The sequence below is a fragment of the Phycisphaerae bacterium genome, assembly GCA_035275405.1.
GTDB lineage: Bacteria > Planctomycetota > Phycisphaerae > UBA1845 > UTPLA1 > DATEMU01.
The window spans coordinates 1-57,671 of the sequence record DATEMU010000017.1; the positions used below are offsets into that span (position 1 = coordinate 1).

At 61.7% G+C, this 57,671-nt stretch carries 41 protein-coding genes (1 of these 41 running past the window's edge); 19 read left to right on the forward strand and 22 right to left on the reverse strand.

The window, feature by feature from the left end; translation table 11 throughout:
• From VJZ71_21280 to VJZ71_21290, 3 genes are all read left to right on the forward strand, one after another.
• Nucleotides 1–888 (forward strand): hypothetical protein (locus tag VJZ71_21280; protein ID HKQ50617.1); only part of this gene is annotated, 888 nt, incomplete at its 5' end.
• A 68-nt stretch (nucleotides 889–956) separates the two neighbouring features.
• Nucleotides 957–2,189 carry an MFS transporter gene (locus VJZ71_21285; protein ID HKQ50618.1) on the forward strand — a complete coding sequence of 411 codons (1,233 nt, stop codon included), beginning with the start codon at nucleotides 957–959 and terminating at the stop codon, nucleotides 2,187–2,189.
• 118 nt (nucleotides 2,190–2,307) lie between these two features.
• Nucleotides 2,308–2,955, forward strand: a complete 648-nt coding sequence (locus tag VJZ71_21290) for a hypothetical protein (GenBank protein ID HKQ50619.1) — start codon at nucleotides 2,308–2,310, stop codon at nucleotides 2,953–2,955.
• A 37-nt stretch (nucleotides 2,956–2,992) separates the two neighbouring features.
• On the opposite strand, the gene VJZ71_21295 is transcribed toward VJZ71_21290, so the two are convergent.
• The 8 genes from VJZ71_21295 to VJZ71_21330 all read right to left on the reverse strand — a co-directional run bounded on the left by VJZ71_21295 (nucleotide 2,993) and on the right by VJZ71_21330 (nucleotide 17,466).
• Complete coding sequence (locus VJZ71_21295) at nucleotides 2,993–5,635, reverse strand: protein kinase (protein HKQ50620.1); 2,643 nt, start codon at nucleotides 5,633–5,635, stop codon at nucleotides 2,993–2,995.
• A complete protein-coding gene (locus VJZ71_21300) occupies nucleotides 5,632–8,340 on the reverse strand; it encodes a protein kinase (GenBank protein ID HKQ50621.1) in 2,709 nt (902 codons plus the stop codon). The genes VJZ71_21295 and VJZ71_21300 overlap by 4 nt, the downstream gene beginning before the upstream one ends.
• Nucleotides 8,337–11,063, reverse strand: a complete 2,727-nt coding sequence (locus VJZ71_21305) for a protein kinase (GenBank protein ID HKQ50622.1) — start codon at nucleotides 11,061–11,063, stop codon at nucleotides 8,337–8,339. The genes VJZ71_21300 and VJZ71_21305 overlap by 4 nt, the downstream gene beginning before the upstream one ends.
• Nucleotides 11,064–13,751: a protein kinase gene (locus tag VJZ71_21310; GenBank protein HKQ50623.1), complete on the reverse strand. Its 2,688-nt coding sequence runs from the start codon at nucleotides 13,749–13,751 to the stop codon at nucleotides 11,064–11,066.
• 56 nt (nucleotides 13,752–13,807) lie between these two features.
• The gene (locus VJZ71_21315) at nucleotides 13,808–14,599 is read right to left on the reverse strand and encodes an MOSC domain-containing protein (protein ID HKQ50624.1); all 792 of its coding nucleotides are present in this window, start codon (nucleotides 14,597–14,599) and stop codon (nucleotides 13,808–13,810) included.
• Between the two features lie 150 nt (nucleotides 14,600–14,749).
• Nucleotides 14,750–15,880 carry a GNAT family N-acetyltransferase gene (locus VJZ71_21320; GenBank protein ID HKQ50625.1) on the reverse strand — a complete coding sequence of 377 codons (1,131 nt, stop codon included), beginning with the start codon at nucleotides 15,878–15,880 and terminating at the stop codon, nucleotides 14,750–14,752.
• 251 nt (nucleotides 15,881–16,131) lie between these two features.
• Nucleotides 16,132–16,455 carry a multidrug efflux SMR transporter gene (locus tag VJZ71_21325; protein ID HKQ50626.1) on the reverse strand — a complete coding sequence of 108 codons (324 nt, stop codon included), beginning with the start codon at nucleotides 16,453–16,455 and terminating at the stop codon, nucleotides 16,132–16,134.
• A 30-nt stretch (nucleotides 16,456–16,485) separates the two neighbouring features.
• Nucleotides 16,486–17,466: a prolyl oligopeptidase family serine peptidase gene (locus VJZ71_21330; GenBank protein ID HKQ50627.1), complete on the reverse strand. Its 981-nt coding sequence runs from the start codon at nucleotides 17,464–17,466 to the stop codon at nucleotides 16,486–16,488.
• Between the two features lie 200 nt (nucleotides 17,467–17,666).
• Here VJZ71_21330 and VJZ71_21335 point away from each other — a divergent pair, with 200 nt between their 5' ends.
• The 5 genes from VJZ71_21335 (at nucleotide 17,667) to VJZ71_21355 (ending at nucleotide 24,554) form a co-directional block, all read left to right on the forward strand.
• A complete protein-coding gene (locus VJZ71_21335) occupies nucleotides 17,667–18,080 on the forward strand; it encodes a response regulator transcription factor (GenBank protein ID HKQ50628.1) in 414 nt (137 codons plus the stop codon).
• A gap of 143 nt (nucleotides 18,081–18,223) precedes the next feature.
• Nucleotides 18,224–18,493, forward strand: a complete 270-nt coding sequence (rpsO, locus tag VJZ71_21340; protein HKQ50629.1) for a 30S ribosomal protein S15 — start codon at nucleotides 18,224–18,226, stop codon at nucleotides 18,491–18,493.
• 210 nt (nucleotides 18,494–18,703) lie between these two features.
• Complete coding sequence (pnp, locus tag VJZ71_21345) at nucleotides 18,704–20,833, forward strand: polyribonucleotide nucleotidyltransferase (GenBank protein HKQ50630.1); 2,130 nt, start codon at nucleotides 18,704–18,706, stop codon at nucleotides 20,831–20,833.
• A 760-nt stretch (nucleotides 20,834–21,593) separates the two neighbouring features.
• The gene (locus VJZ71_21350) at nucleotides 21,594–22,712 is read left to right on the forward strand and encodes a toll/interleukin-1 receptor domain-containing protein (GenBank protein ID HKQ50631.1); all 1,119 of its coding nucleotides are present in this window, start codon (nucleotides 21,594–21,596) and stop codon (nucleotides 22,710–22,712) included.
• Nucleotides 22,713–22,721: 9 nt separating this feature from the next.
• Nucleotides 22,722–24,554, forward strand: a complete 1,833-nt coding sequence (locus VJZ71_21355; protein ID HKQ50632.1) for a DUF4365 domain-containing protein — start codon at nucleotides 22,722–22,724, stop codon at nucleotides 24,552–24,554.
• A 102-nt stretch (nucleotides 24,555–24,656) separates the two neighbouring features.
• On the opposite strand, the gene VJZ71_21360 is transcribed toward VJZ71_21355, so the two are convergent.
• Nucleotides 24,657–25,436, reverse strand: a complete 780-nt coding sequence (locus VJZ71_21360) for a hypothetical protein (protein ID HKQ50633.1) — start codon at nucleotides 25,434–25,436, stop codon at nucleotides 24,657–24,659.
• Between the two features lie 566 nt (nucleotides 25,437–26,002).
• Between VJZ71_21360 and VJZ71_21365 the strand changes: the two genes are divergently transcribed.
• Nucleotides 26,003–26,764, forward strand: a complete 762-nt coding sequence (locus VJZ71_21365) for an ATP-binding protein (GenBank protein ID HKQ50634.1) — start codon at nucleotides 26,003–26,005, stop codon at nucleotides 26,762–26,764.
• Between the two features lie 60 nt (nucleotides 26,765–26,824).
• Nucleotides 26,825–27,649 carry a hypothetical protein gene (locus VJZ71_21370; GenBank protein HKQ50635.1) on the forward strand — a complete coding sequence of 275 codons (825 nt, stop codon included), beginning with the start codon at nucleotides 26,825–26,827 and terminating at the stop codon, nucleotides 27,647–27,649.
• Between the two features lie 47 nt (nucleotides 27,650–27,696).
• On the opposite strand, the gene VJZ71_21375 is transcribed toward VJZ71_21370, so the two are convergent.
• From VJZ71_21375 to accD, 5 genes are all read right to left on the reverse strand, one after another.
• Nucleotides 27,697–28,722, reverse strand: coding sequence for a hypothetical protein (locus tag VJZ71_21375; protein HKQ50636.1), 1,026 nt, complete (start codon nucleotides 28,720–28,722; stop codon nucleotides 27,697–27,699).
• Nucleotides 28,723–28,926: 204 nt separating this feature from the next.
• Complete coding sequence (locus VJZ71_21380) at nucleotides 28,927–29,556, reverse strand: hypothetical protein (protein ID HKQ50637.1); 630 nt, start codon at nucleotides 29,554–29,556, stop codon at nucleotides 28,927–28,929.
• Between the two features lie 40 nt (nucleotides 29,557–29,596).
• Nucleotides 29,597–31,039 carry an alginate export family protein gene (locus tag VJZ71_21385; protein ID HKQ50638.1) on the reverse strand — a complete coding sequence of 481 codons (1,443 nt, stop codon included), beginning with the start codon at nucleotides 31,037–31,039 and terminating at the stop codon, nucleotides 29,597–29,599.
• 388 nt (nucleotides 31,040–31,427) lie between these two features.
• Nucleotides 31,428–32,336 carry a hypothetical protein gene (locus tag VJZ71_21390; GenBank protein ID HKQ50639.1) on the reverse strand — a complete coding sequence of 303 codons (909 nt, stop codon included), beginning with the start codon at nucleotides 32,334–32,336 and terminating at the stop codon, nucleotides 31,428–31,430.
• Between the two features lie 176 nt (nucleotides 32,337–32,512).
• A complete protein-coding gene (accD, locus tag VJZ71_21395) occupies nucleotides 32,513–33,313 on the reverse strand; it encodes an acetyl-CoA carboxylase, carboxyltransferase subunit beta (protein HKQ50640.1) in 801 nt (266 codons plus the stop codon).
• Between the two features lie 1,174 nt (nucleotides 33,314–34,487).
• On the opposite strand from accD, the gene VJZ71_21400 reads away from it, so the two are divergent.
• A complete protein-coding gene (locus tag VJZ71_21400; protein HKQ50641.1) occupies nucleotides 34,488–35,390 on the forward strand; it encodes a CvpA family protein in 903 nt (300 codons plus the stop codon).
• Between the two features lie 25 nt (nucleotides 35,391–35,415).
• Here the strand turns inward: VJZ71_21400 and VJZ71_21405 are convergent, their stop codons facing one another.
• Nucleotides 35,416–36,000: an aminodeoxychorismate/anthranilate synthase component II gene (locus VJZ71_21405; protein HKQ50642.1), complete on the reverse strand. Its 585-nt coding sequence runs from the start codon at nucleotides 35,998–36,000 to the stop codon at nucleotides 35,416–35,418.
• A gap of 89 nt (nucleotides 36,001–36,089) precedes the next feature.
• Between VJZ71_21405 and VJZ71_21410 the strand changes: the two genes are divergently transcribed.
• The 3 genes from VJZ71_21410 (at nucleotide 36,090) to VJZ71_21420 (ending at nucleotide 41,652) form a co-directional block, all read left to right on the forward strand.
• The gene (locus VJZ71_21410) at nucleotides 36,090–37,265 is read left to right on the forward strand and encodes a PLP-dependent aspartate aminotransferase family protein (protein HKQ50643.1); all 1,176 of its coding nucleotides are present in this window, start codon (nucleotides 36,090–36,092) and stop codon (nucleotides 37,263–37,265) included.
• A 128-nt stretch (nucleotides 37,266–37,393) separates the two neighbouring features.
• Nucleotides 37,394–37,897 carry an HAD hydrolase family protein gene (locus tag VJZ71_21415; protein ID HKQ50644.1) on the forward strand — a complete coding sequence of 168 codons (504 nt, stop codon included), beginning with the start codon at nucleotides 37,394–37,396 and terminating at the stop codon, nucleotides 37,895–37,897.
• Complete coding sequence (locus tag VJZ71_21420) at nucleotides 37,894–41,652, forward strand: hypothetical protein (protein HKQ50645.1); 3,759 nt, start codon at nucleotides 37,894–37,896, stop codon at nucleotides 41,650–41,652. The genes VJZ71_21415 and VJZ71_21420 overlap by 4 nt, the downstream gene beginning before the upstream one ends.
• 1,127 nt (nucleotides 41,653–42,779) lie before the next feature.
• On the opposite strand, the gene VJZ71_21425 is transcribed toward VJZ71_21420, so the two are convergent.
• Nucleotides 42,780–43,577, reverse strand: coding sequence for a sugar phosphate isomerase/epimerase family protein (locus VJZ71_21425; protein HKQ50646.1), 798 nt, complete (start codon nucleotides 43,575–43,577; stop codon nucleotides 42,780–42,782).
• Between the two features lie 104 nt (nucleotides 43,578–43,681).
• On the opposite strand from VJZ71_21425, the gene VJZ71_21430 reads away from it, so the two are divergent.
• On the forward strand, nucleotides 43,682–44,095 hold the full coding sequence (locus tag VJZ71_21430) for a cytochrome c (protein ID HKQ50647.1): 414 nt from the start codon (nucleotides 43,682–43,684) through the stop codon (nucleotides 44,093–44,095).
• Between the two features lie 46 nt (nucleotides 44,096–44,141).
• Here VJZ71_21430 and VJZ71_21435 read toward each other — a convergent pair whose 3' ends face one another.
• Nucleotides 44,142–44,759: a hypothetical protein gene (locus VJZ71_21435; protein HKQ50648.1), complete on the reverse strand. Its 618-nt coding sequence runs from the start codon at nucleotides 44,757–44,759 to the stop codon at nucleotides 44,142–44,144.
• Between the two features lies 1 nt (nucleotide 44,760).
• On the opposite strand from VJZ71_21435, the gene VJZ71_21440 reads away from it, so the two are divergent.
• On the forward strand, nucleotides 44,761–45,060 hold the full coding sequence (locus VJZ71_21440; protein HKQ50649.1) for a hypothetical protein: 300 nt from the start codon (nucleotides 44,761–44,763) through the stop codon (nucleotides 45,058–45,060).
• A 212-nt stretch (nucleotides 45,061–45,272) separates the two neighbouring features.
• On the opposite strand, the gene sppA is transcribed toward VJZ71_21440, so the two are convergent.
• From sppA to VJZ71_21455, 3 genes are all read right to left on the reverse strand, one after another.
• Nucleotides 45,273–46,262, reverse strand: coding sequence for a signal peptide peptidase SppA (gene sppA / locus VJZ71_21445; protein ID HKQ50650.1), 990 nt, complete (start codon nucleotides 46,260–46,262; stop codon nucleotides 45,273–45,275).
• Between the two features lie 55 nt (nucleotides 46,263–46,317).
• A complete protein-coding gene (locus VJZ71_21450; GenBank protein ID HKQ50651.1) occupies nucleotides 46,318–47,328 on the reverse strand; it encodes an NAD-dependent epimerase/dehydratase family protein in 1,011 nt (336 codons plus the stop codon).
• A gap of 73 nt (nucleotides 47,329–47,401) precedes the next feature.
• On the reverse strand, nucleotides 47,402–48,691 hold the full coding sequence (locus VJZ71_21455) for a DUF1015 domain-containing protein (protein ID HKQ50652.1): 1,290 nt from the start codon (nucleotides 48,689–48,691) through the stop codon (nucleotides 47,402–47,404).
• Nucleotides 48,692–48,840: 149 nt separating this feature from the next.
• Here VJZ71_21455 and VJZ71_21460 point away from each other — a divergent pair, with 149 nt between their 5' ends.
• Entirely contained in the window at nucleotides 48,841–49,563 is a 723-nt protein-coding gene (locus VJZ71_21460) for a class II aldolase/adducin family protein (protein ID HKQ50653.1), read from the forward strand.
• Nucleotides 49,564–49,631: 68 nt separating this feature from the next.
• Nucleotides 49,632–50,711, forward strand: coding sequence for a methylated-DNA--[protein]-cysteine S-methyltransferase (locus VJZ71_21465; GenBank protein HKQ50654.1), 1,080 nt, complete (start codon nucleotides 49,632–49,634; stop codon nucleotides 50,709–50,711).
• A 12-nt stretch (nucleotides 50,712–50,723) separates the two neighbouring features.
• Here VJZ71_21465 and VJZ71_21470 read toward each other — a convergent pair whose 3' ends face one another.
• On the reverse strand, nucleotides 50,724–54,017 hold the full coding sequence (locus VJZ71_21470) for a VCBS repeat-containing protein (protein HKQ50655.1): 3,294 nt from the start codon (nucleotides 54,015–54,017) through the stop codon (nucleotides 50,724–50,726).
• A 58-nt stretch (nucleotides 54,018–54,075) separates the two neighbouring features.
• Nucleotides 54,076–56,838: a diguanylate cyclase gene (locus VJZ71_21475; GenBank protein ID HKQ50656.1), complete on the reverse strand. Its 2,763-nt coding sequence runs from the start codon at nucleotides 56,836–56,838 to the stop codon at nucleotides 54,076–54,078.
• A gap of 341 nt (nucleotides 56,839–57,179) precedes the next feature.
• Here VJZ71_21475 and fusA point away from each other — a divergent pair, with 341 nt between their 5' ends.
• Nucleotides 57,180–57,671 carry the start of an elongation factor G gene (gene fusA, locus VJZ71_21480; GenBank protein HKQ50657.1) on the forward strand. Its footprint extends 1,596 nt past the window's final position, so 492 of the gene's 2,088 nt are visible here — the first part of the coding sequence; it begins with the start codon at nucleotides 57,180–57,182; its stop codon lies off the right edge, out of view.

A 57,671-nucleotide genomic window follows, 5' to 3' on the forward strand; every position in this document is an offset into this window, starting at 1 on the left:
TGCGCGGCGGGTATCTGCTCAAACGTCTTCCAGGACGCGGACAGCGACGGCGTGTGCAACGTCAACGACGAATGTCCCGGTACGCCTCCCGGCGAGGAGCCAGACGCCGACGGCTGCTCGTGCAGCCAGCGTGATCCGGACAACGACGGCGTAGATGACTGCGACGACGACTGCGCGAACACGCCGGCCGGGCAGCCGGTCAATGCTCAAGGCTGCGCGTGCAGTCAGGTGAACTGCGACGACGGCGAGTCATGCACGCTCGATACCTGCCAGGCGGGCGTCTGCTCGAATGTCTTCCAGGATGCCGACAGTGACGGCGTTTGTGACACCATCGACCGGTGTCCTGGATTCGACGACAACCTGGATACAGACGGCGATGGCTTCCCCAATGGGTGCGACGAGTGTCCGACGGAAAACTCCTCCGCCGTGGACTTCGACGAAGACGGTTGCCTGGATGGGACATTCAATCTGGATATTCGGCCCAACCAGTGCCCGAACTCCCTGACCGCCTCGAGCAGCGGTTTGATGCCCGCCGCGCTGCTCGGCATGTCCGGGTTCGATGTCCGCCAGGTGGACGTCGCGACGCTCCGGCTGACGCGCGCCGACATCGTCTCGGGCGAAGTCGCCCCGCATAACGGACAAGCCAGTGTCGGCGACGCCGGCGCTCCGACTTCCCAGACGCTCTGCGCCTGCAATGATACGAACGCCGATGGAATCGACGATCTTGATGTGCGGTTCAGGCTGGACGACACAATCGCCGCCCTTCAGTTGGCCGGAATCCCCGACTACACGGAGGTCCCGCTCAAGCTGAAAGGACAATTCCTCAACGGGACGCCCTTTGCGGCCATCGATTGCGTGACGATTCTCCCGCCGACGACCGAACCGTAGAACGCAGGCGAAAAAGCCCCCGTCGCCACTGGCCTGCGCCAAGATAGGCCCTTAGCCTGTGCGTTACCATGCTCAGGCCCTATCTCGAACTCCCGCGGGCGATCTACATCCTCTGCCTCGGCACGCTCATCAATCGCGCGGGCACCTTTCTCATTTCGTTCCTCACCTTTTATCTGAAGGAGTCGCTGGGCTTCGATACCGACTTCGCCACTTTCGCGATGGGCGTGTTCGGATTCGGATCGATCGCCGCCGCGCTCACCAGCGGGCATCTCGCCGATCGCATCGGTCGGCGAACGGTCATGGTCGGCAGCCTGCTGGGGGCCTCGGCCATCCTGATGTTCTTCGGTCGCCTGACGTCGCCCTGGGCGATTATCACGGCGATCTTTCTTTTTGCTTTCATCAGCGACATGTACCGCCCCGCGGCCGCGGCCATGATCGCCGACATCGTCGAACCGGTCCGGCGGCCCGCCGCCTACGGGCTGATGTATGTGACCGTCAACCTCGGCATGGCTATCTCTCCCCTCGTCGGCGGATACATCGCCGAATACTCCTATCAATGGCTCTTTTACGGCGATGCCCTGACCAGTTCGGCCTACGCGGCCATTCTCTTCATGGCCATCCGCGAAACGCTGCCGAAGCGCAGCGCCGCTGCGGCTGCCGGGGAACCCTCGCACCACGAATCCCCGGGCGAGCACCTCTCCATCGGCGCCACGGCCCTGCGCATCCTCCGCGATCGCCCCTTTGTGATCTTCTGCCTGGCGACGCACCTGATCGGCATCACCTACATGCAGTCCCACACGACGCTGCCGTTGCACCTGGGCTCGCTCGGATTTGGACCCAGAGCTTACGGCCAGATCGTCTCGGTCAACGCCGCGCTGATCGTCTTGGTGCAACTGCCCTTTACGACCTATTTGCTTCGCTTCCGCCGGGAGGCGGTCCTCGTCGTCAGCGCTGTCATCACCGCCGTCGGCTTCGGCCTTACCGGTCTCGCTGTCACGGGGTGGCAATTTGTATTCACGGTCGTGGTCTGGACGATTGGCGAGATGATGCAGTCCCCCTACATGCAGACGACGGTCGCCGACCTGGCCCCCAAGTCGCTGCGCGGCACCTACATGGGCGTCTTCACGATGTCCTTCGCCAGCGCGCTCATGGTCGGCTCACCGGTCGGCGGGCAAATCCTCAAGCACCTGGGCTCCGGCGCGTTATGGACCGCGTGTTTGCTCTTCGGATTGACAGGCGCGGCGCTGTACCACTCCATCCGCCACGACATCCGCGCCCCGCGCGAAGCGCCGATCGAATAATCAAATGACGTTATTTCACATTCTTAAGACGGAATTAAGGCGATTACCTGAGTTTTATCGTCGTGGATGCCGCGCGCGTTACTGGCGGCCGCGGATAAAATCTTTCAGGAGATATGCCATGAAAACGCCAGACTTTTCTCACGTCCGAACCGCCGCTGTATTTTTCACCGTCCCGTTGCTCCTCATCGGCTGCGCGAAACCGCGAACCTCCGACGGAATCGCGCTCGCCGAGCAGCCCGATGCCGTCATTATCCTTCGCGGCGTCGCCGGTGAAGTGTTCTCCAAGGGCATGGACGAACTCGCCGCGCGGCTTCAGCGCGAGGGCCATCCCACCATCGTCACCTCCTATGCGAACTGGATGACGCTGGCCAGCGCTCGCGACGACAATGAACTTCCGTGCAAGGCGATCATCGGGCACTCGGCGGGCGCCGACCACGCCATCGAAATCGCCCGCGCGCTCAATCGCCGCGGCATTGACGTCGATTACCTGTTCCTCTTCGACCCCCGGTTTCCGCTGACGATCCCCCCCAACGTGCGCCAATGCTACAACTTCATGTCTCCGGTGCCGGTTGGTAACAGTGTTCCGGTCCTGCCCGATCTCGGTAACACCCGCACGGTCATTCACAATGATGTCAAATGGAATCTCGGCCATCTGGACATTGACGACAATCTGGCTCTCCAGAACTTCATCGCCTCCAGGCTCCGGGATCTACCCGATCGCGACGGCGAGTATGGGCCTCGGGTTCGAGTCGTTAGTCACGATTAACCAGGGACAAGCCGGCGCGCCGAATGAGCTTGCAGCACTACGGAAGCTCAATCAGCCAGACGTCGGCTTCCATCCTGTGCCGCGTGTAGTAGATCGCGGAGTCGTCACGGGGCAGACTCATGCCGTTCGTATCCAACCGGTCGGGTGCAATCGACAGGAGCGTCCGGGGGGCTCCGCCGTCGATCTCGACCAGCATTAACTCGTCGTTCCTTAAGAAAACGAGTCGCCGCCCATCGCTTAAGAATTTGGGAAACTCGCCCTTCTCCGCGATCCGCCGGAGCGATTTGGTTTCGATCGTATAGACGCCGATGCCCTCGTTCGAGCCGCTCTCCGTGTCGTAGATGCTGCCGGCGAAGGATTTGCCATCGGGCGACCAGGACGACGCCGTCATTGCGTTCGGCGGTTCCATCGTGGAAATGACCTGCGCCGACTGTTCCGCCCACGGTCGATTCGGATCCATGATCACAATTCGATCGTCGTTCGAGAAGAACAGGCGTTTCCCGTCAGGGCTCCACTGGGGGAACGCGACGGATCGCCCGGTCGTGTGGCTGAGCTGCGTCGGGTTGCTGCCGTCCGGATTCGCAGTCCAAATCTCGTACCGTCCGCTGCGATCCGAGTAGAACGCCAGGCGCTTCCCGTCAGGTGACCAGGAGGGCCCGCGATCCTTGTAGGCATCGCTGGTCAACTGCCGCCGCTCGCTCCCGTCGCTCCGCAGCAGGATGAGATTGTCCGCGGAGACGCAGGCGATCCATTCTCCGTCCGGCGAAACGTCGGGATAAGACAGGATTCCGGTAAATCGCGAAACCGTCTCCGGCGCGCCGACGACGGCTCCTTCTTTGGGGTTGAGGCCCACTCGCTCAATATTCGCGGTCAACGTCACAGACGTCAGGGCCATCTGCCGGCCGTCGGAAGTCAGGCTGGGCTGGGCGAAAATGGTCACGCCCGACGTGACGGGCTCGCAGTCCCCTTGTGGCCGGCCCGTTTGTTCGTCAACGGCCCTTCGCCAGATGTTCATGCTTCCCCCGCGGTCGCTGCAAAAATAGATGAACCGACCGTCCGGCGACCAGACCGGACACCAATCCGTCGCGGGATCGTCCATCAAGGCCACGGGTTCGCCGCCGGAACTTGGAATGCTGTAAATGTCCCGCTGCCCGCCCTTTTTCCAGACCGACCAATAGACGATTCGCAGACCGTGTGGAGACCAGCACGGTTGAACGGCGTCGGTCTCGGTGAGTTTCTTTTTCTCGCCGCTGGAAACATCCACGGACCAGAGCAAACTGGTTGAATTTCTCGAAAGCGGGTCGAAGACGCCCTCCGTCGCAAAGGCGACATGCCGACCATCAGCCGACCACTTGGGATCGAAGCCGAAGTCCGTCAGCCGGCGGGGCGATTCGCCGGTCGCCCCCATCACGAACAACCCTCCACTGTCACGTTCGGAGCGAAAGACGATGCGCGTCCCATCCGGGGAGAATGCGGGCTGCGTGTCGTCCTTGGCGCAGTCCCGGGTGAGATTGAGCGGATTCAACCCGCCAACGCGGAGCGCGAAGATGTCCAGATCGTCGCCGTCAAAGGCGACGTAAACCACCATCTTTCCGTCGGGAGAGAGGGCCGGGTGAGACTCAATGCCTTGTTGGTCCGTGAGTTTCACGAAGTTGCCTGCCAGGGCGCCGGAGCCTCGCGGTCTCGACCGACCGCCCCATTGCCAACCCGCATAGGCCGCGAGAGCAATGGTGGCGGCAAGGGCCGCGATGGCGGCGGCGCGGCGCCCGAACCCCCGGGAGGAAGTCGCCGCGACGTTGATGGCGGTCGTCGACCACTCCCGGTTCGTGACGGACGCTTCGAGCTCCAGCACGGCGTCGCCGATGTCGCGCAAGCGCCGCCTGGGGTTCTTTTCCAATGCGTGCTTCAACAGCTCCCGGACGCGCGGCGGTACCTTCGGTGGCAATGTCGAAAAATCCGGATCACGCTCCAATATCCGTGCAATGATGTCGCTGCTCGACTCGCCGTCAAAAAGCCGACCGCCCGTGAGCATCTCGTAGAGAACACACCCAAACGACCAGATGTCGGTGCGCTTGTCGAGCGACTTGCCGCGGGCCTGTTCAGGCGACATGTACGGCGCCGTGCCCAGGACGACACCCGGCCGCGTGTAATTCGCCGTGATCGTCGGCGAATCGGCCACGCTCGAACCGCCGGATTCTTCCGCGAGGGCTTTGGCCAGACCGAAGTCCAGTACTTTGACCTTGCCCTCCGGCGTGATTTTGATATTCGCTGGCTTGAGGTCGCGGTGGATGACGCCTTTTTCATGCGCTGCCTCGAGGGCCTCGGCAATCTTGACGCCGACATCCAGCCCTTCATCCACGGGCAGCGGTCCCGACGTGAGTCGTTGCGCGAGCGTGGGACCGTCGACAAACTCCATGATAAGCAGGTGCCGGCCGTCGAGGTGTTCGAAACCGTGAATCGCTGCAATGTTCGGATGGCTCAGCGACGCCAGGAGCCGCGCCTCGCGCTCAAACCGCAGAAGCCGCTCCTTGTCGCCGGCCATCGCCTCCGGCAGCACCTTGATCGCCACGTCGCGGTCCAGCCGCGTGTCCTTCGCGCGCCAGACCTCGCCCATCCCGCCGGCGCCGAGGGGTGCGACGATTTCATAGGGGCCGAGCTTCGCGCCGGTTGAAAAGCTCATGGTTTCTTTAGCTCCGCCGGCCAGTTGGTCACGAGATTAATCGGAGCCGAACCTGTGGTAGTGCTGTTGTTGACGACAAACCACTGTCCGTCGGCTGACACGTCGAAAGGCTCGCCTCCCGCGGGTGAGTTCGTAGTGAACAACGCCGTCGCGCTGCCGATTTCAATACTTTCGCCCTCCCCGTTGACCTCGATCGCCATGAGCTTCCTGTCCGCGGCAATATAGAACACTTCCTTCCCATCGAACCGCCATGCCGGATTGGCGCCGCCCGCCGACGACAGTTGCCATTTACCGGCGCGCGCCGGCTTTCCCGCGGGAGCACTGCTCGTGCCAGGCGGCTGGAATGGGGCGACATAGACCTCATTGCGACCGGACTCATCCGATGTATAAGCGACCCATCGGCCGTCGGGTGAAAACCGGGCGTCGTCCTCCTCAAACGGCGTCTTCAGGAAAACGAAAGGCTCGCGCTTACCGGTCAGCGGCAAGACCCAGATGTCGCAGGGCTTGCCGCCGATGTATCGCCCGAGCGAGAAGAGGAGGTAGTTGCCGTCCCGGGACCAATCGGACGGCCACTTTTCGTCCTTTGATTTATACAACTCCTCGGCCTCGCCGCCTTCGGATGGCCGCCGAATGAGCATGGGGGCAACGTCCCTCCTGGCCAGGAAGATGTTGCCGTACGCGATGCTGCGTCCGTCCGGCGACCAACACGGAGTCAAGTTTGACCCGCCGGTCTCGAAGGAAAGTCGCGTCTTCACGCCGCGGGAGATCTCGTAAACCCAGACATCCGTCGTGGGCCCGACGTGCGAAGTCGCGACCCGCTTGCCATCCGGCGCGATCCGCACCGACGCGAATTCGCCAGGCTCGCCCACGCGGCCCAGTTCCTTGCCGGATCGGTCCAGGCGCACCAGGTTCTGTCCTCCACCGGCTTGGCCGGAATGAAACGCCAGGATGCCGTTCTGCGAACTTGAATACGTTCCGCGCCAGACCGATGAGTCGTTGGTGACGCCCGCCGCGATGACGGCAGGCTCGCCCACAATCCGGCCGGTCGCCGCGTCGAAGGGCGCCGCCAACAGCGAGTTCTCCCGCAGGAAGAGCAGCCGATTCGACGCGATTTCGGCGTTGGAACTCGTGTTCAAGACAAGCTGAGGTTCTCCGCCGTCCAAAGAAAAATAAAGCAGCGCGTTGTCCTGCGTTTCGGCCGCGCCATGGGCAATGGCCAGGTACACAAAGTGCCGGCCGTCCGGACAGAACGATGGCCACCGATGGCTGGTGTGTTTGGTTTCGTCGACGCGAGTTACAGCCTCCGGGGAACCGCCCGTGGCCGGTACCCGGCAGATCGGACTTCGAAAGTCCGGCGCAAACAGAATGATGCCGTCGCGGCTCCATGTACCACCGCGGCCAGCCGGGGCATTGCACAGGGTCATCGGCGGTCCGCCGGTCATGTCCACTTTCCGCATCTTCTCGGGAACAAAGAACGCGATCGAGCGGCTGTCCGCCGACCAGAAGGGGAAGGACGCCTCCTCGGTTCCAGGTAATGCCCGCGCCGTAGCGACGGCGAGCGGGCGCACCCAGAGCCTGATCACTCCATCCCCGCCTGCGGCTGTGAAGGCCAGTGTCGTTCCATCCGGCGATATGACCGACGGTCCGGCCTGATCGCCGACGGTGATAAAACTCGCACCCTCCGGTGGCGGGATGAACGAGCGAATGACGACCGGTTCGCTTTCACCACGTCGAAAGGCAAGCACGGCCAGCCCCAGGCACACGGCCAGCAGCACGAGCGTGCTCGCCAACCAGAGGCGATGACTCCGCCTCCGCGCCGCGATCAGCGGCGCCGGCAGCCCGGCCTGCGACCCGCCTTCGGCAATCCAGCGCAGGTGCAAAAGCACGTCGTGCGCCGTCTGGATTCGGTCGTCTGCGTCCTTCGCCAGGCACATTTTCACCAGTTGATCCAGGGCCGGCGGGGTCATGGGCTGGACCTGGGAGATCGGCGCCGGCTGCAAAGACATGATCGAAGAGATCAGGCTTGCCTGGCTCTTGCCTTCAAACGCCCGCTTGCCTGTGGCCATTTCATAAAGTACCGCGCCGAACGCGAACAAATCTGTCCGTGCATCTGCCTCGCGGCCCTCCAACTGCTCGGGGGCCATGTATTGAAACGTGCCGAGCAGCGTCCCGGCGCTGGTCAGCGGCTTCGTCACGGTCAGGCCGGACGTGTCCCCTTCGAGGACCGAGGCGGACTTGGCCAATCCGAAGTCCAAAAGCTTGGCCCCGGTCTTGGTGAGCATGATGTTGCCGGGCTTGAGATCGCGATGAACGACGCCGCTACGATGGGCCCGCTCCAGCGCTGAGGCGATTTCAGAGCCAATCTTGAGCGTCTGCTCCAGCGGTAGCGGCCCCTTCTCGAGCCGCCGGGCCAGCGTTTCGCCTTCGAGCAACTCCATCACCAAATAGTCGATGCCGTCCTGATGGCCGATGTCATGGAGCGTGCAAATGTGCGGATGCGTTAGCTGCGAAATCGCCCTCGCCTCCCGATCGAAGCGCTCTTTCACTTCCGGGCTGTCCGACAGATGCGACGGCAAGACCTTGATCGCCACATCGCGATTGAGTCGAGTGTCCTTTGCGCGGTACACCTCGCCCATCCCCCCCGCGCCGAGGGGTGACTCGATTCGGTAAGGGCCAAGCTGTGCGCCGGGCGAAAGTGACATCATTCCTTACCTACCCGCATTTTGGATTGGAGTTCTTCGAACCAGTTCACGACGACCGTCGGCTGCTGCGATTGCTCGTTCACGTCACCTGCCGTACGGAGGAACAGGAAGCGGTTTCCGTCGGGAGCGACATCCGCGGGTCCGCCGAAGGTGCTCCCGTTGACCTCAAAAAGCAGCCGGGGATTCTGGGCGCGGAGCGTGTCATCCTGAACCGAAACGGACACGGACATGATTTTCTCGTCATAGCGGTAGAAGATTTCAGTTCCATCGGGAGACCACTTCGGAGAAAAAGACCGTCCCGTTGATAGCTTCACCTTGGCCCCCGGTCGAAGGAAGGGGCGAACGTAGATTTCAAATTCCCCCGACTCGTTGGAGACATAGGCGATCCATTTCCCATCGGGAGACAGTGTCGGCCCCAACTCCGTAAAAGTCGTGGCCAGAAACACCTCCGGCTTTCGCTCCTCGCCGTCCAGCCGGACGTACATGATGTCGGTGTCGGTCTTGGGGTTGAACTCACTGAACACCAGGATCGACCCATCCGGCGAGAACGAATTCGGAATCTGGCGATTGTCGCTGGTGGTGAGGCGTTCAGCGTCCCCGGTGCCATCGGCCGGCTGGCGAAAGAGATTCATATTGGACGACCCGCGCTCGGAAGCAAAGACGATCCATTTCCCATCCGGGCTCCACAGGGGAAATCGATCCGTCGCCTCGTCGACCGTCAAGCGCATGAAGCTGTCCCGCTCGATCTCCAGAATCCAGATATCCGCATTGGAGCTCTCGAGAATCTCCGCCGCGAGACGGGTCGCGTCCGGCGCGAGCCGTACGGTGCCGAAATCCCGCTTCTGCTGAGAGATGGGCGTTTCCTTTCCCTCCCGATCGATCCAGATCGGCAGGTCTTCGGCCCCGCGTACTGAACCGGGAAGATAGTAGAAAGTCCCGGTTTGCGAAAAAGCGAATTGATAGCTGCCCATGGGCGGGAATCCGGAAACTCCCTCCAGCACCGGTATGGGCGATCCGGTTGCTTCCAATTTCTCGGCGTCGAAGGGGAGGGCCATCAGGGTCCCCGATCGGCCGAAGACGATATGACCGGTGGGGACGTACCGGGCGAACGTGCCTCCCTCGACAATGACTTTCTGTTCAAGAGTATCAAGACGGAGCGCGACGATTTTGGCGGCGGTGTAGTCATCGTTCTTGGCCGTTGCCGTGTACAACGCGGACTTGCCGTCCGGAAGAAGCTGCGGCCAGCGATGAGACGGCGACCCTTGACCTCTTCCGGCGTCGGTGAGCTTGAGAGGCTCGCCTCCCGCAGCGGGAACCCGCCAGATGCCCGAGTTCCGGTCCGGCGCGAAGACAATGGTCCCGTCCGCGCACCAGCTTCCTCCGCGAAATTCCACAGCGTCGCAAATCGTCGTGGCGGGGCCGCCCAGGACCGAAATCCTTCGCAGCTTGCCCTTTTGGGCGAACGCAATCCATTCGCCGTCCGGCGAAAAGAATGGGCTAACGGCGTCCTCCGTGTTCGCCAGCGGCGTGGCCTCCAGTTGATGGAGGAGACGCAAATACAAGCGCCGCCCCGATTCGTTGCGGCCTACAAAGACGATCTTCGTCCCGTCGGGTGAAATATCCATCATCGGCCAGCGCGACCCCGCCAAGGCCTGGGATTCGGGAATGGCCAGGGAATAGCGCATGACCGGCGGAGTCTTCGGTCGTGTTGTGAACCACAAGGCGCCCAGCGCAGCGATCAGAACAGTACAGAGCGCCCAGGGAAGGCCACGCCGCCACGCACGCCGTCTACCGGACGCGACGGCGGCGGAGAGCGCGGCGTCACCGAGCCGGAGCATGGAGGAGGTCGGATCGGCCAGGACGTTCTCCAGCTCGATCCGCGCATCGCCGATGTCACGAAGTCTCTTGTTCCGGTCTTTCGCCAGGCAACGGCGCAGGAGAAGCTGAATCGTCGGCGGCGTACTCGGAGGCAGCAGGGCCCATTCCGGCTCTTTGTGCAGGAGAGCCCCGATCGAGTCGGTCGCCGTCTCGCCCGCAAAAAGCCTCGCGCCCGACAGACATTCAAAGAGCACACATCCGAACGCCCAGATGTCCGTGCGCTTGTCGACGGATCGCCCCCGGGCCTGTTCGGGACTCATGTAGCCCGCGGTTCCGAGTATGACGCCCGGCCGGGTGAACTCGCCGGTGAGGGTCGGGGAGTGCGCCAGCTCCGTGGGCGAATGGGACGGGGCCGAGCTCCCGTCACCGAGCAGGGCCTTGGCCAAACCAAAATCGAGGACTTTTACGCTTCCGTCCGGCGCGAGCTTCACGTTGGCGGGTTTCAGGTCGCGGTGGACGATGCCTTTCTCGTGGGCCGCCTCAAGGGCCTCGGCGATCTTCCGGGCCGTGTCGAGCGCTTCTTCGATCGGAAGCGGTCCTCGCCCCAGCCGCTCGGCCAGCGTCTCGCCGTCGGCCAATTCCATCACCAAGAGGCGTTGGCCGTCCTGTTCCTCGAATCCGTAGATCGCGGCGATGTTGGGATGGCTCAGCGTCGCCAGCGTTCGCGCCTCGCGCTCGAAGCGGAGCAGCCGCTCCTTGTCGGTCGCTAACGCCTCCGGCAGCACCTTGATCGCCACGTCGCGTTCCAGCCGCGTATCTTTCGCGCGATAGACCTCGCCCATTCCGCCCGCGCCGAGCGGCGCGAGAACTTCATAGGGGCCGAGTTTTGTGCCGGTCACTAACGCCATTTATCGTGCTTCCTTCGGGGCCAGGGCCTTGAGTTCCTCGAACCAGTTGAGCACGACGTGGATGCCCGCGCCGCCTTGGGGAGATCGCTCGCGTATCATGACAAAGCGCTGCCCATCGGCGCTGACATCGTAACTGGCCAGCCCCGAGGAGCCGAGCCAGGAATTGCGCGTCTCGAAGAGCACATGCGGACGACCGGCGGTGAAGCTCGGGTTTGTCGAGACCTCCGCAGCCATCATCTTCCGCTCTGCGCGAAAGAACAGCTCTTTTCCGTCTCGTGACCAGACGGGATCGTACCCGCCATCCGTGGACACCTGGTGGCGCTCGTCGGCCTTGGGAAAGCTCTGCACATGGATCTCCCCTCGTCCAGACTCTTCCGAGACGAAGGCGATGTAGCGGCCGTCCGGCGAAAAGGCGGCCGCCCGTTCCACGTGCCGCGAGTTCAGCAGGGGCTTTACGCTGCGGTCCTGAATGTTCACCAAGTACACGTCTTCCGCGCCCGCCTGCATTCCACCGTCGACCAGGACCCATTGGCCGTCCGGAGAGATGGAGGAAACAAACCCGCGCGGTATAGAGGGCGGCGAAAGCGGTTCCACCTCTCCGGTTCCATTAACCGCCGTGGCCATCACGCCCCATTGGTTCGGTACCTGGAGCCGGCAAAAGAGCATCCGGGCGTCGTCGTGGGACCAGGCCAGCCCGTGGTTGTCGCCCTCGTGGGTGATCTTGGTGGTAACGCCGCTCTCTACGTCATGCATCCAGACGTTGCATTCCGGCGCCGGGGCGCGGAAGGCGATTCGCCGGCCGTCGTGCGAGAGTCGCGGCGAGTCAATCATGCGGGGGACTTGGAAGATGGGCTTCTCCACGCCGTTGCGGTCGACCCAGTTGAGCGCCCCGTTTTCCAACTGGCTGCTCTTGGGGATGTATGCCAGCGTGCCGTTCTCAGCAATGGCAAACAGCCGCACCTGGTAGCTCACCCGCGTCGCCATGTCCGAGACAACCGGCATCGGTGGACCCGTGGCCGCTCGACGTTTCGCATCGAATGGCAAAGCCATCAACGGACCGCTTTGCCCCTGCTGATAAAGGACATGTCCGGTGGATGAGTAGGTCGGCGTGAAGCCGTCTTCCGCGAGCTGGGTGAGGGTGCGCTCGCGGATGTCGAAAACTGCGACGTTGAAGGCGGACCCATTGCTCACGCCGCAGAGCAGCGCTTCACCGCCCGGCAGCGCCGACGGGGCGAAGACGAACTCGCCTTCCCCAAGACCCTTTACGTCGAGGGTTTCCACTTGGGCACTCATGGGGCTCACCCGCCCGAAGTGTTTCGTCGAACCGGCGAAGATGATGCCCCCATCCGGCATCCAGACCGCGCCCGAGTAACCGCCCCAGTTGATCTGCGCCATCTGTCTCACCGCGCCGCTGGCCAGCGTGATCGTCTTGATGCCGCCCACGGAGTAAAAGGCGACCCGTTCGCCATCCGGCGAGAAAGTGGGCATCCACCCCAGATCAGTGCCTGGCAGCGCCTTGGACTCGAACGAGTCGAAGGAGCGAAGGTGCAACCGCTCGCGAGCGTCGTCGCCGATCGCCCTGGACACCAGCTGCCGCCCATCCGGCGAAAGCGCGATGCCCTGAAATGCGTCGACCGGCATGCCGATGTCGGTCCATGCAAACCGGGTGACCGGCCGAGGCGCCGGGGGAGCGGCGCGGCTCAGCATCCACGCTGCCCCCGCAACCACCAGAGCGCCAAGGCAGAAGGACAGGGCGACGAGCCCTTTCTGGGATTTCGCCGGCGCCGACCCGGCGGGGCCAGATTGCTCTGTCTCCGCCGACTCCAGCTCCAGCCGGGCGTCGGCAATGTCGTGCAGACGAAGGTGCTTGTCCTTGGCGAGGCATCGCGTCAGCACGCGCCGCACATTCGGCGGCGTACTGGCCGGCAGGCGCGACAGGTCGGGCTCTTTGTGCAGGATCGCCCCCAGCGAATCCGCGACGGTCTCGCCCTGAAACGGCTGCGCCCCGGCGAGCATTTCGTAAAGCACGCACCCGAAGGAAAAGATGTCGGACCGCTTGTCCACTGGTTTGCCGCGGGCCTGCTCGGGCGACATATACCCCACCGTCCCCATGATCGCCCCGGGAATCGTGGGCGAGTGCATGACCGCGGGCGAGGTAGCGGTCGGAGAATCGGGACTGCCAAAGAAATTCGTCGATGAAGGCGTGCCGTCCGCCGAGCGCGCCAGGCCGAAGTCAAGAACTTTGACCTTGCCCTCGGACGTGATCATCACGTTTCCAGGCTTCAGGTCGCGATGGATAACGCCCTTTTCATGGGCCGCTTCCAGGGCCTCCGCGATCTGGACGGCGATCGATAGCGCTTCATCGACCGGCAAGGGACCGCGTTTCAAATGCGCGGCCAACGTCTCGCCGTCGACGTACTCCATCACCAGCAGCTTCTTCCCGCCGACCTCTTCCAGTGCATACACCGCCGCGATGCCCGGGTGGTTCAGCGAGGCAACAATCTTCGCCTCGCGCTCAAACCGCGAAAGCCGGTCAGCATCCATTGTCAGATGCGCCGGCAGCGCCTTGATCGCCACGTCCCGATCGAGCCGCGTGTCCCGAGCCAGCCAGACCTCGCCCATGCCCCCAGCGCCGAGGGGGGCCAGGATTTCGTAGGGACCGAATTGGGTTCCTTTAGCCAGGACCATGGGCGACTCTTATTATCCCTTTCACCAACTGACCACAGACAACCGAAAAGGGTGGGCTACTCCAGCAGTACCAACTCATCCCCGGTCCGCACCGCGCCCTCCACCAGCACCACTGCATACACTCCGGCGGTCCCCCCGTGCTCCTTGGCGACGCATCGCAGTACGTTGGGATTGGATTGCCCCGTATCGGGATCCAGCGTTATTAATTTGCAGCGGGGATCGCGGTCCAGCACCATGATCTCCAACTTGGCGCCGATCCGCAGCCTACGGCCGATCCACGCATCCTCGGAATACCCCTCGCCTTGCGCCAAGTCGATGTAGAAGTTGGCGCGGAAACGAAGCTTGTCCAGTTCCACGCCGACTTCTTCGCTCAATTGTCGCACCGACTGCATCGAAATCAACGAAACCGGGCGGCAATCGGTGAGGGCACGCTCGGACCGCATCAACGACAGGACCAGGCCCTCTTGTCCGCCATCGCGGAGATATTCGATCAGCCGCGGATCTTCGACGGCCAAGACCTCCCCCGAGGGTGTCACCACGTCGACACTCCAATCGGCGGGGGCCGCGTACAACGGAGTGACCCCCGGTCCGAGTGCCTCGGCCTCTGCCAAATTGGGTGGCATCGCCATCCGCTCACTGTGCCGATAGGTCGCCCGATAGCGCAGCATCTGTGACTGCTCTCGCGCCGTGAAATACGGAAATCCCCTGATGGCGGCGGAACTGTGAAGGGCATACGCACGATCGCCATACACGCCCGGAAAGCCCGCAAAGACCTCCCGAAGCTGCTCACCGCCCATGCTTTTCACGGGGTAGCGCCAGACGCTCTCCACTCGACCGAGCACTTTCATAGAAGCGGCTCCTTACCTCGTTCGCCTTGTCTTCTGAAACACTTCATTCACCAAGGCGCGTGTCCCACGCGCACCAAACCTCGCCCTTCCACCCCGCTCCGAGAGACGAGATTACTGCGTGGGAACCCAACTTCGTACCGGCGGCAAGGCTCATTGCTTCTCACGCTCCGCCGGCCCATCTATCTCGCGGCGATAGACGACGAAATTCCTCGCCACCTGGCCGCCCAGTTTCTCCGCGGTTCGACGCGACGGCCAGTTGTCATCCAATACGAGCGTGTAGCTGGCGCTCTTGTAGCCGCGATCGATCATCGCCAGATAGGATCGCGCGGCGAGCGCCAGGTTGATGCCCCGCCCGCGCCATGGCTTACGCACGCCGATGATGAGCAGCATCCCGTGATCAGTCTTGCCAAGTCTTCGCTGAAACTCGTCGGCGTCCGCCGCCGGGTCCTTACCCTTCATCGCATGGAACGCCTGATTGAGGTCGGGAGTCGCATAGACGTAGCCCACGATCTCCCCGCCCACCTCGGCGAAGCCCGTGAAGTCGGCGACCAGGAAATCTCTGAGGCCGACCGTCAGCCCCGATAGCTCTTCAACGGTGAATTGTGGGATGCCCCAATGCCGCGCGAAGCATTCGTTGTTGATCTCGCAGAATCGCGCCGTCTCTTGGTCCAGTCGTGCAAAGTTCCACGAGCGCAGCTCCACGCCCGCGCTGCCCGCTTTGTCGATCATCCGACGATATTCCGCGGCGAGGTCATCCGTGAAGGCGATCCGATACTCGACGAGGCTACGCTCCGTCGCAAAACCCGCATTCTTGATGATCGAGTGATAGCGCGGTGGATTCATCGCATGCAGAAAAGTCGGCACCGCATCGTACGCGTCGATTGTGAGCGGAAACTGCCAGCCGGGAAAAAAGCTCAGCCGTGCCGCCCGACAGCCGCGCTCGCGCAGCCAATCACAGGTCGCCCGCAGGACGGCGGTACCGGCCTCATCGTGCCCCGGTAGCGCCTCAAAGTACGCCAGATGGCCGATAGCCTCTTTCCAGTGGCGGTTAAACGACTCACTGACAACCGCCGCAACAGTGGCGAGAATTCTTCCCTTGGTGTCGAGAACCCAGAATGCCTCATACTGCGTCTGATCGGCACCGGGAAAACAACCAGAAAGTTGGGCGACAATGTGCTCCGAATCCGGCGGCACCCACTTCGACTGGTCCCTATACACTTCGCGGCCGAAATTCGCGAATCGTTCATGCTCGCCCTTCGTCCGCGGCGATTGAATCGTCATCACAGGGCTCCATGAAACTCCGACTGCGAATCGGCGGAACTAATCGGCCAAGAACAACCTTTTCCCGCGCGATGGAGCTCTCCGAACTCCCGCGCTGAATAGCGCGGGGACGTCGTACGGACCCAGATTTGCTCCAATCGCGAGTGTCATTCGAAATTCACCCGACCGGCTTCTTTCAGTCTGACAAAGTTTATCCTGAAATTTTGGCTTGCGTAAGACTCGTAACGGAAGAATCAGGCAGCGGGCGATCGTCAATGACCGCCGCTTGAAACTTGCAGGCCCACAATACCGACGACGATGACCGCAATGGAAGCGATCTTCATCGCGCTGGCCGGCTCTTTGAAATAGGCCATGCCCGCGATGGCGATGAGGGCCACCCCCGAGCCGGCCCAGATTGCGTAGGCTACGCCGATGTCCATCCGTTTCGTTGCCAATGCCAGAAAGAGGACGCTGAGCAGATACATGACGATCGTGGCGATCGTCGGCCCCAGCTTCGAAAAACCCTGCGACAGCTTCATCGCGACGGCCCAGCCGACCTCAAATAGCACTGCCAGAAACAACCAGAATGCGATCATGTCCTGTGGTCCAAGCCTATCCGCGCGCCGTCAATCGTCCACAAACCGCCCGACGCTGATCGTCCGTTTGCGGCTGTACTTCTTTCCCGATTTCAGCGCCGCATTGACGGTCACTTCGTATCGGCCCGGCTTGGCGTAGGTGTGCGTCGGCGACGCCTCGAACGACTCCTCATCGTCGCCGAAGAACCATTTTTGCTTGACGACCGGCGGCACGGCCGTCAGATCGAAGCGAATGGACAGGGGCTCGTCGGGGTCGGGAACGCTGATGCGAAGCTGAATCCACAGTCGTTCCTTTGCGACCGACTTGAAGTATTTCCACGGAATCTGCGGATCGATCCGCCGATGGGTGCCGCTGATCTCCTCTTCATCGACATACAGCCCCTGGTCGCGCAGCCATTGGATGCTCGCCTTGGTCTGGTCGCGCAGCACATCCGTCGTTCCATAGACCACTTTGATCGCCTGCCAGCGATCCAGCCGATCCGCCGGGACATCCATGAAACGCTCGTCGAAGGAGCCCTGCCGGATCATCAGCGCGCGGAAGACTTCCGGATGACGCAGACCCGTGTGCAGGATGGTGTATCCGCCGGCCGACCAGCCGGTCATGAAGACCTGCTCCTCGGCGATGCGATAGCGCCGTTTGAGCGTGGCGACAACCGAAAGAATGGTGCGTTCGTCTTCGCGTTGCAGGACGATCTGCTTTTCCGGCGGAGGCGGGAAATCGCCTTTGGTTCCGGCGAGTTTGGGCGCGGCGACGATGATCCCGTTGTTCTGAGCAAATCCCGCCCACTCACGCATCTGCAATTCTGGCGTGTCATACGGCCAGGTTCCGTGACAGACCACCACGAGTGGCCACGCCCGGCTCTCGCTATAGGTGCTGGGGACATAGAGCAAATAGGCCTGCCCGCCGGCCTCCTCGGTCATCTCCAGAACCGGGGCCTGTGTCGGAAGCGTTGACAAGGAGGGGCAGCCGCAGGTCGACAGCGCCAAGGCCAGAGCCATTGATCGGGCCACGCGTTCTCCGTGGCCGCGGAAAATATCCTGGGGCTGGGTGTTAACGAAAGACATCCCTCGATATCATGACCGGGAAGTCTGCGGCGTGCCACGGGCGGCTTGCTCCGGGGCCCTCGCAGTCCTATACTTTTCAGGCCAAACGGCTTTACCTCGGAGCGTTTCATCCCCCAAAGGCCGGTCGCCTCAAGCGGAGATTCATCATGCCAGCGAAACTCGACGGTCGTTCCATTCTGGTCGTGGACGACGATCCCGATGTCCTGACCACCGTCAAGATGGCCTTCGAGGCGGCGGGGGCCAAAGTGAACACGGCCAACGACGGTAACAAGGCCGTGGACATGGCCAAACGACTGGACCCCGATCTGATCGTCCTGGACATGATGATGCCCAGGCGCAGCGGATTCCTGGTCATGGAGTCGATCAAGCCCAACAAGGACTCCGGCACTCGACCCTTTGTCATCATGATCACGGCGAACGAAGGCAAGCGACACGAGCTGTATGCTCGACACCTCGGCGTCGATGAATACCTCAGCAAGCCCTTCAGCCTCGACCGGATGATGGAGAAGGCATGCGAACTATTGGGCGGCGAATTCATCGATCCGGAGATGCCGCGCTGACGACGCCCATCCGTAAATCGTTATCCCGTCGTATTTTATAGCATGGTTGCGGGCCGGTCAGTTTTCCATTATCGTAACTGGATTGTAGTGTGGGCGTGCGAGGTGACGCCGGATGGCGTAACCAGAGGAGATATTGCAGAGTCATGGCGTTAACTGCAGAGAGTAAAGGCGCGATGGTCACCGGCTACCGCCGACACGACAAGGACACGGGCTCGCCCGAGGTCCAGGTCGCATTGTTGACGGGTCGAATTCAGCAACTGACGGAACACCTCAAGTCCCACAAGAAGGACCATTCGTCGCGGCGTGGATTGTTGAAGATGGTCGGCGCTCGATCGAGCCTGCTGAAGTTCCTGACGAAGACCGACCGCGAGAAGTATCAGAAGATCATTGATAGCCTCGGTCTGCGAAAATAATCCGCGGGGGCGACCGGCTCCCGCCACGTCGGCTGGCCTCTTTCCCAGAAAAAGCCCGTTACGAGGATTGCTGCGCGACACAAGCCGCCCCCTTGCGGTTCGCGCGCCGGTCACGGGTTTCGAATCAGCGGTAATCAAGTGTTTTGTGTGATGTGTCGTAATAGCGTGTCGTGTAGGCGTGTTGGAGAAGGCGCAAGGTAGGCAACCATTATGAAGACGTATAGCGTAGAAGCGGAAATCGGCGGTCGAATCCTCAAGATTGAAACCGGAAAACTGGCCAAGCAGGCGGCGGGCGCCGCCCTGATCACCTACGGCGAGACGGTCCTGCTCGCCACGGTCGTCACCGACAAACCCCGGGAAGGCATCGATTTCTTCCCGCTCACCGTGGACTATCGCGAGAAGATGTACGCGGCGGGCAAGTTCCCCGGCGGTTTCTTCAAGCGCGAAGCCCGGCCCACTCAAAAAGAGATTCTGACAATGCGGCTGACCGACCGGCCCATCCGCCCGCTGTTTCCCGACGGCTTCATGAATGAAGTCCAGATCCAGTGCATGACCCTCTCCTCCGATCAGGAAAACGACGCCGACGTGCTCTGCATGTGCGGCGCGTCGGCCGCCTTGACCGTCAGCCCGATCCCGTTCGAAGGCCCGACCGCCGGCGTTCGCGTTGGCCGCATCAACGGCGAATTCATCATCAACCCCACCGTCGCCCAGCGCGCGGAGAGCGATATTGAGGTCATCCTCGCGGGCCATCAGGATGCCGTGAACATGATCGAAGTCGCGGCGATGGAACTGCCGGAGCAGACCATCGCCGACGCCATCGCCTTCGGGTTCAACGAGATCAAGAAGATCGTCACGTTGATTCGCGAACTCGGCGAGATGGTCAATGTCCAAAAAACCTGGACGCCGCCGGCCAAAGACTCGTCGCTGGTCAGTCGCGTCGAGGAACTCTGCTCGCGCCTCGACCTCAAGGGGGCCAAGAAGAAGGATAAGAAGGCCGAGCGGTATGCCGCGGTCGATGAAGTCTATAAGAAGATCAAGGCCGAACTCGTACCCGCGGGCGCGGAGAATCTTCCCTTCACCGAGAACGATGTCCACGCAGAAATCCAGAAGATCGAAGAGCGGATCTTCCACAAGATGGTGCTGGACGACGGCCGCCGCACCGACGGTCGCGGTCCCGAAGACATCCGCGAGATCATCTGCGAAGTCGGCGTCCTCCCCCGGACGCATGGTTCGGCCCTCTTTACGCGCGGCGAGACGCAGGTGCTCGTCGTGGCCACGCTGGGCACGTCTCGCGATGAACAGACCGTGGACGATCTCCTCGAGGAATACAGCAAGAAATTCATGCTGCACTACAACTTCCCGCCGTTCTGCACCGGCGAAGTGAAGCGCATCGGCGCCGTCGGCCGCCGCGAGATCGGCCACGGCAATCTCGCCGAGCGTTCCTTGCAGGCCGTCCTGCCCGGCCCCGACAAGTTCCCCTACACCATCCGCCTGGTTGCCGAAGTCATGGAATCCAATGGCTCCTCGTCGATGGCCTCGGCCTGCGGCGGCACGCTGGCCCTCATGGACGCCGGCGTCCCCATCAAACACCCCGTCGCCGGCATCAGCATCGGCATGGTTCACGACGGTGACCGCTACATGCTGCTCACCGACATCCTCGGCGAAGAGGACCATTTCGGCGACATGGACTTCAAGGTCACCGGTACCCAGGTGGGCATCACCGCCGTCCAGCTCGATCTCAAGGCCCGCAGCATCAGCCAGAAACAGATCGGCGAGGCCCTGCAGATGGCCAAGAATGCCCGGATGAAGATCCTCAAGGAAATGCTCTCGTGCATCTCCCGGCCCAAGGCCGAGATCAGCAAGTACGCCCCCCGCCTCCTCTCCATCAAGGTCCCCCAGGACAAGATCGGCAAGATCATCGGCCCCGGCGGCAAGGGCATCAAGAACATCGAAGCGACGACCGGCGCCAAGATCGACATCGAGGACGACGGCACGGTCTATATCTCCTCGCACAACGCCGACGGCGCCCAGGCCGCCTACGAAATGGTCGAGCAGATTTCGGAAGGCGTCCGCCTCGGAAAGATCTACACCGGCCGCGTCACCTCGGTGAAGGACTTCGGCGCCTTCATCGAAGTCGCCCCCGGTCAGGACGGTCTCTGCCACATCAGCGAGCTGTCCGACGGCTACGTCCAGCGCGTCACCGACGTGGTCAACATCGGCGACACGGTCCGCGTCAAGGTGATCCTCATCGACGACACCGGCCGCGTGAAGCTCTCCCGCAAGCAGGTCCTCCTGGAAGAACGCGGTCACGAGCAGGAAGCGGAAAAGCAGAAGGTGTAGGGGTGGCACGGGCGTCCCTGCCCGTGGGCACTGTGTAGCGTCCGGTGCCCCGTGCCGGACGTCGCTCAATCAGAGCCTCGCGGCGCAAGCCCGGAGTCTATCCGTGTGGCACCGGTCGTAGATCGGCCGTGGCGGACTCTCAGCCGGCATCTTCGGTGTCCGCTGGTGCGAGAATCCCTTCTCGCACCTACGCTCGCGGGAATCCCTTCCCTCCTCGCACACCGCCCGTAGGGCGCGCGCTGGTTGCCAGGGTGTTTCAACCCCTGGGTCTCAGACCCACCAAGTCTCTTCTCATTTTCCCCCCAGCCCGAAGGGCTGATCGAAAGTAGGCAGGGGCAACGCCCCTGTTGGACCCGTCCAAAGAATCCTCCTCGATCCCGAAGGGATCGAATACACACATCGCCAACGGCATTCCGCTTTTGGGGCAGGTTTCACCCGCCGCAGGCCCTCGATGAATTCCTCACCGGCGAACGGACGCTCCGCTCCGATATCCTGGACCGCCTGACCAGAAGCCTTGGACTTGTACTCAGCCCGAAAAACTGACGCTGGTGGCACCGGCCAAAAGCAGGTATTCCGTGTCTCCCACTCCACCCTAACCAAGAACGCTTGCAGGGTGCCCCAAGCCCTGCAACCCGCGTTCCAACTGGCAAAAAATCGCCACTATTCGGGACTTTTTCGTTAGAATATTCTCCTAAACGGCACCTTTGTTCCAAGAAACGATCGCGGAGGAGAGGCCGGGCAAAACTGGAGTTCAAAATCGATGGCCCATATCTCCAGAGCGAGCTTTCCATCCCGCTCCTTTACGGGACGTATGTTTTCAAAAGGGAAGTGGTGCCGCATTGAAATTGACACGCCAGATTCTCTCACAATAGCCCTTCAAATCGGCACCGCCTATGGCCTTGGCACCCTGTTGCGAATCTTCGATGATGCGGAAGGGCGCCAACTATGCGTTATTGTTGACGTATCAAGACTTCCGTCCCGCAACGAGTCGGACTTGGCAGAGGTAAAGGCCTGGCTACCGAAATGCGCAATACTGGTTGCAGGTAGAGTGATGTCCGGGGCTCAAGCTGTCCCGGAAAACAACATTTTCTGGGTAGGTGCGACTGACTACTCAAAAGACCCACAACGCGAGAACGCGCATGCGTTCCGGCGGAGATGCCGCTTTGACGTTCTCAATGTAGTAGCATCCTGTCTGAATTCGAACCCTCCCGAGGCCTTTTGCAAGTTCTCGCGGCTCGCAGGATCCGAGACACACACTCGGATTTACGACCGTGACGACTTCATAGAAGCAATCCGCTATTGGGAAGCGAAGGGGTACGTAAAGCTACTAAACCGCGCAGGTGATATCCAAATCAGTCCGGCGCTGGATGATCAAATGATGGCAGACATTTCCGCTTACTCATGGGCCGAGGCCGACCAATCCGTCTCGAACAACTCCGCACACACCCACAAATCTATCGTCGCCCCCTTGGAGTATGACATTTTCGTCTCCCATGCCTCCGAAGACAAAGATAGTGTCGTCAAGCCACTTACCGATGAGCTCCTCAGACGCGGACTTCGCGTCTGGGTTGATTATAAAGAACTTCGGCTTGGCGATAGATTGCGCCAACGAATCGACGACGGCCTCAGCCGGTCCCGGTTTGGTGTCGTTATCGTAAGCCCCCGCTTCTTTGCCAAGCGATGGCCGCAGACTGAATTAGACGGCCTAGTCGCGCTTGAGTTGGCTGACGGACGAAAGCGCATACTTCCCATCTGGCACGATATTGACTACGAGGGTGTTACGCGGTACTCGCCGTCCCTGGCCGGACGCTTGGCCTCAGAATGGTCTGCGGGAGCCATGAAGGTCGCTGACGCAATAGAGCAAGCCATTCGTGATTAAGAAACGATCATGACACCGAAGGAACTTTCACGCGCCGCATACAGAATATTCGTTGGAGCCATTCCACCAAATCTTGCGATCCGAAGTCAGGAAGATCAGGAAGATTACGGCGTGGACTACGAAGTTGAACTTACGACAAATCAAGACGAAGCAACCGGCTACATCTTTAAAATACAACAAAAAGGCGCTCATACTCTAAGGCGCATGAATGACGGGAAGACTGTAATCCTCGAAAAATTTCCAATCGCCAAACTGACTTATTACCTTAGAGAACTCCGGATACCCATCCTCTTGGTAGCGGTTGAAATAAGCAGCCGGACTGTCTTTTGGTGTCAGCTTCAGGGGAACCCTGGGGTTGAGTCAGCCTATGCAAACGCCTTAAGGCGTGGCCGCCAAACCATATCTCTTCACATTTGCGCCTCCAACGCTCTTCCCCAGACCTTCGACGACTTCATGATCGCTGTTCGCCAATCCTCCGACTGGCTACTCGTCACTGGGATGATCGATACCCCGACTCACAACTTCACCGCTGCTGCGCTTCGTGGTGACAAGCTCGACGATGCAGTCTCACGTGTTCGTGACCACTTAGATTCCTTGAAGTGCGAGCAGCTAGAACTGTTGATACAGAACAAGAAGAGAAAGGAGGCCCTGGATCAAGCCCGTCTGCTTCTCGAGAGCAAGACCGAAACACCCGCAATCCGCATCGCGGCAGGAATAAACATTACCAGGATCGCCGGCAGTGCCGAAGCAGAGGCCGGCGAACCAGCAGACTCTGGCCAATATCTTCGATTCCGTATCGCCATGATGCTTCGGCTCTTGAGGATCGTGCGGACAACTCCAACACCTAGACGACTACGCCTGTACGTCAGATGCATGCTGAGGTCGGCCCGATTGGCTTTTTTTGTGAATCGCGCCACCGCCTTATCGATGAGTCTTAGAATACAAAAGCAAACAGGGAACGATTTTACTAGACATATCACGGAGGCCCAAAGACAGCCCCTTACTCGGCTCCTTCTTCGGGAATTGCGCTTATGCGCCAACCTTGTCGGCGTGGCAATTGAGGACTCATGCTGTGAAGTAGTGCCGCAGCTCTGGGCCTATGCCGTTAACGACATAGCAAATTATGTCTTGGAACTAAGGGAAGTGGCTTCAGATGAAGCCGCCGCACGTCTGGAGTCGTGGCTAGATTATCGAACGGCTATATCTGTTGAGATAGCGGCCCTACTTAAGAACTGGAATGACCTGATACTGTGTAGCCTCGCATATATGCGGACCGCGAATCCTAGGGATGTATTACACCGGAATCGACGATTTGCAACAGCCGTGTCTTTTTTGAAGCGCATTGCCGATCGCGACATGCGCGAAAAGAGCTTAGCAACGCTTGATGAATACAAGCATGGATTAGAGGAAGTACTTAAGCGATCCCCTACCATCGATGACGATGTGTCCATGTATCGGGAGTTAGCAGCAAGCCTAGGTGTTAACTTGGCCGACCCTAACGATGAGATCGCACAAATCATCAACATAGGGTTGAGGGATTTGAATCCCGAGCGCGTCGTGAAAAAGTGTCGTTATTTCTACGTTTCTATCGGTGTTTCTGGAGTTCCTGCGCAGATGATTGGCCTGCCTACCGCTGGTAGCAAGTTTTTGCATTGTACACGACACAATTTCACCATGATGGGCTATAGCCTGGATGATATCTATGGTTGGTTCGAGAGCCAACACTGTTCAAAGTGCCGAGATTGCGAACCATTGCCGCCCGATTGGTCTTGGACTCTTGAATGGCAGGAGGAACAAGACAAAATTCATAAATCATTTGCGAATCGCAAATACCAATTATGAACCTACCGGCTATCGAAAAACCAATTGCCAAGCGACCCATCCGACATCCCACTTCCTACATCTCACATCGAAGTCTTCCGCCAATCCCCGCCCCGCTGACGCTCACAACAAATCCCATCGGGCGCGAGAATCTCTTCCCCCGCTCGCCTCAAATCGGATTCTACGAATGTCGTCGCCGACGTCGCGACGCGACGTGTCATCGGCGACGCGCTCATCGTCCTCCTCGTCGCCATCGCTCCGTGCCCTGAGAGGGGCGCCGTCCGCCACATCCGGAGGCTCGGCGCTCTCCTCGCGGGGACCGTTGGCCGGATCGGCGCTCGCAGCGGCCGGCTCACCCGGCGTGGCCGGCCCATCGTTCGATGCGACGGATGGATCGTCCGGCGCCACCAGTCTCCCGTCGGGTGCCCGTTTCATCTCCCACGGCATGTACGACTTCGGGTTGATCGGCTTCAACCCCCAGATGTCCCGGATCGCCTGATTGAGCGACTGGTCAAACTCCGCCTCGGTATAGGGCCGACCGTCCTTGTCCCGGCCGAAGGGCGCTTCGTCGTCATACTCGTCCACCTGCGGGTGGTTCGGCCGGCGCCGGGCCGCCTCCGCCCGAATCCGCGCCACTTCAAGCTGCGTATCGTGGTGGGCCCGGGCGATCGTATAGCGCGCGTCGATCCGCCGACGCGCCAGGTCGTTCCGCTCCCGGGCCACGTCGATCCGCTGAAAGCGCGCGATCGCCGCCGAATACGTCCGCACCAGATCCTCCGTCAAATCCTCCGCCTTGCTGCTCTGCGCAATGATCTTCCCGACCAGTACGCGCTGCGCCTCACTGAGTAGCGCACGGTCTTGCTGCTCCCGGTCAAAGACCTCCGGCGACAAATACGGGTACATGAACGATCCTCCCTCCCCATCCGATTGACGTGCGGCCCGATTGCCCCCCACGCAATTCGGAGAATAGGCGCACGGTCACAAAAGGCAAGCCGCCACGCGACATTCTGAGCAGCGTTTGCGGTCATCTACCGATCCGGTCGGACCTTACAGCGCACAAAAAATCAAAGAATATTTCCTTGCCATTGTCGAAGCCGTGTGCTATATTCGCATATTGTTAGGTTTCGCGATCAGGTGTCGCGCCCGTGCCTCCGGTCGCCGGCGGCTCGGCCTGACTACTCGGAGATTCCGCGCGATGAGGCCGAATTTCAAGGGTTTCAGGAGTTTTCGAGCTAAGAACTTTCGACTTTGCGCTCAATTGCGGTCGTTTGCGCATCAAAAAAATCTGCGCCCCTCTTTGCCAGGAGTTTACCCGCCGTGGCGGGCCGTCCCGTTTTCGGCTTCTTTCGCCTTCTTTCGGCCCAAAAAAAATCTCTGCACCTCTGTCCCTCTGTGGTTCATTGTGCTCGGGTCGCGGTACAATGCCGTGGAAATCTCGTATCCATCGGACCCGTCGCCGGAAACTGCCCATGTCTCAGCCCGATCGCCAACCCGACCCCCCCGGCCCCTTGAGCCCCCTTGCCGAGCAACTGGCCGAGATCTCCGCGTTGACCGGCGGTCTGGCCCACGAAATCCGCAACCCGCTCTCCACGCTCAAGGTCAACCTTCAGCTTCTGGACGAAGACTGGCAGCGCGTCGAAAACAGAGAGGCGTCCGGCGGCGACGACGCCCGCGATGTGGCCCGGCGCAGCCGAACGCGGATTGCATCGCTCCTCAAGGAGGCGAATCGACTCGAACAGATCTTGCAGGATTTCCTGGTCTACGTCGGCAAGTACGAACTCCAGCGCGAGCCGCACGATCTGAATCGCATCGTCCGCGAGTTGGCCGATTTCTACCAGCCGCAGGCCCAGGCCGGCGGCATCGAACTGCGGTTGCACCTTGCAGATCAGCCCATCGTCTGCGACGTCGATGCCAACCGGCTCAAGCAGGCGGTCCTCAACCTGCTGATCAACGCCCAGCAGGCCATGCCCGACGGCGGCCGGATTGACCTCCGCGTGACCGACAGCGCCGAAGGTGCCCGGATCGACGTCGAAGACAGCGGCCCGGGCATCCCGCCGCAGGAGCGGGACCTGGTCTTCCGCGCGTACTATTCGACCAAGAAGGGCGGCACCGGTCTGGGCCTGGCGACGACGCATCGCATCATTCGCGAACATGGCGGCCGAATCGAGTTGGACGCGCCCCTGCCGCGCGGCGCGCGCTTCAGCATTCAATTGCCCAAGACCAGGCACTAGGGCCGGTATCGGCCTTGTGGTATCCTAAGGGCGGGCTGAGCACTAAACGGAGCGATTGCCATGAAGACGCTCTTGCCTGGGTCGGTCGTCGCCCTCATCGTGACGAGTGCCGCGATGGGTCAGTCGTTCAATGTGGCGGTCGGGCCCACGCTCGTACAACCGTCGCCGGCGTACGGGGCTGCCGGTGTGGCGGGCTACTGGAATGCCATTCCCGCTTACCACAACACGACGACGAACGATATTCGCCAGCTCGACGGCACGGTGACCAACGTCGATGTCTGGCAGTACGGCGGCACGGAGCTGCGGAGCACGAACGATCCTGGGACGTCGGGCAACGATGCGCGTTTGATGGACTATTGCCAGGTGACCTACACGACGAACCTGGAGACGTGCCTGTTCTTCTACAACCTGCAACTCGGCGAATACGAAGTTCTCAATTACGCGATGATGCCGGCCGAGCCGGGCGTGCTGAGCTACACGAGCTGCGACGAGGAGCCGGGGCAACCGCACCACACGGTCGGCGGAGCGTGGCCCGGCCAGCATGTCGAGGAGGTGACGTATTCGCGGCACCGCGCGGTGGTGACGGCGGCCAACGGGCTTCTGCGTCTCCATTCCGGCATCGTGCCGGGCGAGGACCCGGCCATGGGCGCGGCGTTCAATGGCGTGCAGATCCGCAAGTTGCCGCCCAAGTCGCCGGGCGACATGGATTGCAATGGCAGTGTGGACGGGGCGGATTTGCGGGGGTTTGTCGATGCGCTGCTGATGCCCAGCGCCTATTATTCGTCACAACCCGCGTGCCGGATCGACAACGCCGACCTGAACGACGACGGGCAGATGACAGCGGCGGATGTGGAGCCGTTTGTGGAGGCCCTCGTGTCGCAGTGATGGACGAGAATGAGGCGGCGCGCCCGAACGCGGCGGGCGCCAACCTCTTAGCGGCGCTGACCGAATCCGCCCGTCTGACCGCCGACGCTCCTGAACTGGCCGCGCTGGCGATTGATCGCCTGCGTCCCAAAGACGCTGGGCACGTTGCCCTGGCCGATCCCGAAGTTGCCTTCGGTGATATTGCGGATTCCCTGAAACAACTGGGGGAACGGCTGGATCTGCTGGCCCATGCCGGGAGGCGCCTGCCCCTCTTCGGTCGTTTGCGAACCCTGGAAATTCAGAGGGCTTCCCCCGCCGGCCGGCAGGAAAATACCAAAACCACGATCGTTGAGCATGGTGAAGAGCTGATCCACTCCCTTCAACCCATACACGTCGTTGATGCTGACGTTCCGGTCGAACTGCACGTTGTCAATCGCCCGGGCCATTTGATGCGTAATCCACTGCCCCGGCGTGATCAGCCGCGAGCGCATAGCGTTCATCGCGCCCATCTGCGTCGATTGCATCTGAATCGCCTGCACCAGACCGCGGCCCTGGTCGGTCAGGAACATGTTGAATCGACCGTCGGGGCGCACCTCCATGCCGAAGATATCGGTCCCCTTCTTGCTCAGGGTGGCGGCGGGCGACCGAATCTCCAGATCGCTTCGCGTGCTGCCTTCGGCAACGCCCGCCTTGATCTGGCCGTACCCCAGATCCATGCGGCACACGGCGACGCCATCTTTCAGCGACAACTCAGAAATCTGAATGAGTGAGCCGGTGTCGAAGAGCAGAACGGTCGGCGGATCGGCCGGCCGCGCAACGAGCTTCAGCTTGCCGCGAATCGGCACGTGCACGGCCTGACCCGCGCGGAGGGAATCGCCCAGCTTGACCGGCTGCCAACCGGCAGCGAGTTTCGGATCGGTGCCGGCGGGTGCGACGCGGACATTGCGATCAATCCCAATCACTTCGAAGACCAGCGAAGCCTCGCCGGCCGCGGGTTGTGTGCCCGCCGGGGTCGCCTGCGCGAATGCCGTCGTTGTAAACAAAACGCCCGCCAGCGCAGGCACCATCACCGCCATCATGAATCTTCGAACCATTTCAGAATCCTCGCTCGAATCGTGCCCGGTCTCATCTCCCGATGCTTCAGACCGCGCGCCAGCCGGTTCCGCCAGGGACCCGGCAACACAAAGTTTATGATAGGCCTCCTGCAAACGCCAAATCGGCCTGCTTTTTCGCCGATCCGCCGGGATCCTCCCGTTCCCAAGTATAGCCGCATTCGTCGCTTAGCGACGAAATGGACTTTAGGGCGACGGTTGCGTGGAGGGCGGGACGATCAGGTTGCCCTGGGCGTCGCGATCGCCTTCGTCGGAAAGGTCCACCCCCTGCGACTCGTACAGCCCTTTCTTGGCCATCAGCTCGTCCGCGTCGCGCATTAACCCGTATAGGATCGCTCCGGTCATGAACTGATAATCCACGGACTCGTCGATCATCTCGCGATACACCAACTCGCGAAGGGCGTATCGCCGATCTCCCAACCCCCACGAACCGAACAAATTCATGTTGACGCCGCCCCGAATCTGACAAATCTTGCAGACCATATAGGCGACGCTGCCGGAATCGATCACGTTTTCCGGCTCCAGTTTCCATGCGGATCGAGCAATTCCGCGCGATTCCAGTTTCGTCTTGCGCTCCTCAAAATCCTTGCTTCCGTCCTGGCCGTCCGCCAGGATCAACATCGCACGGTACGCCTCATCTACCGTGACCAGATTCAATTCCGCGACGTACGCTTGAAACCCCTCATCCGAAAGCTCGGCGGCGTTGACGGACGGCTGCTCCTGGCGCGGAGCCGTACAGCCGGAAACCAAGGCGCCAAAGCCAAGCAGTGCGAGGAGACAAAAAGGCGTGAAACGCCGGCGAGGACGAATACGCATGATTATACCCGCCATAATGGGGGGCCTCATCAGAAAAAACTCAGAATGACCACGTCACGCCTGTCAGCAGGAAGGTACGCGTCGTCTGGTCGCTAAACGCGCTACCAGGAAAAAATGTGCCAAAACGCACAGTCCACGATAAATCGCTGAATATTCGGTAGTTAGCGTAGTGATCCATTTCCCAGCCGAGATATCCGGACTGAACGTCGGCGAGGCTGTCGCTGATGGCGGCAATACTCTTGTTCTTGTAATAAAGGTAGTAGTCGCTTCCCAGTTCCAGGTCCTTCGTCGCCTCACAGTCCGGCAACGGTCGGAACGACCCACCGAGGCGCCACACATGGATATTGGAAAGCCGCGGCGAGAAAGACAAACCCGTGTCGCGGAAACCGAAGCCGGAAAAGCTCCGATCGGTGTGATCATTCATATTGCCGCCTTCGGCGTTCGTCGGGCTGCCGAGGCGGTTGGCATCGCCGCTGGCGAACATGTATTCCGCGGAGATGACCGGCTTGGTCTTGTGCTTGAAGTAATAGTCCAGGCGATGATCGAATCCCCAGGCCCGGATGTCGTCCCGGTACCGGAACTTTCGATCACCGTAGCTCGTCCCGCGTTCAATCACCCACTCGGTTCCATATTTTAGATTCGACACTAACTCGCCAGTGGAACCAAAGCCGACGTAGGTGGAGTCGTAGTCGTATTCTTGCAGCCAATCCTGCGGATCTTCGGCGGTCTCGTCGTTTTGCCAGGCGACGAAGACAAACGGCTCGTGACGATCCCAGCCCTTGTAGCGTTCCTCGATGATCCAGAAGTTGCGATCACTATGGTCGGCGACGGGGCGGCTGCGATCGATGTTATCCGTGCTCTTGGGCGTCTTACCGATGAGGAACGAGGTTTCAAAATCGTACCACTCCCCGATTATCTGCACATGATCGAGCGGGAGGTTGATCGCATAGCCGGTGCCGGCGTTGACCAGGTCGCGGCCGGCCTTGATTTTCAATTCAAACGGTGCGTCGTAAGAGCCATAAAGGCGCAGGGCCTTGGCGAGGTCGAACTGGTACCAGCCGCGTTCCAAATTCGGGCCGTCGAGATCATCATCGTTGCCGGTGTAGCTGTCCCCGGAATTCCAATCGAGATACGTCGTGCGCATTCTCGCGTAGCCCGTGTGGATGCCGCGGTCCGCGCTGATGTTGGTCCACAGTCGAAGTTCGTTTTGACGAAGCGTCCGGCTGCTCTCCACGCCGTCGTCAAAGAGGAAGAAGTAAGAGTTGTACCAGCCGCCGTAGTCGACGCGGAATTTCTGTGCGGCGGGTAATTCCTGCTGCAGCTTGGCCTGGTTTTCGCGCTCCAGAGCGCGTTGTCGCTCGATGAATTGAGTGGAGGGGCCGCTGTCCAGGCTCATCTGGGCCACGGCTGCGCCGTGAGTCACGCCAAGGACGGCGACGACGGAAAGAACGCACGAGGCGGGGGATCGTCTCAGGGTCCGCAAGGCCTTGCCTACCTCCATGTCCCTCGTGCAAGTCGCAGGGCCAACGACCTTGCGGGGCCTGCACCGGCCGTCCGACGCCCCCAACGGGCGTATAGTCGGGTAAAAATGCGCGATACGCAACACTCCCGGCCCAGCCCCGCATGCTCCGTCTTACGGAGTTCAACGCGGGTGGCCGTAACCGACTATCGTCGTTCCCCCTCCTATTGCTCAAAAAACATGGGAGTCGCGCGACCGATATTCGTGCCGCTGGCGTGGCAGGCGACATGACCGATGGGGCTTCGCAATACTGGAAATACGCGGGGCGCGGTCGGCGGAGACCCGACGAACCGGTGAGAATGCCGGTTTCCTAGTCTTGAAATCCGTGAGGAATAGCACCCCACATGTGGGTTCAACCGCCGGGTGGGGGGAGCCTGGGTCCGCCGCGGCCCCCGCCGCTGCCAGCCTGTCGATCGTCACTTTCGGATCCGCTCTTTGAATTGGGATCGATCAGCACGACGAGAATGCCCTGCTTGCCGTAAACGATCTTGGCCTCAACGGACTGTTGGGGTTGGAAATCGCCCGGATCCAACTCCTTGTTCGCGGAATCCACAAAGCGGGTGGCGCTATCAAGGACTTTCAGAGTCAGCTTACGGACGGGGACCGATTTGGGCTTCGCCGTGGCGGTGGGGTTATTGCCGGGTCGAATGGGCGCATCCATGGCCTTCGACTCCAGGTCCGGCCAGGTTCGATTGCCCTTGGGCTTGGCCTTGATGATGATCTGATCGGCCTCGATCTTCTCGATCTTGCCGACGACCTCGATCGTGGTGAGAGAAAGTCGGGCGAGGTTTTTCTTGGCGTTTTTCTTTTCCGACTCGAGCGGATCCGCAAGGTCCCAGGACGCATCGCAATACAAGCCCTTCGTGATGAGCTCGGCGAGCTGATCGAGTTCGATTCTGAAGTTATTGGCGTCGGGGACGTCGATCACCGGCTCCGGTTCCCGGATGACGCGCAGGTCGACCTTCTTGGCGCTCTTTCCCTGCGGATCAAAGCTTAGAACACCCAGGAGATTCTCTTCTTTGTCGTCCGCAGCGAGCGTGTATTTGATGACCCGGCCGAACGTCGTATTGCCGGCGGGAATGTCGCGAGGCTGTTCTGACCCACCGGAATTTGAAGGTTTGGATGGTGCTCCGCGTTGCCGACCGCCGCCCCGACCTCCAGGTCCGGCTTCGGTGGCAACCGCACACAGCGCGATCGCGAGCAGCGCGCACAACCAGCCGGTTCGACGCAAAGCCACAACCAATCGATTGACCGACTGCATGGGGAGACTCCTTCGGCTCTCGAATTCCTATGCCAACTCCAAGGTCCCTCAGGGATAACATACCAGGCGGGCGGTTCCCGATCCCCTCGGGCTCCACGGTATTATAGCCCCGCAACCTGTCATTATACCACCTCGTTCATCCTCCCACCGGAGGAATGTCGCACTCGTAAAACAGGCTATTTTCCGCAGTAATCGATGATCCGGGCGATCTCACTGCGGAGCTGCCCGCGCTCGACGATCCGGTCCACATAGCCGTGCTCAAGCATGAATTCGGCGGTCTGGAAGCCTTCGGGCAATTCCGTCTTCACGGTGTTCCAGATGACCCGGGGACCGGCGAAGCCGATCATGGCCTTGGGTTCGGCGATCATCACGTCGCCCAGCATCGCGAAGCTGGCGGCGACGCCGGCCGTGGTGGGGTCGGAGAGGACGGTGATGTACAGGCCGCGTTTGGAATCGTGCCGCGCCAGGGCGGCCGAGGTCTTGGCCATCTGCATGAGGCTCACGAGCCCTTCCTGCATTCTCGCGCCGCCCGAGCAGGTCACAATGACGATGGGCAACGATTCATCCGTCGCCCGTTCGATCGCGGCGGTGACTTTCTCGCCAACGACGGAGCCCATGGAGCCCATGACGAAGAAGGGGTCCATGACCGCGAGGATCACGGCACGACCCTTGATGTAAGCTCGACCCGTAATAACGGCCTCTCTCACGCCGGACTTTTCCTGGGCCTTGGCAAGACGATCGGTGTAGGGTACGTCATCCGACCATTCGAGCGGGTCCGTGGAAACCATGGCCTCGTTGAATTCTTCGAAACTGTCAGGGTCGGTCAGTTGCTGAATTCGAGTTCGGGCGTCCACGCGATAATGGTGCCCGCATTCCGGGCAGACACGCAGCTTTTCCTCCAGGACCTTTTTGAAGATCATCTTGCTGCAGCCGTCGCAGCGCATCCAGAGACCTTCGGGAACCTCGACCTTGGCCATCGTTGGTTCAATCTCCAATGGGCGGCGCCGCCCTCGCGCACCGCCACGCCCGAATTATACCGCGAATACGCGGAGAACGGCCCACCGGGTAAAAAAGGAACAGGACCTGGCGTTCTCACGCTCAGGTCCTGCTGCTGCTAGCAGAGCAGTAAAGTACCCGCCGCTTGGGCGGGCGAACCGGACAAGCCGGTTCGGTTTGATGCGTGTGCCGTGTCGGTCGCTAAGTGTGCGAACCTCGTTGTTACCGGCACGGCGCTACAGGCTGCGAGCCCGCATCAGCCGTCAGGCGAAATCGGAAGACCGGTTTCGCCCGATGCATCGCCGCCTGCTTGGAGCGTTAAGTGCTCCCATTCTCCGCGGATTTAGTTACCGCCGAAGAACAGCAACGCCCAAGAGAGGGGGACGAAGATCAGGTCGATCAACGGGTTAAGGTCGATCAAGCCGATCAACGCAGCAATCGCGAAATCAAGAGTTCCCATGTTTGCAAACCTTTCCTTTTCTAATAACCAGACTGACCGCACACCTTACAAAGCGTGCGGTTTTGTCACTGTCGCTTAGTTGCCACCAAAGAACAACAAAGCCCAGGACAGCGGAACAAAGATCAGATCGATCAGAGGATTCAGATCGATCAAGCCGATCAATGCCGCAATCGCGAAATCAAGAGTTCCCATCAGTACAACCTCTTTGTTCCCGAACCTGTTTGTCTTGGACTTCCACGAGAGACCCCATCGGCAGTACTGATTAGCGGGAACGCCTAATCAGAACCTGCAGGGGCCCCGGCCTTGCCGCGCCTAAAGGACGAGGCGTATCAGGCTTTATCGCCTGATATAGAGGGCGGAGTTTAGCTACTTGGTGAAATCCGTGTCAACCCCCGGAGGTCGTAATTCCGTCTTTTTTTGTCTTGGAGGTCCAATAATATCCATTCCCGCAAAGATAGCACCATCGGCAGTCTCCGATGGTTCAAAATGCCCTTTTCTGATTCATAACGTGTTTATGGATATTAAGTTACGATGCATGCCCTATAAAACAGAGGCCCCAGCCGATCGCGTCTGTTCGAAATGCCGTTAAGTGACGAGGCCCGTCGGGCCAAACCGATAGATCGTAATATTGTAGAACAAAGGGCTAATTCTCCTCGGTGGCGGGACGAGGTCAGTTTCAACCGAATGGGTAAACTGTGATTGCAACAAAACCACGAGATCGCACCCGGCCGGGCGGGAATGAGGCAAGAGAATACGAACTTTCGCCTGCGCCGACCGTCTCCAAGTGGTCCTTTGCGTCGGCGACCGACGCCAAACGGGGAGATTCGCGGGACGGCGCGACGCCGAAGCCGCCCAAAAGCCCGATCGCTGCGATGGCCATTTTGTTCCTCGCTGCCGCTGGAGCGTTCGGCTATTTCGCACAACGTGGACATCTCGTCGGCGAAATTGCATCCGTCGTCATGTTGCCCTGCGCGCTGCACGGCGTGTGGCGCGGCGGCTTCCGCAAAACGGCCATGATTGCCGTGACGCTCGGCCTCCTCAATCTCTTCTGGGCCAAACCCGATTTCGCTGCACCGCTGGTGACCGCGGTGGGCGCACAACCGGGGCCCTTCAGCAATGTGGTCGCGGCCATGCTGGCGTCGCTGGCCATCTGGGTCACGGCGTTTTTCTTCGCCCGCTCCCTGCAGCGTCGAGTCATCGTCAAGAACCGGTTCAGCGCCGCGACGGATCGCTTCGCCGGAGGCGCTGTCGGCGCCGCGGAGGGCGCGCTCATCGTCCTGGCACTGTGTTGGTTCGCGTCGGGCCTGAGGCCCTATGCGACCGGGCTGGTCCATGCGGATGAGACCGTGCAGGGCTCGGCGCGGGATCGCATCGGCCGCTACCTGCTTCAAATCGCCGACGAGTCCGGCGCTGGGGCTCTCGGCCAGGTCAGTCGGGCGACCAATCCCCTTGATCAATTTCCGCAACTCCGCAACGCCATCGATCAACTCAATACGAACGGACGGCTGGATCTGGAGACGATCGATGCCGGGGCCGTTCAGGAAGTGCGGCGGCTTCTGGAGCAAAGCGGAGCGCCGGCACCGGCCCCTCTGAGATAGAATCCTGTACGCCCTAGCACGTTTCTCACATCCGCAAAAAATTTGCCAGGAGCTTCGTTCCCTCCGACGTCAAGAAGCTCTCCGGGTGGAATTGCACGCCCTCCAGCGGCGCCGCTTTATGGCGCAGCCCCATGCACTCGTGCTGGTCGGTCCATGCGGAGACCTCAAAATCGGGGCCGAGGGTCGCGGGATCAACCATCAGCGAGTGATAGCGCGTCGCGGTAAATGGGTTGGATAGTCCCTCAAAAATCGTCCGCCCGTCGTGCTGAATCTCGCTGGTCTTGCCGTGCATGATTCGCTCGGCGCGGCGCACAACGGCGCCGAATGAATGGCCGATGCACTGATGCCCAAGACAGACGCCGAGGATGGGAATGCGGCCGTGGAAATGGCGAACGGCCTCGTTGGAAATGCCGGCCTCGCGCGGCGTGCAGGGCCCCGGTGAGATAACGAGGTGCGTCGGTTTCGCCGCATCGAGCTGTTCGAGCGTCACCTGGTCGTTGCGATGAACCGCAATCTCATGGCGCAGCGCCGGCTGCTCCAGACCGATCTCCCCCAACCGCTGAACAAGGTTGTAGGTGAACGAGTCATAGTTATCGATGATGATGATCATCGCGGTCGGCCATCCTTTTTCGCAATCCCCGGTTATCGTATCATCTGGACTGCTTCAACGGCTACTTACATTCGCAAGGACGTATTGCCATGGATGACCGCCATCGCCCCGGTTTTGAAACGCTCTGCATCCATTTTGCCGAAGATCGGGAGGCGAATCTCGGCGCGGCGGCCCCGCCGCTCTATCAGTGCTCGACGTTTACCTATCCGACGGCCGAGCATTTCGAACAACGCCGGACCCTGAAACCCGCCCGCTACATCTACACCCGCGAATCCAACCCGACGACGCTGCTGCTGGAACGGAAAATCGCCGAGTTGGAAGGGGCCGAGTCCGCGCGGGCGTATTCCTCCGGCATGGCGGCGATCTCGGCGGCGATCCTCTCGTGCGTCCGGTCCGGCGATCACGTCGTGTGCATCGAGACGGTTTACGGCCCCACCCGGCGCCTCCTTTCGGATTATCTGCCGAAGTTCGGCATCGAGACGACGTACGTTCGCGGTACCGAGGTGTCGGACTTCGAGACGGCCCTGCGGCCCAACACGAAGCTGATCTACGTTGAATCGCCCTCCAGCCTTCTCTTCGAGTTGCAGGACCTCACCGCCGTTTCCAAGCTGGCCCGGAGCCGCAACATCGCCACGATCTGCGATAATTCCAATGCGACTCCCTATTTTCAAAACCCCGTCGCCCTCGGCATCGATGTTGTCGTCCACACCGCGACCAAGTACATCGGCGGTCACAGCGATCTCGTCGCCGGGTTCGTCGCCGGGGCAAACGAGCGGATGCAATCGATGGCCGCGATGGAAGGCGAACTGCTCGGCGGCGTGGCGGACCCGTTCTCCAGTTGGCTCATGCTCCGCGGCCTGCGCACGCTAGGCGTTCGCCTCGACCGACATTACAAGAACGCGATGGCCATCGCGCGATTTCTGGAGAGCGACGCGCGGATCGGCCGCGTCTATTACGACGGTCTCGAATCGCACCCGCAGGCGTATCTGGCCCGCAAACAAATGCGCGGCCACAGCGGCATGTTGAGCTTTACGTTGCGTGACGGCGGCCGCGATCAAGTTTATGCCGTCGTCAACGCGCTCCAGTATTTCTGCATCGCCGTCAGCTGGGGCGGCTACGAGAGCCTGGCCCTGCCGCTGGAAGTAACCAATCCCGCCTCGGGCCGAAAAGAATGGATCATCCGCCTTAGCGTCGGTCTCGAATCCGTGGAGGACCTGAAGGCGGATTTGTATCTGGCGTTTAACAGAGCCTTCGGTCGGCAATAAACAGAACTGCGGCATTAGGTTGTGACCGGGGCGGAACGCGAATACAATCCCGAACCATCCAGGGACGGACGTATCGACGTCCGAAGGCGTACCCGACGCGGGGTTGTTGCGACAGGGCACATCCGATTTTGACGACGATCAAGCTTCTCATCCTCGATGTGGACGGCGTCCTGACCGACGGTCGGTTGCCGTATGCATCCGAGGGCTGCGAATCCAAGACATTTTTCGTGCAGGACGGAGGGGCGCTGCGTTTATGGCTATCCTCCGGAGGCGAGGCGGCGGTCATCAGCGGTCGGCAATCGCCAGTGGTCGATACGCGATGCAAGGAGCTGGGGGTGCGGCAGCTCGTGCAGGGCGTGAGCGACAAGGTACCCGCGTATGAGAAGATCCGCGATGAGGCACTGGTCAGCGACGAGGCGATCGCTTACGTCGGCGACGATCTGCTGGATATTGCGCCGATGCAACGGTGCGGCTACCCCATCGCGGTGGCCAATGCCCTGCCGACGGTGAAGCGCGTGGCCCGGTACGTCACCCGGCGGCGTGGGGGTGAAGGGGCCGTCGCCGAGGCCGTCGAACGGATCATGCGCCACAACGGAACCTGGGCTGCCGCATTGAATCGGATCGAATCATGACGCGAAAACGAATCATCCTGGTCGCCGCCGCGTTCCTGCTCGGGCTGATGGCGTTCTGGGTCTTTTCGAGCGGCGATCGGCCGGTCCAGCGCCACGCGGAGTCGGAGGTGAGCGGCCGGGTTCGACAGTTCGTCTCGCGACCGACGACGCAGGCCACGCAGACGATCAGCGACGCCGACATGACCTTCAGTCCAGGCGAGATGACGCTGGTCCGCGTCTATGACGAAGTCAGTGGCCGGCTGAAGTATGTCTTTGAGGCCAAATCGTGGGAGCCGATCTCGCAGGTCGATTTCCATTTGCGCGATCTCCAGATTCAGATCTTCATGCCCCGGGGCGAGATTACCTACATCAATGCCGACGAAGCGCAGGTGACGCTGGCCCGCAAGGCGCGCAGCCGCGTAGATCCCCGGCGCGGATGGCTCAAGGGCAATGTTCGCGTTATGATCGATCGCACAACCTCCGCCTGGCGCGAGGCCAACCCGCATCTCGCGGACCGATTTGCACATCCCGACGATCTTATCAACATCCACCTGCCCGAGGCCAAGTTTGACATGGACCGTGCCGAGTTGACGGCCGACGGCGACGTGACGGTCGATAGTATCGAGGCGCGGATCGAGAATGTCCGCGGCCTGACGCTGCAATGGGATCAGGTGGACAACCGGATTGACGTCCTGCGCTTCGACCACGGCGGGACGATGGCTTTGCGGCGCGGCGGCGGAATGGTCGATTTTGCCCTGCCGGGCACCACGCGCTCCAAGCGGAAGGACAAGGCGCCCAAGGACCCGGCGGCGGCCAAAGCGGCGATCGCCGCGCAGTTCAAAGTTCCGCGGGCGCAAGTGATGAAGCCGATGCGGCTCGACGAGCCGACAGCCGACGAGGCAGCGACGGAGATCCGCGTGGAGGGCGGCGTCGCAGCGGCGAACCGGCCGATGGTGCTGGCGGATAGTGAGGCGCGCGGCAATTCACCCGCCGGTACACCGACCACGACATCCACTGCACTGCGCGACCCTAACGCCCTCGTTGCCGATGTCGAGCGCCTGCGCACCGAGGCCAAAGCCGGCGCCTCCGGCGAAGTGATCCAGGGGGACGTTCTGGAGACCGTCCTCAAGAAGAGCGGGCCCAAGGTACACACGTACCGCGCGATCTTTCAGAACAGCGTGGTCGTTGAACAGAAGGACGGCCTGCGCACGCTCAACAAAATCGAATCCGACAAGCTGGAAATCAACTTTGACTTCGGCAAGAAGCAGCGGAATATGACCACTGCCCGCGCGCCGCAGAATGCAAAGCCTGAAGGCGCTGCGGCCCCGGATGGAAAGACCCCGCAGTCCGACCGTCAGACGCCGATCGACGCCGCACCCGACGTCGAAGACAACACCAAGCTCGTGCTCACCTGGGACGGCCCGCTGGAACTCCGGCCCCTCCGCGTCGATCCCGCCGAACAGACGGGGCAACGTTTCGACGCCATCGCCACCGGGAAGATCGTCAAGCTGAAAAGCGAGCAGGGGAGCGGCTCCTGCACGCAGCTTGTCTATCGCCACGAGCGGAAGCAAGTGTGGCTGTCGGGTGACTCCAACGTGCCCGTCCAATTGGACGTGAGCGCCTCGCAACGCCTGACCGGCCGGGAAATCTTCTTCGACCAGCGTCGCGGCCTGGGGCGCATCGACGGCGGCGGCCGGATGATCGACGAACGGCTCGACGGCGTGACCGCGCTGGGCGACTCCGCTGCCGGATCCGGTAGGGAAAAGAAGCAGCGCGATCCCGTGGATATCCGTTGGTCGCGCGGTGTGGACCTGGAGGTCGGCGCGCGCGAGGTGGAGTCCATCAATCCGGCGACGGGCCTTAAGGAAGCGAAGAACCGTGAATATTTGCGCCGTGCGTGGTTCCACGGGGATGTCGCGGTCGTGCAGGGCGATGAACAACTGAACGCGCAGGAAGTGGCCGTGACGTTCGGCCTGCCGGCCGGTAAGGACGAGGTCGCCGACCACATTCAACATCTCAACATGTCCGGCGCGGTGAAGCTCCTGCGGGCGGATGAGTTGATTGCCGCCGAGCGGCTCGACGTGGAAATGACGCTCACGCCCGAAGGGCGCAACATCCCGCGTATCGTTGACGCTGCGGGGAACGTCCTCGCTCAGCAGGGAAAGCGCGAAGTCCGCGCCGGTCAGATGCACGTCGTCATGGGGCAGACATTTCCGCCGGAATTTACGGCGCCCGACGGCCGCAAGGTCCAACCCAAGCCGCGTCTCGGCATGGAGTCGATCGACGCCTCCGAGAACATCTACATCAACGACCCGGACCAGAATCTGCTGGTCAGCAAGGCCCAAACGCTCAAAGCTACGATGCGTGATGGCAATCGTCTCGTTCGGGCCACCATCCTCGGCCACGAACCGGCGCGTTACGCCCGTGCAAGGTACGACGACACCGAAATTCAAGGCCACCGAATCGAGATCGACGTCGAGGGCCAGGCCGTCGACGTGCCGGGCCCCGGCGGAGTGATCCTGGTCACGAACGAGGATTTTGGCGGCCGCAAACTGAGTGAACCGACGCCCGTCAAAACGACCTGGCGTGATTACATGCAGTTTCGCGTCGCCCAGGACTACGGCGTCTTTGTCGGAGAAGTGCACAGTGCATCGGATACGTTCGCACTCAATTGCGACAAACTAACCGTCCGCTTCAGCCGCGTGCCTCCGCCGCCGACCAAGGCGGCCAAGCCCTTCGAAAGTCGCGGCTTTTGGACGCTGGGCACAGCCCGAAGTTACAGGGAGGGCGGGAGTCGCGTTCAATTGGCCGGCGCGGGGAGGGCTTCCAAGAGGCCGTCGTATATCGTCGCGGAAGGGCATGCCGAAGCGCTAAGCAGCGAATTCGTTGACACCGGGGGCGAGGCTGGTGCCGCGATCGATCAGACAGTTCCTTTGCTGGTTCGCGGCCTGCAGGGTTCCCCGCTTCAAATGGGCGTTGGAAAACTTATTGAGTTGGCGTACGCGGAGATGGAGAAAACGGGCGTTACGTCCACGGTTTCTGACGCCCGCGGCCCGCTGGAGGGACGAGCACGGATCGCGTCGGATCAGATCGCCGTCGATCTCGTCGCCCAGCAGATGTCCGTCCCCGGCCGGGGGACGCTGCTGCTCGAAGACTACAAGTTCGATAAGAAGCGCGAGCGCAGCGGAACGCTTCGCGATGACAGCGGCCCGGCGCTGATGAACGCCATGCGCAGCGACGGCCCCAGTCAGACATTGGTGGCCTGGGAAAACTCGATGGACTATTTTGTCGATCGCAACCTCGTCGCCTTCGATCGGGCCGTCTCCATGGTCCATCGCAGCGGACAGGAAATGGTCCTCAAGGGGAAACTGGCCGCGGCGATGAATCTCGATGTCGAAAATCTCAAGCATCTTTCCAAGGGGCGGAAGGCCTCGTTGTCCTGCGGGAATCTGCTGTTGGAGTTTGGTCGCGGATTCCGGGGAGGTTCCGGTTCGACGCAACCGATCATGAGCACGGCCGACCTCGATCGATTGATCGCCCGAGGCGCCGTGCACTTTCAGGAGGACACGAAGAGCCTGATGGGCGAGCATCTGCAATACCTCCGCGAAATCAACGAGATACGGATCGAGGGAAGCGATCGCCTGGAGGCGCGGATCGTCGATCAGGACGAACCCACACAACGTCTGTCCATGTGGAAGGGGCCGATCCTGATCTGGGATCGCAAGACCAATCGCATCGAAGCGCCGCGGGCCACGATTCGCACGAGCCGGCGGTGACGACCCTGTCGCGCATTCGCGCGCGATGTTCACGCTAACAAGCACCGTATGGATATATTCGCTCGACATGCCCTGCCGCGCGCGTAAATTTTTTTTCATTCGCGCTTGCCTTCGCACATCGGCGGGGAACAATTGATACGACAAGGCCAAGAAAAGGCCGCCGATCGTCGGGCATCGACCTATCTGGATGCCATGGGTAATCTAAAACGGCGAGACGTGGCGGCGAGTTGGAGGCCTTGGCGCATCCGGCCAATCGGCCGAGCCGAGTGATTCATAAGGCGCCTCGAAAGTTCGGCGTCATCCGAGGAACGAAAATAGAACTCGCACTTCTCCAGCGTTCCTCGATACGGTGGTTTCGCAGGGTCCGACGTTTCTGTCGGGTCGGCGTCTAAGTCAATCGGAAGGAAGCAAGAACGATTCTGGCGGCCGGACCGCGCGTCCGGCCTGGTGTGTGGCTCCGCGCCAATGGGCGGCGGGCAAGCGGGAAGTGTCATGTCGATCAAAACGGACAGAATCCTCCGGCACATTCGCAGGGGTCAAGGGCATCTTTCTTTCCTCCGTTCAGGCGGTCGCGAAACACCGTGCGGCTTCCTCCCGCGGGAATTCGTGCGTGGAGTGGGTTCCCCCCGCGGCGAAGTCGGCCCTGTTTCGCGGCCCCTGACGACCCCTGTTGCGCAATTATTTTTCGTCGTTCGGAGAGTTATGGGGAGTTGCTGTCTGGTGTGGAGCGGAAGTCAGAAGCATTGGCCTGCCGCGGCACGCGCTATTCAACGTTCGACGCCGGGCCCGTCACCGGCCGGTCTGGCCCCGAACGTTTGGCGCCTGCCGCGCAGGCACCCAGGTGGGAGAGGAGTGGTTGGAAGCATCGTGTGGCTCCAACGCGACCGGTCGGAAGGAAAATGCCATCGGGATTCGCGCGTGACAATGGCTCGCCCCGCGCAGAATCTCGATATAAGACGCTTTCCGGAAGGGGTGGGGGCCGGTCGCGAGAGCGTGGTTGCCGCAGGCTAAAGATACGGGGAGAGGCTTCGCGGACATCCACTGATAAAGGCCGTGGCGGACTAGCGGGTAGTTCGCCACGGCCGATTTTTTGAATTACGAATTACAAATGGCGAATAGCGAATTCGCTACCTGCGTAGCAGTTTGTCAAACGCCTCACGAGCCTTTTCCAGTTCCTCCGTGGGCCGATTTCCCGAAGTCCGCGTCAGAATCAGATCGCCGTCGAACCCCGCTTGGGCCAGGGCGGCCAGGAAACGCGGCGCGTCCAGGTGGCCCTCGCCGAAAGCCACTTCGTGGCCAGCGGCCTGCGGCGTGCCGGGCACGGCGTCCCGCGCCCGGACGAGTCGTACGCGACCGGCCAGGGTCTCCGCGATGGCGTGCGGGTCGTCGCCCTGCATGAGCATCGCCCCGCTGTCGCAGCAGGCCGCCAATTGCGGGCAGTTGATCTGTTCGAGCAGCGCCCGCAGCTCGGCGGTCGCTACCCCCATCGATTCGATCGTCACGAGAATTCCCTTGCGATCCGCATCGTCCGCCAGAATGGAGAGGGCTTCGCGCGTCCGCTCCGCGCCTTCCTCCGGCGCGACGTTCGCGACCGTCCCCAGCGTGGTCGACACGATGGGAACGCGGAGCGCCGCGGCGAGGTCCATGACCTTGCGCATCGACTCCAGCCGCCGCTCGCCCGCGAGACTGTCGGAATAGGCGCCGCCACCCGCCGGTCCGCGCAGGCTGGAGAGTCGCAGGCCGAGGTCGGAGAGATGTTTGAGGAGATGGCGCCGGCCCGTTTGCGACAGCGCTTCCGGAGACAGGGGCCCGGCGACGGCCGACACGTCGATCGCCCGAAAGCCCATGCCGCGGGCGCGGTCCATCGCGGTCTTCGGCTCCAGCCGCAGATCGTCCAGACACACGGAGAGTTCGACGCGCTTCATTCCGGCCACCTGAGCAAATTTGGTCGTTTGTTTATAACCCGCGCGGCAATCGGGTACAATCCGCCGTGAAGCGGGTGCTTTCATAAACCTCAGGAGTCAACGAAATGAGCACGATGACCAAGTCCGTCCTGGCGATTGCGGCGATCTTCTCGACGGCGGCGCTGGCCGCCTGGGGAAACGATCCTCCGGCGGCGACCGTCGCCTTCAAGCCGGTCCAGCCGCTGGAAAAACTGATGGAGGGGCAGAAGAAGCTGCACGCGGAGATCAAGGATGCGATTCTCGACAAGGCCTGGGAGGAGGCGCAAGTCTCGGCGTGGCTCCTGGCGGAGATCGCCAACGTGAACCACTATCAAAAGCCCGATCCGGAGTTTCGCGCGCTGGCGACGAAGATGTCGGGCGAATGCGTCGAGCTGGCGAACCTGCTGGCCAAGCGCGACCAGAAGGGGGCGATGGAGCAATACACGCGGATCGGAAAGACCTGCGGAGCCTGCCACGAAAAATACGAGAAGAAAGAGTAAGTGAATTGATGACTTGGAGAGGGCAACCGAACGAAACCGCTGTGGATCAGCCGCGGGATTTGGCTTCGTTTTGCCGATCGACGAGTTGGGTGATTTCAGCGTCGGCGACGGGCACAAACGTGCCGCCGGTGGCCTTGGCGATGGGGGAGAGGTCCTGCTGGGCGGCGGGGCCGAGGGCGATGACGTGGACGACGGCGCTGGTCTGTTCGGCGCCCTGGGTGAGCACCTCCATCTGATCGGCGCTGACCGGCTTGGACAAGACCAGGAAGATCTCGTCGGCGTACCAGTTGGAGGCGACCGAGAGGGCCTTGCTGAGATCGGTTCGACCGCTGGCGAGCTGGCCGGTCAGGATGGCGCGGGCGCCTTCCAGATCGGTGGAGGGTTCGGCCGATTCCACGACGGTCTTTCCATCGCGCTCGACCGCCAACATGACGCCGAAGCGCTTCGTACCTTTTTCGATGGCCTCATTCACGGAGTTTGTCAGCGTTGCGACGTTGTCGATGTAGGCTGCCATCGTGGCATCGCCGTCCACGATATAACCGATGGTCTTGCCCGAATGCGGAATACCAAAGTAATGCGTGATCGGGTCCGCGGTGCGGAGGCTCTCTTTGGGGTCGACGGAATCAGGGGTCCAGGGATCGGCGACGACGAAAGTGGAGTCCACGTTGCCCGGATCCTGGGCCCTGCGCTGCGACCAGTCGGGAAGGCCCTGCAAGAGCGAAACTCCGGCTACGACGACGAGGCCCGAAACGATCGCGCTGGCGCGAATCCTGCTTGAAAGCCCGGACCAGGAGTATTTCGCAATTCGGGTCGTTGCCCCTTTTTGCGTGGCGGCGAGTCGAGGCGTTCGCTTTTCACTCGCCAAGGCAGGCCGCGTGGGTCTCGTTTGGGAAGTGTGGGAGGTCTGGGGCGCGATCGACGCGGGGACCGACATCAAGCGACGGCAATACTGGCACCGGCAGTGAGCGCCGAGAAACGCCGGATCGAGATGAAGATCTCGTCCGCATTGGCTGCACTTGACGTGAAGCGACATCGGGGATTTCTCCCGACGAAAAATCGTCCACCCTGGACCGCTGGCGACTACGACGAACCGCGCTTGTGCAAGCCACGGCAAGGTCGCCGAGTGAATAGACTCGCACGATCCATGCCAGGAACGGCAGTCGCCACTCAGATCATATCAGTCCAAATGCCAAATATACATGAAAACCGGGGTTCGTGTCCAGATTTCCGGCAAATTTATGTTAAAAAGATTGATATTCTGGGTCGCTGGGGGGCCGGGGGCGTGTGCGTAGATATTTGGCGTCCAATCCAGCGGCCGGCGGTAAATTATGGTATGAGCGGAAGTTATACCCGCTCGCTTCTTGGCGACCTCGATCGCATCGGTCAGGGTACCGATTCGATCGACGAGGCCGGATTCGAGGGCCTGCTGTGCGTTATAAACGCGCCCGTCTGCCAACCTGGCTACATCCGGACGTGACAAATTCGGCCGGCCGGCAGCGACCACGTCTACAAATTGTTGATAGAAGCCGTCCACCAGGCCCTGAAATAATTCCCGTTCGTTCGGCTTCATCGGCCGTAGAGGTGAGCCGGAGTCCTTGTAGGGCCCCGACTTGATCGCATCCGCGCCGATCCCCAACTTGTTCATCGTCTCCGTGAAGTCGACCATCTGCATGATGACGCCGATCGAGCCCGTGACCGACGTGCGCTGAGCGATGATCTCATCCGCCGCGCAGGCGAGATAGTACGCACCGCTGGCCGCCACATCCTGGAAATAAGCGACGACGGGTTTCTTCGTCCTGGCCTTGAAGGCCAGGACCTCCTGATACATCGAATCGCTCGCGGTCACCGATCCACCGGGGGAATTGATCCGAAGGACGATGGCTTTGACGCGTTTATCCTCGGCGGCGGATTCGAGTTTCTCCACCGCCAGGGCGACGGGATGCTCCCCCGAGCCGAAGAAAGATGGGGAATGTGCGTTCATGAGGATGCCGGAGACATCGATAATCGCAATTCGATTGCTCACCCATCCGGGGCTCTTGTGAACGATCTGCTCTTCCAGTGTTTGATCCGCCGGAATCGGCGTGATCTTGAAACCGCCGCTGGGCGCGCAGCCCACCGCGAATAACGACACAAGCGGAATCGTGGTTCTTAGAAATCCTACGTTCATGATCTGAATCCTCCGTGGAATGTTTCATTCGCGCCAAAGGTATCGCGGGGGAGCGTCATTGAGAAGCGCGGTTCGGTTTGCCGTATTCGCGATAATACCACTCGAACGCGTCGCGAATACCGCTGGCAAAGCGAATCCGCGGCTCCCAGCCCAAGAGCCGTTGTGTGAAGGAGCAATCGATCCGCTGGGGAAGGCCGGTCAGGGCGATCGACGAGCGGCGCATCACTACGGCGGTCGGTCCCTTGCGAATGAGATACTCGCCGACCCAACCGGCCGCAAAGGCCACGCTATACGGGACCGTTTTCTTGATCGGCGGCAGGCCGAAGCCGTCGGCCATGGCTGCAAAATATTCTCGCTGCGTGACCCGCTCGTTGGGGGCGGCGATGAGCGCCTTACCTGCCGCCTCGCCGCACGTTCCCGCCATTTCGATCGCCGCCGCCACGTCGCGAACGTCGATCAGGGCCAGCTCGTTCGTTCCATCCCCGACGATGGCCATGATCCCACTGGCCATGGCGGGCTCGAGATAGGTCTTCATCGTCCGGTTGCGGGGGCCGTAAAGATAGCCGAGCCGAACGATGACCCACTCCATCGGCGGCTTACAGAATTCGCGGACGACGGCCTCGGCGCGGTGTTTGGCCCGCGCGTAGATAAACCATTTCGGCGGCTGCGGCGACTCCGTGAACTCGTTGATCACACCGGCCGTCAGCAGATCGGGGTGATAGACGCCGCACGAACTGATCTGCACGAAACGTCGCACGCCGGCACTGCGGGCCGCGGCAAGGAGCCGCTCGGTCCCCGCGACGGTGGTGCGATGAAACTCCTCTTCGGTCCCGATGAACTCCACCCGGGCGGCGCAGTGATAGACGATTTCGCAATCGCGGCAGGCCGCCGCCAGCGAATCGGCATCGTCCAAATCGCCAGTGGCCGCGTTCGCGCCCAGACTCTCCACGAACTCGCGGCGGCTCCCCGCGCGGACCAGCGCGCGGACCTCGGCTCCCCGCGCGATCAGGCGCTCGATGAGATGACTGCCGACAAACCCGGTCCCACCGGTCACTAATACGCGCATCGGTTCGTTGATCCCTGGTCCAGCGTAGAGTTGAGAGTGTAACTCGACTGGACCGGATCCGCAGGTTGCCACTTTAGTAGAGAGGATTGATGACCAACCCCGTCGCCAGCTTGGGGAAAAAGTAGGTGGATTTCTGAGGCATCAGTTCGCCCGCCAGGCAGATCTCGCGCAGCTCATCCATCCGGGTGGCCGGCATCAGCGCGGCGATCCCCGCCTGGGCCCGCGCGTCGGCGATCGCTTCCTGCATGGTCTTGTGGTAGTGGATCGTCGGCGGTTTCCCCTTGCCGAACTTTGGCGTTAACAACTCGTCGACCAGGTACCGATGCCATATCGCGTAGGGCGACTTCCGCCAGGCCGGGTGCCGTTGGGGTTCGATGCCTGCGAGCACGTCCGCTTCCCGGGGCGCCACCACCGCACAGGCATCGCTCTTGGCGACGTACAGGGCGATCGCCTGGGGACCGGCCGCCGAAAGGAGCTTCGCCAGTTCATCCGCCGTTTGCGGCCGGGGAGACGGCGCCCAGGTGAAGGACCGCGACAGCTCGTCGCGCAGCATCGCCGCCGTGACGGCCGGGAGGTCCACGATCGTGCGAAAATAGGGCTGGATCGTTGCGCCGGGGTCCTCCATGGCGCAGAGCACCGCGAGGACGAAATTGAGCGGGTCCGTCGGCGTCAGTTCGCCGGTCTCCTCGATCTCCACGTCTCGATACATCAGCGCCGTCGAGTAGCGATGGTGCCCGTCCGCAATGAAGACGGGGCGATCCGCGAGTTTCGCGCGGACGTCGGCGATAACGCCGGGCTCCGTCACGACCCACAACTTGTTCTGCACCTCCTCCAGCACGGCGAATTGATCCGGCTCGCGGCCGGCGGCCCCCTCCAGCAGCGCCGCCACATCGTTCTTGTCATCCGGGTACAGCGCGAAAATCGGGCTGAGATTACACCGGGTTGCGATCGTGAGTTTCAGCCGGTCTTCCTTCGGTCCGCCAAAGGTCTGCTCATGGGCGAAGATCGAGCCGCTGCCAAACGGTTCCAAACGCAGCCGGGTGAAGAACATCCGCCGGGTCAGCGTTTTGGCGCCCAGCTTGTAGGTCTGGTGATAGACGTAAAGCGCCGGCTCAGTGTCCCGGACGAGGCAGCGGATATCCAGCCAACTGGTCATCTCCCCGGCCGCCCGCTGATAGACGACATCCGGCCCGGCCGACTTCGGCGGCACAAACGGCAGGTCAATGGCGACGATGTTGTGCTCATCCTTCGCCAGCAGCGCCTTCTTGTCCGCCTCGTTGAGGATGTCATACGGCGGGGCGACGAGCGCGCTGAGTTCCCGCTCGCTGTAACGGATCGCCGAAAACGGTTCGATGTGGGCCATGGGACTTCTCAACCGACCATGCACTCGCAGCAGGTGCGCGTATCATATTATCGGCGATCATCGATGAGTGCGCGACGAATCCCCGATCGACTTTCGATATTCCCACAAAGCGGCTATGGTTAGGAGGCGAATCTCCCGCCGGAAGCAACATGACCAGCGACTGGAACCTGCGAAAAGAACTCTGCGACATCGCCCGTCGGGTCTATGACCGCGGCCTCGTCGCCGGGACGGATGGGAACATCTCCGCCCGCCTGCACGGCGACCAGTTTCTCATCTCCCCCAGCGGTTCCTGCCTGGGAATGCTCGACCCCGGCGACTTTGTGCTCATCGATCCCGCCGGCCGCGTCATCACCGGTCGCGGCCGGCCCTCCAGCGAGCGCTGGATGCACATCGCCGCCTACGCCGAGCGGCCGGATGTCATGGCCGCCATCCACGCCCATCCGCCTGCCACCATCGCCTTCACCGTCGCCGGTCTGTCCATGTCGCAGTGCGCGCTGCCGGAGGTCATTCTTGCCTTCGGGCAAGTGCCGACGACGGCGTACGCCACGCCCGCGACGGAGGAAGGGGCCGTCGTGGTTCGCGATTTGATCAAACGCTTCGACGCGCTGGTGCTGGATCGCCACGGTTCGATCACGGTCGGAAAGTCGATCCGCGACGCCTTCTTCAAGCTGGAGAAACTGGAACACGGCTGCCACGTGATGCTGATGGCGAACCAACTTGGACAGACGAAGAGCCTTCCGCCCGAGGAAGTCGCCAAGCTCGGCGCCCTCCGGGAACAGATGGGCCTGGGCCGCGCCGACGATGTCGCCGGAAGCTGCGTCCCGCCGGGAACGCCGATCCCCCGGCTTCCACGCACCGGCGAAACGTATTGACTCGACTTCCGCGCTCAAAAATCGGTGGACGGTCCTTCAGCCTGATATAGAGTATGGGTATGAGCGCGATGCCGACACCCCGACCGATGCCCGCTTTGCCGAAGATCGCCGAGATGTGCCGGGCGATGCTTGCCCGCGACGAATCTTACGACGGCGTCTTTTTCATCGCCGTCAAGACGACGGGGATTTTCTGCCGGCCGGGCTGCCCGGCGCGGAAGCCGTTGCCCAAGAACGTTGAGTACTTCGGCTCCGCGCGCGAAGCCTTGTTAGCCGGCTATCGGCCTTGCAAACGATGTCGGCCTTTGGATGCGAACGGCTTGCCGCCGCCCTGGGTACGACGGCTGCTCGCCAAAGTGGACGCCAACCCGACCGGACGAATCAACGATCGCGATCTACGGGCGATTCAAATCGATCCTGCGCGGGCGCGGCGGTTCTTCAACAAGAACTATGGGATGACCTTTCAAGCCTATCAAAGGAGTCGAAGAATGGGACTCGCACTCGCCGAAGTCCGCCGCGGGGCGGACGCCACGACCATCGGCCTCAATCATGGTTACGAATCCACCAGCGGTTTTCGCGACGCCTTCGCCAAGATCTTCGGGGCCCCGCCCGGCAAGGCCCGCGCCGCCGATTGCATTGTCACGTCGTGGCTCACCAGCCCGATCGGCCCGCTGCTCGTCGGGGCGACGAGCGAGGGGCTGTGCCTTCTGGAGTTCACCGACCGCCGCGCGATTGAGAAGCAGATCGCAGTGCTTCGCCGCCGGGTGGATCGGCCCATCATCCCCGGCAAGAACGCACACCTCGCGCGCGTCGAAGATGAACTGGCCCGCTACTTCGATGGCAGGCTGACGCAGTTCAAAACGCCGCTGGTGATTTCCGGTTCGCCTTTTCAAGAGAAGGTCTGGCGCCGGCTGCTCGAAATCCCCTATGGCCGGACCTGTTCCTACGACGACATGGCCCGAGACATCGGCCGGCCTCTCGCCCGCCGCGCCGTCGGTCGGGCCAACGGTGACAATCGCATCGCCATTGTCATTCCCTGCCATCGGGTCATCCGCGCGGATGGGACGCTCAGCGGCTACGGTGGGGGGGTGTGGCGGAAGCAGTTCCTGCTCGATCTGGAGCGGCGGACGGGCGAACTTTCGCAGCGATGACTTGCGAGGCGCCTACGATGCCCGGTTGGGCACTTCGTTCCATTTAATGACCTTGGCGGGGTTCGATTCGGACACCGTCAGCATCTTGGGAATGACCGTCGAGCCGATCGTCGTGGACGTGCTCGCCGGGACGACCGTCTTCGTGAGGACGCCGCTGACGAAATGGACCTTGACCTGGTACGTGCTCGTCGGCGTGACGCCGCCGAAGTGCGCCCACTGCGGCTCGGTCCCGCCGAAGCCGCGGGCGACGCCGATATCGCGCCGCGCCAGCAGCGTCGTGCCGGCCGCGTTCCACAGTTCCACGCGCGTTCCGATAGCGGCCTTGTGGGTCTTGCCCGCTCCGTCGCCGACCGCCCGCACTTTGAGGTAGTTGCCATTGTTGACGCGGTTCTCCAGCAAGACGGCGTTGCCGCTTTCGCGCGTCACGCACAGGTCCAGATCGCCGTCGTTGTCGAAGTCGACGAATGAGCCGTCGATGAGCGCCCCTGTCAGCGTCGTCCCCTCCGCCGCCCGCGCAAATACGCCGCCTCCCTGGTACTGATACAGCAGCGGATTGCCGTCGGCGCCGACGATAAACAGGTCGAGATCGCCGTCGTTGTCATAATCGCCCCAGGCACAGCTTCGCGTGCCCGCGTGGTCTGGCGTGAAGTCTACGCCGGAGTTCAGCGCGAAACCCGCGGCCGTCGTCACGTTGGTAAATCCGCCGGTGCCAGCGACCCAGTCGCGATCGTTCCGCCAGAGATAGCCCGTATAGCCCTCCGCATTCCGCGCGCAATACAGGTCGAGGTCTCCGTCGTTGTCATAGTCACCCCAGGCCGAGCCGAACTTTGCCGACGCGCCGGTCGCGACCGAGATTCCGTGGGCATTCTCGGTGTACGTTCCGTCGCCGTCGGAGACAAACAGCTTGCCGGTGCCATAGTGGAAGAAGAAATCGACGTAGCCGTCGTTGTTCACGTCGCCGGACGAAACGTAGTCTCCGTCGCCATAATCGCCGCTGTCGTTCAGGCCGTCGGCGACATTGTTGGAGCCCGCCAGGGCCGGCGTCTCGCTGGCGGTGTGGCGGCCGATCCAGTTGCCGTTGGCACTGAACATGATTACGTCGCACCAGCCGTCGCCGTTGACGTCGGCCGCGGCAATGCCTTCATTGGTCGAAGGGTCGGGAAAACCCAGATCGCCGCCGTTGGAGAAGCTTCCCGATCCGTTATTCAGGCGGCAGCTCTCCGCGTCGTAACCCGCGGCCGCGCCCGTCCACAGGTCCATATCGCCGTCATTTTCGACGTCCAACAAGGCCCAATGCCGCCGGAAGTCGCCCAACAAGCTGCTCGTGAAGCTCGTGCCCGCACTGGTGCTGACCAGGAGCCGTGCGGTATTGCCGCTCAAAACGGCGTCGAGGTCGCCGTCGCCGTCCACATCCGCCCAGGCCACGCCGCCGCCGTAGTTGGTCGCGCTCGTGCTCGATTGGACCGCGAAACTCCTGGCCGAGGACACATCCAGGTAGCGTGCTGACTCCACGGACACGTTGTCGATGCCCCACGACTCGTCATTGAACCCGCCGCCCGATTCGTCCGTCAACGATCCGACGAAACTGATCGTGGACACCGTGGAATTGGCTGTGAAAACGACCTCGACCTTACGGTAGATCGCGTCCTTGGCCCCGGAGTCGAACCCGTAGTGGTCGGATTGATCGTAAACGTAGGGATAGCTCGCCCCGCTCGCCGGTGTCTCGTGCGTAAAGGTGTGGTTGAAGACATTGGTCGAGTTGACCGCGACTTGAAGAGCGTCCGGTCCGGACGTGCCATTGTTGCCGTTCCACGAGTCGATCGCGTAGAAGTCGAAGGACAGGCGATAGGTTTCGCCCACCGTCGTGTAGAGACCGAGATCTAGCGGGATCGTGCGGTGACGGCCGGCGAAATTCGAAAAGGTGGCATTGGAAGTTTGCGTAGGCCGCGACCACTCCGCCCCAACGGTCGCTTCGAAATCGGTGAAGTAGGGGATCGTCGCGCGGGCCGGAACTCGTTCCGCCGGCATCGCCATCATGAAAGGCTCCGTCGTCGATGAACCCCCCAGAGCACTGCTGAGCTGCTGGGTGGCGGACATGGACGATCCGTTCCAGCGAACCATTTCCAGGTCATTACCCGCGTCGGAAGCAGCAATAAAGATCTCGCCGGTACTGCCGCCCGTGCGGAGTTGAATGAAATTCGCCGCCTCGCCGATGTTTGTGCCGACTTGCTCGGAAGACCAACTGGAGCCGTTCCAAGTGCGATAACGAAGACTGGTTTGGGTGCCTTCCTGATAGACGATCAGCGCTTCACTGTTTCCCTTCTCGAAAGCCACGTCAAACCGGCGGCTGTCCGCGTCCACAAAATCGCTTTCTAATTGGGTGGGAGTTCCCCACGATGTGCCGTTCCATACGCAGACGTCGAGCGTCTTGGTACTCGACCATTTGTATATTCCGCTCCAGATTATCGTATTGCTGTTCGGATCGGAGGTCAGTCGAACCCACTGCGGCCACGTGACCAGTCCGGGGATCAATGTGTCCGCCGACCAGCTTGTCCCGTCCCAGATCCGATAGGCCGCGGTCGCCCCGGAGTTTCGGGTATACGCCACCATCGCCCGCCCCGAAAGGCTCTCATAAGCCACCGCGATATCTTCCTGGTCCTTCCATGAAAGCCCGGTGGACAGCGTAGCACCGCTACCCCAGGAACTGCCGTTCCAGACGAATGCATTCAGGTTTGAGTTGTTCTGCAAGGTCAGCAGGATGATCTGGTCACTCCCCGGCTTGGGATACAGCGCCAGGAATTTCATCGTGGTGTTCGTAGGCAGCGCCAAGGTCGACTCCGCGGACAATGTCGTCCCGTTGTAAGTCCGATACGCCACGACATTCGCGTTCGAATCCCAGTACGCGATCATGAGATCGCCCGAGGAGTTTTCGTAAGCCAGGTCGACCGACCGCTGATAGCCTGCGCCAACATTGACGCAGACCTCGGTCGGGCTCGTCCATGATGTCCCGTTGTGGAACATCACATTGATGTCTTTGTCCGAATCAACAGTCGCGCAGACCGATTCGTAGCGGATAGGACAGTTGCGGACCACCACCCACTCGGGGTTCGCGCCGACGGTCGTCATCGCCGTACCCGTGCCGGGACTCCAGGTGCCGCCCGACCACTGGGCAAAATACGGCTTGGTGTCGCCGCTATTCGAAAATACGACCAGCGGAATGGATTCGATGTCGGCGCGGGAGATCGTGGAAAGGCAGCATGAAACTGCAACGACAAGACCAACGAGACGAACAGATTTCAACATCATGCTACGCCCTCCACGGCGTTCCAGAGCCTCTTGCTGCCCGGCTCGTCGATATTTCCTGTTACTCCATCGGGGCCAACTCGTACGCCTCAACCCGCTCGTCGTCGATCCTCGCCAGTTCGCCCTCGGCGCCGGCCTCCATCGGGTCGGCAAACGGCTGTTGCTTCGGATCGCCGAGCGTCTGGGCCAGGCTGGCAAACTGCTCCTCTTGTTTGCGAAAGGCCTCCACGACGGCCGGATCGAACTGTTTGCCCGAATTCTGAAAGATGATTTGCGCCGCGTCGGCGTGGCGATACGCGGACTTATACGGCCGCTCCGTCGTCAGCGCGTCGTACACGTCGGCCAGCGCCACAATCCTCGCGGACAAAGGGATTTTTCCGGCTTTGAGCCGCTTCGGATAGCCCGTCCCGTCGTACCATTCGTGGTGCCCCGCGGCGATGTCTTGCGCCATGGCCAGGTAGTCCGCGCCCGGCACCCGGTTCCGCACGGATTGGATCGTCTCCACGCCGATATCGACGTGCTTCCGCATGATTGCCATCTCTTCCGGCGTCAGCCGCCGGTTCTTGAGCAGGATGCGATCGGGAATCCCCACCTTCCCGATGTCGTGAAGCGGCACCGCCCGGATCAAGTCGCTCAGGAATTGGTCGTCGATCTGGTTTTGAAATTCCACAAACGTGCGCAGCGTGCCGGCGAGCAGCAAGGAATACTGGGTCACGCGAACCAGGTGCTGCCCCGTGTTGTCGTCGCGATACTCCGCCAGCGTGCCCAGCGCCTCGACGACGGCGTCGCGGGCCTCGCGGCTCGCCTTGCGGCTCGCCAGGTCCGCCACGGCGGAAGCCGCCATGGTCGCGATCTGCCCAAGGTACTCCAGTTCCTGCTGGGTCAGGGGATGGTCTCCATCCCGTCCGCCGACGCAGACAACCCCATGCGCCTGCGCCTGAACGCTCAAGGGATAAAAAACCAGGGGCCATTCGGAAAACAGCGCGGCCACCGACCCGGCGCCCGCGGACTGGGCCTCCTCCACGCATCGCGCGATCGACACCTTGCGCCATTGAAAGGCCTTCGTTGTCGAGTCGCTCGTCAGCGGGATTTGAACCGTACCGGCCGCCGCCGCGTCCAATCCGACCGATCGCGCAACGCTCAGATGCGTCATGAGCCGGTCGGGCAGCAGCACGCACGCGGAGCGGGCACGGGTCAAATCCGTCACAATGGCGAGCGTGCGATCCAGGACGTCCTCGAGCGTGCGGGCCTGCGAGAGGCTTCGAGAATATGCGAAAAACTTCGAGACGCTGAGATTCTGCTCCGGGTGCTGAGGCTCAAGACGCGTGGCTAACTCACGCAATTCGTGCCGGTGCCTCACCCAGGATCGAATGCGCAGATCGAGAAGCTTGGCGTCCCCCGGCCGCTGCATGACATCGTCCGCGCCCGCCTCAACGATCGCGTCATGCGCGGGGGGGGCGTCGGGCCGTGTCACCAGTATCACGGGGATGCCGCGCGTCTCTTTTTTTGCGCGCAGCGCGCGAATCAGCGCCAAGCCACCCGCCCCGGTCGAGTCGTCGCTCGCCGCATCCAGCGACGCGCTGAGAACCATGACATCAAACCGGCCATCGCGCGCGGCGCACAAGACCTCCCCACGATTCGCCGCCGGAACCACATCCAGTCCCCGCCCCGTCAGCTCCGCGACCCACTCGTGGCGCGAAGTTGTCTCTTCGTCCGCAATCAGCACGCGGATTCTCGTGCGGTCTTCCCCGTCCGCCGCCCCGCCTCGAAACCGGTTGGCTTCCTTGCGCGCGACCGCCGGATCGGTCGGCTCGTTCTTCAGCGGGGCCGGCGAAGCGACCACGCGGTTGCGGCCGGTCCGCTTGGCGTCGTAAAGGCGCTCGTCGGCCACGTGCAGCAAATCCGCGGGAGTATCCATTTCCGCGGATCGCTCGGCCACGCCCAGACTGATGGTCACGTGCAGCGGCCGCTGCGCCGTTCCAAAGGTGTGTCCTTCTACGGCCCGGCGCACATGCTCCGCGCAGGCCACCGCCCCCTCGGCGCCGCCCTGGCGGCACAACACCAGAAACTCCTCGCCGCCCACCCGGCAGACCGTATCGAACATTCGCACGTTCTGCCGCATGACGCCGGCGACTTCCTTGAGCACCAGGTCGCCGGTCGCGTGGCCGTACCGGTCGTTGAAGCTTTTGAAATGGTCGATATCGACGAGGATGCAGGCCAGGTTCGAGCTGTGCAGGCTGTTGTCCGTCCACAACTGGCGAAGCTGTTCCAGGGCCTCGCGGCGGTTGGCGAGCCCGGTCAATTCATCTTTCGCCGCGATTTCGCTCTTGGCCAACAGGTCTCGGGACCGCTTCGCCACCTGCTCTTCCCGCAGCGAGCGTTCGCGTTCCAGTTGCTGCTCGTAATCTTTGATCGTCTCCTGCAAATCCGTGATCTGGCGCGTCGCGCTCTCGGCCCGGCCGATCACACGGTTGATCTCCACCGACAATTCCACGAGTTCGTGGTGGCCGCGAAAATGGACGCGGCGACCGGGCCCGCCGCGCGCCGCGGCCGCCGTCTGATCCTTGACGATCGTCAGCGGACGCGTGACGGCGCGGATGACGTAGCCGCCGAGCAGCACATAGGTCGTCAGCAGGGCCGCCGCCGTCCATGCAGGGTCCACGGCTTCGCGGTAAAAATACAGGCCGAGCCCGACCGCCAGACCCAGCGTCGGGATGCTGCAAAACGCGCAGAAGAGTTTGGCGCGGATCGTCAAACGAGGGCCCCCCAGACCTTGAACCCGGCGGACGCTCCCCGCCGCGACGCACAAGGCCGTATGTCTCATTTCGTCAAATATCCAATGCAGAATCGCTTGTGGCCAACCCCGACCAGCCTATCGGACGCTGGACTTGGGGTTCCCGGCCCGGCCGGCGGCTCCTTTTTTCTCTTGACCCCCACTCGGGGGTCCGATACACTACAGGGCTCGGCGTACTCCTCACGGGCATGTCCCCAGAACGCTCTCCCTCGGAGATTTGGGATCGCTGACGCCCGCCGCAAGGCAGGCTGTGCGGATGTCCATTAACGAGGTCCCGACCGAGCCGATGGGCGCTGCCCGCGAAAGTATCATGGAGTGTTTCGATCATGCGTACCGCCACGCAAACCAGGTGCCAGGAAGAGAATGATCCGATGAGCGCGTCGCCGCTATCCCGATTGCGAAACGTGGGCATCTCCGCCCATATCGACTCCGGCAAGACCACGTTGACGGAGCGAATGCTCTTTTACGCCGGCCGTATCCACAAGATCGAAGAGGTCAAAGGCGGCGGCGACGGCGCCACCATGGACCACATGGACCTCGAGCGCGAACGCGGCATCACCATCACCTCCGCCGCCACCCAGGTCGGCTGGGACGACGCTCTGATCAACGTCATCGACACCCCCGGCCACGTCGACTTCACCGTCGAAGTCGAACGCTCGCTACGCGTCCTGGACGGCGCGATTCTCGTTCTCTGCGGCGTCGCCGGCGTGCAGTCGCAATCCATCACCGTCGATCGCCAGATGAAGCGCTATCAGGTGCCCCGCATCTGCTTCATCAACAAGCTCGATCGCCAGGGCGCCGACCCTGTCAACGTCGTCAAGGGTCTCGAAGAAAAACTCGACCTCCGCACCGTCCAACTGCAA

Bases quoted from the DNA above. Each gene is read 5' to 3' on its own strand.
- VJZ71_21285 (HKQ50618.1), top strand. From the start codon at position 957: ATGCTCAGGCCCTATCTCGAACTCCCGCGGGCGATCTACATCCTCTGC.
- VJZ71_21290 (HKQ50619.1), top strand. From the start codon at position 2,308: ATGAAAACGCCAGACTTTTCTCACGTCCGAACCGCCGCTGTATTTTTC.
- VJZ71_21295 (HKQ50620.1), bottom strand. From the start codon at position 5,635: ATGAGCTTTTCAACCGGCGCGAAGCTCGGCCCCTATGAAATCGTCGCA.
- VJZ71_21300 (HKQ50621.1), bottom strand. From the start codon at position 8,340: ATGATGTCACTTTCGCCCGGCGCACAGCTTGGCCCTTACCGAATCGAG.
- VJZ71_21305 (HKQ50622.1), bottom strand. From the start codon at position 11,063: ATGGCGTTAGTGACCGGCACAAAACTCGGCCCCTATGAAGTTCTCGCG.
- VJZ71_21310 (HKQ50623.1), bottom strand. From the start codon at position 13,751: ATGGTCCTGGCTAAAGGAACCCAATTCGGTCCCTACGAAATCCTGGCC.
- VJZ71_21315 (HKQ50624.1), bottom strand. From the start codon at position 14,599: ATGAAAGTGCTCGGTCGAGTGGAGAGCGTCTGGCGCTACCCCGTGAAA.
- VJZ71_21320 (HKQ50625.1), bottom strand. From the start codon at position 15,880: ATGACGATTCAATCGCCGCGGACGAAGGGCGAGCATGAACGATTCGCG.
- VJZ71_21325 (HKQ50626.1), bottom strand. From the start codon at position 16,455: ATGATCGCATTCTGGTTGTTTCTGGCAGTGCTATTTGAGGTCGGCTGG.
- VJZ71_21335 (HKQ50628.1), top strand. From the start codon at position 17,667: ATGCCAGCGAAACTCGACGGTCGTTCCATTCTGGTCGTGGACGACGAT.
- rpsO (HKQ50629.1), top strand. From the start codon at position 18,224: ATGGCGTTAACTGCAGAGAGTAAAGGCGCGATGGTCACCGGCTACCGC.
- pnp (HKQ50630.1), top strand. From the start codon at position 18,704: ATGAAGACGTATAGCGTAGAAGCGGAAATCGGCGGTCGAATCCTCAAG.
- VJZ71_21350 (HKQ50631.1), top strand. From the start codon at position 21,594: ATGGCCCATATCTCCAGAGCGAGCTTTCCATCCCGCTCCTTTACGGGA.
- VJZ71_21355 (HKQ50632.1), top strand. From the start codon at position 22,722: ATGACACCGAAGGAACTTTCACGCGCCGCATACAGAATATTCGTTGGA.
- VJZ71_21360 (HKQ50633.1), bottom strand. From the start codon at position 25,436: ATGTACCCGTATTTGTCGCCGGAGGTCTTTGACCGGGAGCAGCAAGAC.
- VJZ71_21365 (HKQ50634.1), top strand. From the start codon at position 26,003: ATGTCTCAGCCCGATCGCCAACCCGACCCCCCCGGCCCCTTGAGCCCC.
- VJZ71_21370 (HKQ50635.1), top strand. From the start codon at position 26,825: ATGAAGACGCTCTTGCCTGGGTCGGTCGTCGCCCTCATCGTGACGAGT.
- VJZ71_21375 (HKQ50636.1), bottom strand. From the start codon at position 28,722: ATGGTTCGAAGATTCATGATGGCGGTGATGGTGCCTGCGCTGGCGGGC.
- VJZ71_21380 (HKQ50637.1), bottom strand. From the start codon at position 29,556: ATGCGTATTCGTCCTCGCCGGCGTTTCACGCCTTTTTGTCTCCTCGCA.
- VJZ71_21390 (HKQ50639.1), bottom strand. From the start codon at position 32,336: ATGCAGTCGGTCAATCGATTGGTTGTGGCTTTGCGTCGAACCGGCTGG.
- accD (HKQ50640.1), bottom strand. From the start codon at position 33,313: ATGGCCAAGGTCGAGGTTCCCGAAGGTCTCTGGATGCGCTGCGACGGC.
- VJZ71_21405 (HKQ50642.1), bottom strand. From the start codon at position 36,000: ATGATCATCATCATCGATAACTATGACTCGTTCACCTACAACCTTGTT.
- VJZ71_21410 (HKQ50643.1), top strand. From the start codon at position 36,090: ATGGATGACCGCCATCGCCCCGGTTTTGAAACGCTCTGCATCCATTTT.
- VJZ71_21420 (HKQ50645.1), top strand. From the start codon at position 37,894: ATGACGCGAAAACGAATCATCCTGGTCGCCGCCGCGTTCCTGCTCGGG.
- VJZ71_21425 (HKQ50646.1), bottom strand. From the start codon at position 43,577: ATGAAGCGCGTCGAACTCTCCGTGTGTCTGGACGATCTGCGGCTGGAG.
- VJZ71_21430 (HKQ50647.1), top strand. From the start codon at position 43,682: ATGAGCACGATGACCAAGTCCGTCCTGGCGATTGCGGCGATCTTCTCG.
- sppA (HKQ50650.1), bottom strand. From the start codon at position 46,262: ATGAACGTAGGATTTCTAAGAACCACGATTCCGCTTGTGTCGTTATTC.
- VJZ71_21450 (HKQ50651.1), bottom strand. From the start codon at position 47,328: ATGCGCGTATTAGTGACCGGTGGGACCGGGTTTGTCGGCAGTCATCTC.
- VJZ71_21455 (HKQ50652.1), bottom strand. From the start codon at position 48,691: ATGGCCCACATCGAACCGTTTTCGGCGATCCGTTACAGCGAGCGGGAA.
- VJZ71_21460 (HKQ50653.1), top strand. From the start codon at position 48,841: ATGACCAGCGACTGGAACCTGCGAAAAGAACTCTGCGACATCGCCCGT.
- VJZ71_21465 (HKQ50654.1), top strand. From the start codon at position 49,632: ATGCCGACACCCCGACCGATGCCCGCTTTGCCGAAGATCGCCGAGATG.
- VJZ71_21470 (HKQ50655.1), bottom strand. From the start codon at position 54,017: ATGATGTTGAAATCTGTTCGTCTCGTTGGTCTTGTCGTTGCAGTTTCA.
- VJZ71_21475 (HKQ50656.1), bottom strand. From the start codon at position 56,838: ATGAGACATACGGCCTTGTGCGTCGCGGCGGGGAGCGTCCGCCGGGTT.